General features: G+C 37.9%; 50 protein-coding genes, 2 tRNA genes and 4 rRNA genes (2 of these 56 cut by a window edge). 1 reads left to right on the forward strand and 55 read right to left on the reverse strand.

The genetic code is table 11. The annotated features are described in order from the left end of the window. The 44 genes from ACUN28_RS01185 to metG all read right to left on the reverse strand — a co-directional run. Nucleotides 1-2,183, reverse strand: a 23S ribosomal RNA gene (locus ACUN28_RS01185) (it extends 739 nt beyond the left edge of the window). A 146-nt stretch (nt 2,184-2,329) separates the two neighbouring features. Beyond that, nucleotides 2,330-3,881, reverse strand: a 16S ribosomal RNA gene (locus ACUN28_RS01190). The 16S and 23S rRNA genes sit together here, the layout of an rRNA operon. A gap of 372 nt (nt 3,882-4,253) precedes the next feature. Then, a complete protein-coding gene (gene lysS / locus ACUN28_RS01195) occupies nt 4,254-5,753 on the reverse strand; it encodes a lysine--tRNA ligase (RefSeq protein ID WP_016085289.1) in 1,500 nt (499 codons plus the stop codon). Between the two features lie 159 nt (nt 5,754-5,912). Continuing rightward, nucleotides 5,913-6,911, reverse strand: coding sequence for a tRNA dihydrouridine synthase DusB (gene dusB, locus ACUN28_RS01200; protein WP_016085290.1), 999 nt, complete (start codon nt 6,909-6,911; stop codon nt 5,913-5,915). A gap of 23 nt (nt 6,912-6,934) precedes the next feature. Then, the gene (locus tag ACUN28_RS01205) at nt 6,935-7,138 is read right to left on the reverse strand and encodes a helix-turn-helix domain-containing protein (RefSeq protein WP_000387027.1); all 204 of its coding nucleotides are present in this window, start codon (nt 7,136-7,138) and stop codon (nt 6,935-6,937) included. Then, the gene (gene folK / locus ACUN28_RS01210) at nt 7,090-7,605 is read right to left on the reverse strand and encodes a 2-amino-4-hydroxy-6-hydroxymethyldihydropteridine diphosphokinase (RefSeq protein ID WP_016085291.1); all 516 of its coding nucleotides are present in this window, start codon (nt 7,603-7,605) and stop codon (nt 7,090-7,092) included. The genes ACUN28_RS01205 and folK overlap by 49 nt, the downstream gene beginning before the upstream one ends. Beyond that, nucleotides 7,602-7,964, reverse strand: a complete 363-nt coding sequence (gene folB / locus ACUN28_RS01215) for a dihydroneopterin aldolase (protein WP_000358059.1) — start codon at nt 7,962-7,964, stop codon at nt 7,602-7,604. The genes folK and folB overlap by 4 nt, the downstream gene beginning before the upstream one ends. Continuing rightward, complete coding sequence (folP, locus tag ACUN28_RS01220) at nt 7,965-8,807, reverse strand: dihydropteroate synthase (RefSeq protein ID WP_080117784.1); 843 nt, start codon at nt 8,805-8,807, stop codon at nt 7,965-7,967. Continuing rightward, nucleotides 8,800-9,672 carry an aminodeoxychorismate lyase gene (pabC, locus tag ACUN28_RS01225; RefSeq protein ID WP_016085293.1) on the reverse strand — a complete coding sequence of 291 codons (873 nt, stop codon included), beginning with the start codon at nt 9,670-9,672 and terminating at the stop codon, nt 8,800-8,802. Before pabC ends, folP begins: the two co-directional genes overlap by 8 nt. After that, nucleotides 9,666-10,253 carry an aminodeoxychorismate/anthranilate synthase component II gene (gene pabA, locus ACUN28_RS01230; protein WP_000602298.1) on the reverse strand — a complete coding sequence of 196 codons (588 nt, stop codon included), beginning with the start codon at nt 10,251-10,253 and terminating at the stop codon, nt 9,666-9,668. Before pabA ends, pabC begins: the two co-directional genes overlap by 7 nt. 5 nt (nt 10,254-10,258) lie before the next feature. Next, a complete protein-coding gene (gene pabB, locus ACUN28_RS01235; protein ID WP_016085294.1) occupies nt 10,259-11,656 on the reverse strand; it encodes an aminodeoxychorismate synthase component I in 1,398 nt (465 codons plus the stop codon). A 220-nt stretch (nt 11,657-11,876) separates the two neighbouring features. After that, a complete protein-coding gene (gene cysK, locus ACUN28_RS01240; RefSeq protein WP_001261702.1) occupies nt 11,877-12,800 on the reverse strand; it encodes a cysteine synthase A in 924 nt (307 codons plus the stop codon). A 113-nt stretch (nt 12,801-12,913) separates the two neighbouring features. After that, complete coding sequence (gene hslO, locus ACUN28_RS01245) at nt 12,914-13,789, reverse strand: redox-regulated molecular chaperone HslO (RefSeq protein ID WP_016085295.1); 876 nt, start codon at nt 13,787-13,789, stop codon at nt 12,914-12,916. A gap of 6 nt (nt 13,790-13,795) precedes the next feature. Beyond that, complete coding sequence (locus ACUN28_RS01250) at nt 13,796-14,584, reverse strand: type III pantothenate kinase (RefSeq protein ID WP_000578367.1); 789 nt, start codon at nt 14,582-14,584, stop codon at nt 13,796-13,798. A gap of 225 nt (nt 14,585-14,809) precedes the next feature. After that, nucleotides 14,810-16,711: an ATP-dependent zinc metalloprotease FtsH gene (gene ftsH, locus ACUN28_RS01255; protein ID WP_016085296.1), complete on the reverse strand. Its 1,902-nt coding sequence runs from the start codon at nt 16,709-16,711 to the stop codon at nt 14,810-14,812. A gap of 85 nt (nt 16,712-16,796) precedes the next feature. After that, nucleotides 16,797-17,339 carry a hypoxanthine phosphoribosyltransferase gene (gene hpt / locus ACUN28_RS01260; RefSeq protein ID WP_000981838.1) on the reverse strand — a complete coding sequence of 181 codons (543 nt, stop codon included), beginning with the start codon at nt 17,337-17,339 and terminating at the stop codon, nt 16,797-16,799. Continuing rightward, on the reverse strand, nt 17,336-18,766 hold the full coding sequence (tilS, locus tag ACUN28_RS01265) for a tRNA lysidine(34) synthetase TilS (protein WP_016085297.1): 1,431 nt from the start codon (nt 18,764-18,766) through the stop codon (nt 17,336-17,338). Before tilS ends, hpt begins: the two co-directional genes overlap by 4 nt. Before the next feature lie 384 nt (nt 18,767-19,150). Beyond that, complete coding sequence (gene spoIIE / locus ACUN28_RS01270) at nt 19,151-21,622, reverse strand: stage II sporulation protein E (protein WP_016085298.1); 2,472 nt, start codon at nt 21,620-21,622, stop codon at nt 19,151-19,153. 259 nt (nt 21,623-21,881) lie between these two features. Next, nucleotides 21,882-21,953: transfer RNA gene (locus ACUN28_RS01275), tRNA-Glu, on the reverse strand. A 13-nt stretch (nt 21,954-21,966) separates the two neighbouring features. After that, nucleotides 21,967-22,040: transfer RNA gene (locus ACUN28_RS01280), tRNA-Met, on the reverse strand. Between the two features lie 160 nt (nt 22,041-22,200). Continuing rightward, nucleotides 22,201-22,683 (reverse strand): S1 domain-containing RNA-binding protein, encoded by a 483-nt coding sequence (locus ACUN28_RS01285; RefSeq protein WP_016085299.1) that lies wholly within the window; start codon nt 22,681-22,683, stop codon nt 22,201-22,203. Between the two features lie 87 nt (nt 22,684-22,770). Continuing rightward, nucleotides 22,771-23,130 carry a cell division protein DivIC gene (divIC, locus tag ACUN28_RS01290; RefSeq protein WP_016085300.1) on the reverse strand — a complete coding sequence of 120 codons (360 nt, stop codon included), beginning with the start codon at nt 23,128-23,130 and terminating at the stop codon, nt 22,771-22,773. Then, nucleotides 23,127-23,780 carry a spore cortex biosynthesis protein YabQ gene (gene yabQ / locus ACUN28_RS01295; protein ID WP_016085301.1) on the reverse strand — a complete coding sequence of 218 codons (654 nt, stop codon included), beginning with the start codon at nt 23,778-23,780 and terminating at the stop codon, nt 23,127-23,129. Before yabQ ends, divIC begins: the two co-directional genes overlap by 4 nt. After that, on the reverse strand, nt 23,777-24,085 hold the full coding sequence (gene yabP / locus ACUN28_RS01300) for a sporulation protein YabP (RefSeq protein ID WP_001059101.1): 309 nt from the start codon (nt 24,083-24,085) through the stop codon (nt 23,777-23,779). The genes yabQ and yabP overlap by 4 nt, the downstream gene beginning before the upstream one ends. 58 nt (nt 24,086-24,143) lie before the next feature. Next, complete coding sequence (locus ACUN28_RS01305) at nt 24,144-24,419, reverse strand: RNA-binding S4 domain-containing protein (RefSeq protein WP_001234876.1); 276 nt, start codon at nt 24,417-24,419, stop codon at nt 24,144-24,146. A 14-nt stretch (nt 24,420-24,433) separates the two neighbouring features. Then, nucleotides 24,434-25,894: a nucleoside triphosphate pyrophosphohydrolase gene (gene mazG, locus ACUN28_RS01310; protein WP_016085302.1), complete on the reverse strand. Its 1,461-nt coding sequence runs from the start codon at nt 25,892-25,894 to the stop codon at nt 24,434-24,436. Nucleotides 25,895-25,906: 12 nt separating this feature from the next. Continuing rightward, nucleotides 25,907-27,508: a putative polysaccharide biosynthesis protein gene (locus ACUN28_RS01315; protein ID WP_016085303.1), complete on the reverse strand. Its 1,602-nt coding sequence runs from the start codon at nt 27,506-27,508 to the stop codon at nt 25,907-25,909. Between the two features lie 232 nt (nt 27,509-27,740). Continuing rightward, nucleotides 27,741-28,277, reverse strand: a complete 537-nt coding sequence (gene spoVT, locus ACUN28_RS01320; protein ID WP_000648312.1) for a stage V sporulation protein T — start codon at nt 28,275-28,277, stop codon at nt 27,741-27,743. A 135-nt stretch (nt 28,278-28,412) separates the two neighbouring features. Further along, nucleotides 28,413-31,943 (reverse strand): transcription-repair coupling factor, encoded by a 3,531-nt coding sequence (gene mfd / locus ACUN28_RS01325; protein ID WP_016085304.1) that lies wholly within the window; start codon nt 31,941-31,943, stop codon nt 28,413-28,415. A gap of 105 nt (nt 31,944-32,048) precedes the next feature. Beyond that, nucleotides 32,049-32,273 (reverse strand): anti-sigma-F factor Fin, encoded by a 225-nt coding sequence (locus ACUN28_RS01330; RefSeq protein WP_016085305.1) that lies wholly within the window; start codon nt 32,271-32,273, stop codon nt 32,049-32,051. A 70-nt stretch (nt 32,274-32,343) separates the two neighbouring features. Continuing rightward, nucleotides 32,344-32,904 carry an aminoacyl-tRNA hydrolase gene (pth, locus tag ACUN28_RS01335; RefSeq protein WP_080118137.1) on the reverse strand — a complete coding sequence of 187 codons (561 nt, stop codon included), beginning with the start codon at nt 32,902-32,904 and terminating at the stop codon, nt 32,344-32,346. Between the two features lie 72 nt (nt 32,905-32,976). Beyond that, complete coding sequence (locus ACUN28_RS01340; RefSeq protein ID WP_000107420.1) at nt 32,977-33,930, reverse strand: ribose-phosphate diphosphokinase; 954 nt, start codon at nt 33,928-33,930, stop codon at nt 32,977-32,979. 18 nt (nt 33,931-33,948) lie between these two features. Further along, nucleotides 33,949-35,328 carry a bifunctional UDP-N-acetylglucosamine diphosphorylase/glucosamine-1-phosphate N-acetyltransferase GlmU gene (gene glmU, locus ACUN28_RS01345; RefSeq protein WP_016085307.1) on the reverse strand — a complete coding sequence of 460 codons (1,380 nt, stop codon included), beginning with the start codon at nt 35,326-35,328 and terminating at the stop codon, nt 33,949-33,951. Nucleotides 35,329-35,652: 324 nt separating this feature from the next. Continuing rightward, the gene (gene spoVG, locus ACUN28_RS01350) at nt 35,653-35,946 is read right to left on the reverse strand and encodes a septation regulator SpoVG (RefSeq protein WP_000454042.1); all 294 of its coding nucleotides are present in this window, start codon (nt 35,944-35,946) and stop codon (nt 35,653-35,655) included. Nucleotides 35,947-36,098: 152 nt separating this feature from the next. Next, nucleotides 36,099-36,473 (reverse strand): RidA family protein, encoded by a 375-nt coding sequence (locus tag ACUN28_RS01355; RefSeq protein WP_016085308.1) that lies wholly within the window; start codon nt 36,471-36,473, stop codon nt 36,099-36,101. 125 nt (nt 36,474-36,598) lie between these two features. Beyond that, the gene (gene purR, locus ACUN28_RS01360) at nt 36,599-37,447 is read right to left on the reverse strand and encodes a pur operon repressor (RefSeq protein WP_000702481.1); all 849 of its coding nucleotides are present in this window, start codon (nt 37,445-37,447) and stop codon (nt 36,599-36,601) included. Between the two features lie 54 nt (nt 37,448-37,501). Continuing rightward, nucleotides 37,502-38,371 carry a 4-(cytidine 5'-diphospho)-2-C-methyl-D-erythritol kinase gene (gene ispE / locus ACUN28_RS01365; RefSeq protein ID WP_033659608.1) on the reverse strand — a complete coding sequence of 290 codons (870 nt, stop codon included), beginning with the start codon at nt 38,369-38,371 and terminating at the stop codon, nt 37,502-37,504. Nucleotides 38,372-38,567: 196 nt separating this feature from the next. Beyond that, on the reverse strand, nt 38,568-38,747 hold the full coding sequence (sspF, locus tag ACUN28_RS01370) for an acid-soluble spore protein SspF (RefSeq protein ID WP_001985066.1): 180 nt from the start codon (nt 38,745-38,747) through the stop codon (nt 38,568-38,570). Between the two features lie 91 nt (nt 38,748-38,838). Beyond that, nucleotides 38,839-39,099: a biofilm formation stimulator Veg gene (gene veg, locus ACUN28_RS01375; RefSeq protein ID WP_016085310.1), complete on the reverse strand. Its 261-nt coding sequence runs from the start codon at nt 39,097-39,099 to the stop codon at nt 38,839-38,841. Nucleotides 39,100-39,338: 239 nt separating this feature from the next. Continuing rightward, the gene (gene yabG, locus ACUN28_RS01380; protein WP_016085311.1) at nt 39,339-40,202 is read right to left on the reverse strand and encodes a sporulation peptidase YabG; all 864 of its coding nucleotides are present in this window, start codon (nt 40,200-40,202) and stop codon (nt 39,339-39,341) included. Between the two features lie 110 nt (nt 40,203-40,312). Then, nucleotides 40,313-41,191, reverse strand: coding sequence for a 16S rRNA (adenine(1518)-N(6)/adenine(1519)-N(6))-dimethyltransferase RsmA (gene rsmA / locus ACUN28_RS01385; protein ID WP_000651555.1), 879 nt, complete (start codon nt 41,189-41,191; stop codon nt 40,313-40,315). Next, nucleotides 41,188-41,745 (reverse strand): ribonuclease M5, encoded by a 558-nt coding sequence (rnmV, locus tag ACUN28_RS01390; protein ID WP_016085312.1) that lies wholly within the window; start codon nt 41,743-41,745, stop codon nt 41,188-41,190. Before rnmV ends, rsmA begins: the two co-directional genes overlap by 4 nt. Nucleotides 41,746-41,939: 194 nt before the next feature. Then, entirely contained in the window at nt 41,940-42,707 is a 768-nt protein-coding gene (locus tag ACUN28_RS01395) for a TatD family hydrolase (RefSeq protein WP_016085313.1), read from the reverse strand. Between the two features lie 166 nt (nt 42,708-42,873). Beyond that, entirely contained in the window at nt 42,874-44,856 is a 1,983-nt protein-coding gene (gene metG, locus ACUN28_RS01400) for a methionine--tRNA ligase (protein WP_016085314.1), read from the reverse strand. A 515-nt stretch (nt 44,857-45,371) separates the two neighbouring features. On the opposite strand from metG, the gene ACUN28_RS01405 reads away from it, so the two are divergent. Next, nucleotides 45,372-45,656: an AbrB/MazE/SpoVT family DNA-binding domain-containing protein gene (locus tag ACUN28_RS01405; RefSeq protein ID WP_000843036.1), complete on the forward strand. Its 285-nt coding sequence runs from the start codon at nt 45,372-45,374 to the stop codon at nt 45,654-45,656. 20 nt (nt 45,657-45,676) lie between these two features. On the opposite strand, the gene rsmI is transcribed toward ACUN28_RS01405, so the two are convergent. From rsmI to ACUN28_RS01460, 11 genes are all read right to left on the reverse strand, one after another. Further along, on the reverse strand, nt 45,677-46,552 hold the full coding sequence (gene rsmI / locus ACUN28_RS01410; RefSeq protein ID WP_016085315.1) for a 16S rRNA (cytidine(1402)-2'-O)-methyltransferase: 876 nt from the start codon (nt 46,550-46,552) through the stop codon (nt 45,677-45,679). Beyond that, nucleotides 46,521-46,811: a GIY-YIG nuclease family protein gene (locus tag ACUN28_RS01415; RefSeq protein WP_016085316.1), complete on the reverse strand. Its 291-nt coding sequence runs from the start codon at nt 46,809-46,811 to the stop codon at nt 46,521-46,523. Before ACUN28_RS01415 ends, rsmI begins: the two co-directional genes overlap by 32 nt. Then, nucleotides 46,798-47,538, reverse strand: a complete 741-nt coding sequence (locus tag ACUN28_RS01420) for a tRNA1(Val) (adenine(37)-N6)-methyltransferase (RefSeq protein WP_016085317.1) — start codon at nt 47,536-47,538, stop codon at nt 46,798-46,800. Before ACUN28_RS01420 ends, ACUN28_RS01415 begins: the two co-directional genes overlap by 14 nt. A 121-nt stretch (nt 47,539-47,659) precedes the next feature. Beyond that, a complete protein-coding gene (gene yabA / locus ACUN28_RS01425; RefSeq protein ID WP_000412054.1) occupies nt 47,660-48,010 on the reverse strand; it encodes a DNA replication initiation control protein YabA in 351 nt (116 codons plus the stop codon). Between the two features lie 14 nt (nt 48,011-48,024). Continuing rightward, a complete protein-coding gene (locus tag ACUN28_RS01430) occupies nt 48,025-48,852 on the reverse strand; it encodes a PSP1 domain-containing protein (protein ID WP_000272429.1) in 828 nt (275 codons plus the stop codon). A 5-nt stretch (nt 48,853-48,857) separates the two neighbouring features. Continuing rightward, complete coding sequence (gene holB, locus ACUN28_RS01435; protein WP_016085318.1) at nt 48,858-49,841, reverse strand: DNA polymerase III subunit delta'; 984 nt, start codon at nt 49,839-49,841, stop codon at nt 48,858-48,860. 35 nt (nt 49,842-49,876) lie between these two features. Then, nucleotides 49,877-50,503 carry a dTMP kinase gene (gene tmk / locus ACUN28_RS01440; RefSeq protein WP_016085319.1) on the reverse strand — a complete coding sequence of 209 codons (627 nt, stop codon included), beginning with the start codon at nt 50,501-50,503 and terminating at the stop codon, nt 49,877-49,879. Nucleotide 50,504: 1 nt separating this feature from the next. After that, a complete protein-coding gene (locus tag ACUN28_RS01445) occupies nt 50,505-51,926 on the reverse strand; it encodes an aminotransferase class I/II-fold pyridoxal phosphate-dependent enzyme (RefSeq protein ID WP_016085320.1) in 1,422 nt (473 codons plus the stop codon). 72 nt (nt 51,927-51,998) lie between these two features. Then, nucleotides 51,999-52,178 carry a sigma factor G inhibitor Gin gene (locus ACUN28_RS01450; protein ID WP_000842027.1) on the reverse strand — a complete coding sequence of 60 codons (180 nt, stop codon included), beginning with the start codon at nt 52,176-52,178 and terminating at the stop codon, nt 51,999-52,001. A 190-nt stretch (nt 52,179-52,368) separates the two neighbouring features. After that, nucleotides 52,369-52,484: ribosomal RNA gene (rrf, locus tag ACUN28_RS01455) — 5S ribosomal RNA — on the reverse strand. Between the two features lie 49 nt (nt 52,485-52,533). Continuing rightward, a 23S ribosomal RNA gene (locus ACUN28_RS01460) occupies nt 52,534-55,000 on the reverse strand; it runs 455 nt beyond the window's last position.

Below are 55,000 nucleotides of genomic sequence, written 5' to 3' on the forward strand. Positions count from 1 at the left end.
CCTCCACCGAAGCTAGCGCTCCGGTTTCAATGGCTCCCGCCTATCCTGTACAAACTGTACCAAAATTCAATATCAGGCTACAGTAAAGCTCCACGGGGTCTTTCCGTCCTGTCGCGGGTAACCTGCATCTTCACAGGTACTATAATTTCACCGAGTCTCTGGTTGAGACAGTGCCCAAATCGTTACACCTTTCGTGCGGGTCGGAACTTACCCGACAAGGAATTTCGCTACCTTAGGACCGTTATAGTTACGGCCGCCGTTTACTGGGGCTTCAGTTCAGAGCTTCGCTTACGCTAACCCCTCTCCTTAACCTTCCAGCACCGGGCAGGTGTCAGCCCCTATACTTCGCCTTACGGCTTCGCAGAGACCTGTGTTTTTGCTAAACAGTCGCTTGGGCCTATTCACTGCGGCTTTCCGTTAAGAAAGCACCCCTTCTCCCGAAGTTACGGGGTCATTTTGCCGAGTTCCTTAACCAGAGTTCTCTCGCACACCTTAGGATTCTCTCCTCGCCTACCTGTGTCGGTTTGCGGTACAGGCACCTTTTATCTCGCTAGAAGCTTTTCTTGGCAGCGGGGAATCAAAGACTTCGCTCCATAAGGAGCTTCCCCATCACAGCTCAGCCTTCACGATAAGCGGATTTGCCTACTTATCAGCCTAACTGCTTGGACGTGCACAACCAATCGCACGCTTCTTCTATCCTTCTGCGTCCCTCCATTGCTCAAACGATAAAGAGGTGGTACAGGAATATCAACCTGTTGTCCATCGCCTACGCCTGTCGGCCTCGGCTTAGGTCCTGACTAACCCTGAGCGGACGAGCCTTCCTCAGGAAACCTTAGGCATTCGGTGGACGGGATTCTCACCCGTCTTTCGCTACTCATACCGGCATTCTCACTTCTAAGCGCTCCACCAGTCCTTCCGGTCTGACTTCACTGCACTTAGAACGCTCCCCTACCACTGATACCATTGGTATCAATTCGCAGCTTCGGTGGTGTATTTAGCCCCGGTACATTTTCGGCGCAGAGTCACTCGACTAGTGAGCTATTACGCACTCTTTAAATGGTGGCTGCTTCTAAGCCAACATCCTAGTTGTCTAAGCAACTCCACATCCTTTTCCACTTAATACACACTTTGGGACCTTAGCTGGCGATCTGGGCTGTTTCCCTCTTGACTACGGATCTTATCACTCGCAGTCTGACTCCTAAGGATAAGTCATTGGCATTCGGAGTTTGACTGAATTCGGTAATCCGATGAGGACCCCTAGTTCAATCAGTGCTCTACCTCCAAGACTCTTACACTTAAGGCTAGCCCTAAAGCTATTTCGGGGAGAACCAGCTATCTCCAGGTTCGATTGGAATTTCTCCGCTACCCACACCTCATCCCCGCACTTTTCAACGTGCGTGGGTTCGGGCCTCCATTCAGTGTTACCTGAACTTCACCCTGGACATGGGTAGATCACCTGGTTTCGGGTCTACGACCACGTACTAAACGCCCTATTCAGACTCGCTTTCGCTGCGGCTCCGCCTCTTCAGCTTAACCTCGCACGGGATCGTAACTCGCCGGTTCATTCTACAAAAGGCACGCCATCACCCATTAACGGGCTCTGACTATTTGTAGGCACACGGTTTCAGGATCTCTTTCACTCCCCTTCCGGGGTGCTTTTCACCTTTCCCTCACGGTACTGGTTCACTATCGATCACTAGGGAGTATTTAGCCTTGGGAGATGGTCCTCCCAGATTCCGACGGAATTTCACGTGTTCCGCCGTACTCAGGATACATTCAAGAGAGAACGAAGTTTCGACTACGGGGTTGTTACCCTCTACGACGGACCTTTCCAGGTCGCTTCGTCTACCTCGTTCCTTTGTAACTCCGTATAGAATGTCCTACAACCCCAAGAGGCAAGCCTCTTGGTTTGGGCTATGTTCCGTTTCGCTCGCCGCTACTCAGGAAATCGCATTTGCTTTCTCTTCCTCCAGGTACTTAGATGTTTCAGTTCCCTGGGTCTGTCTTCCTTACCCTATGTATTCAGGTAAGGATACCATACCATTACGTATGGTGGGTTTCCCCATTCGGAAATCTTCGGATCAAAGCTTACTTACAGCTCCCCGAAGCATATCGGCGTTAGTCCCGTCCTTCATCGACTCCTAGTGTCAAGGCATCCACCGTGCGCCCTTTCTAACTTAACCAAACTAAAAATTAAAAAATATGAGCTACACTGTTATCTAGTTTTCAAAGAACATACATTTATATATGAGAGATAGTTCTCTCAAAACTGAACAAAACGAAACACGGAAACTTATATTGATGAACAGCGTTCATCAATTCTCCATAGAAAGGAGGTGATCCAGCCGCACCTTCCGATACGGCTACCTTGTTACGACTTCACCCCAATCATCTGTCCCACCTTAGGCGGCTGGCTCCATAAAGGTTACCCCACCGACTTCGGGTGTTACAAACTCTCGTGGTGTGACGGGCGGTGTGTACAAGGCCCGGGAACGTATTCACCGCGGCATGCTGATCCGCGATTACTAGCGATTCCAGCTTCATGTAGGCGAGTTGCAGCCTACAATCCGAACTGAGAACGGTTTTATGAGATTAGCTCCACCTCGCGGTCTTGCAGCTCTTTGTACCGTCCATTGTAGCACGTGTGTAGCCCAGGTCATAAGGGGCATGATGATTTGACGTCATCCCCACCTTCCTCCGGTTTGTCACCGGCAGTCACCTTAGAGTGCCCAACTTAATGATGGCAACTAAGATCAAGGGTTGCGCTCGTTGCGGGACTTAACCCAACATCTCACGACACGAGCTGACGACAACCATGCACCACCTGTCACTCTGCTCCCGAAGGAGAAGCCCTATCTCTAGGGTTTTCAGAGGATGTCAAGACCTGGTAAGGTTCTTCGCGTTGCTTCGAATTAAACCACATGCTCCACCGCTTGTGCGGGCCCCCGTCAATTCCTTTGAGTTTCAGCCTTGCGGCCGTACTCCCCAGGCGGAGTGCTTAATGCGTTAACTTCAGCACTAAAGGGCGGAAACCCTCTAACACTTAGCACTCATCGTTTACGGCGTGGACTACCAGGGTATCTAATCCTGTTTGCTCCCCACGCTTTCGCGCCTCAGTGTCAGTTACAGACCAGAAAGTCGCCTTCGCCACTGGTGTTCCTCCATATCTCTACGCATTTCACCGCTACACATGGAATTCCACTTTCCTCTTCTGCACTCAAGTCTCCCAGTTTCCAATGACCCTCCACGGTTGAGCCGTGGGCTTTCACATCAGACTTAAGAAACCACCTGCGCGCGCTTTACGCCCAATAATTCCGGATAACGCTTGCCACCTACGTATTACCGCGGCTGCTGGCACGTAGTTAGCCGTGGCTTTCTGGTTAGGTACCGTCAAGGTGCCAGCTTATTCAACTAGCACTTGTTCTTCCCTAACAACAGAGTTTTACGACCCGAAAGCCTTCATCACTCACGCGGCGTTGCTCCGTCAGACTTTCGTCCATTGCGGAAGATTCCCTACTGCTGCCTCCCGTAGGAGTCTGGGCCGTGTCTCAGTCCCAGTGTGGCCGATCACCCTCTCAGGTCGGCTACGCATCGTTGCCTTGGTGAGCCGTTACCTCACCAACTAGCTAATGCGACGCGGGTCCATCCATAAGTGACAGCCGAAGCCGCCTTTCAATTTCGAACCATGCAGTTCAAAATATTATCCGGTATTAGCCCCGGTTTCCCGGAGTTATCCCAGCCTTATGGGCAGGTTACCCACGTGTTACTCACCCGTCCGCCGCTAACTTCATAAGAGCAAGCTCTTAATCCATTCGCTCGACTTGCATGTATTAGGCACGCCGCCAGCGTTCATCCTGAGCCAGGATCAAACTCTCCAATAAAGTTAGTTTGTCTAGCATCTAAAAATAAAAATTGACGTTTCACGTTGTTTGTTTCGTTCAGTTTTCAAAGAACTACTTCGTCGCTCAGAAGCGACTTTATTAATATAACATTTCGTTATATTTTCGTCAACAACTTTTTTCAATAAGTTGTTTTTCGTTTGTTTTGCTTGTTACCTTTCGTGGCAACGAATATAAATATACCAGTTTGATTATTAAAATGCAATAGTTTTTCTAATAAAATTTTTAACTTAGTAAAAAAGCATAAAAACAGCGCATTTCTTCTATATAAATATAATTTCTCGCACCATCACGATCTACTATCCTCACGCAGCTCATACTCAAATAAAAAAGCTTTGGAGAAATCTCCAAAGCTTAGTCTTGTTTATGACGCATAGCAGGGAATAATAATACATCACGAATAGATGGTGCATTCGTTAATAACATAACAAGACGATCAATACCAATTCCTAGTCCACCTGTAGGAGGCATACCGTACTCAAGAGCTTCAATATAATCATCATCCATCATGTGAGCTTCATCATTACCTTGTTCACGCTCTTTTAATTGCGCTTCAAAACGTTCTTTTTGATCGATTGGATCATTTAACTCAGTGAATGCATTTGCATGTTCACGTGCAACGATAAATAATTCGAAACGATCTGTGAATCGTGGATCTTCGTCATTCTTTTTCGCAAGTGGCGAAATTTCTACCGGATGACCGTAAATAAATGTTGGTTGGATTAATTTATCTTCTACTTTTTGTTCGAAGAATTCATTTATAATATGACCAACTTCCATTGTATCCTTAATAGCCACATTATGTTCTTTTGCAAGTTCACGCGCTTCTTCTACACTCATTGGATTCCAGAAATCTGCTCCAGAATGTTCCTTAATTGCATCTACCATATGAAGACGTGTCCATTCTGGTTCTAGATTAATTTCATAATCACCATATTGGATTGTTGTTGTACCTAGTACTTGCTTCGCAATATGAGCAACCATATTTTCTGTTAGTTTCATAATATCTTTATAATCAGCATACGCCTCATATAATTCAATCATCGTAAACTCAGGATTATGACGAGTTGATACACCCTCATTACGGAATACACGACCAATTTCATAAACTTTTTCTAATCCACCCACGATAAGGCGTTTTAAATGAAGTTCAATTGCGATACGCATATATAATTCCATATCTAACGCATTATGGTGCGTAATGAAAGGACGTGCCGAAGCTCCACCTGCGATTGCATGCATCATAGGTGTTTCCACTTCAAGATAACCGTTGTCATCTAAGTACCTTCTCATTTCACGAATGATTTTACTGCGAGTAACGAATGTTTCACGGCTTTCCATACTTGTAATTAAGTCTAAGTAACGTTGACGGTAGCGTTGTTCAACATCTTTTAATCCATGATATTTATCCGGTAATGGACGAAGAGATTTCGTTAATAGTGTAAAGCCCGTTGCTTTCACTGAAAGTTCTCCAACGTTCGTTTTGAATACCTTACCTTCAATACCTACTAAGTCACCTAAATCTGCTGTTTTAAATAACTCGTACTCTTCATCTCCAACAGCATCTTTACGAACATAAATTTGAACTTGTCCATGTAAATCTTGAATATGTGCAAATCCAGCTTTTCCTTTACCGCGTTTTGTCATAATACGGCCAGCGATAGAAACAGAGATTTCCTTTTCTTCTAATTCTTCTTTAGAGAACTCTCCATATAAGCTTAATAAGTCATTTGTTGCATTTGTACGTTCAAATCGTTTACCGAACGGATCGATTCCTTGCTCACGTAAGTTATGTAGCTTTTCACGACGAACAAGCAATTGGTCGTTTAATTCTTCGTGGTTCATGTTATCCATGGTATTGATATCACTCCAGCTCTATTAATTTTTACAATATATACAGTATAGCATTTTCTACTCAACTAGAAAAACTGCCAGCAACTAACTGGCAGTTCCTCTTTCTTTCACGTAATTATAGGAAGTGTATAGAAGAATGTCAATCTTCCCTATCTATTATTAACCAACGTGAATTGTTTGTTGTTTTGCTTCTACTTCTTCTACAAATGCACCTAATACATCCGCAAGGTCTTCACGCGTATTACAAGCATTGATACCATTACGTACAGTTGCATTACCACGAACACCCTTTAAATACCAAGCTGCATGCTTTCTCATCTCTCTTACAGCGACATTTTCGTTCTTTAAATCAATAAGACGATCAAGATGCAACATACATACGTCAATTTTCTCACGCACTGTCGGTTCCGGCATTAATTCACCTGTCTCTAAATACTTTACCGTGCGATAAATCATCCACGGGTCTCCAAGGGCAGCGCGACCAATCATAACACCATCTACACCAATTTCATCAAGCATACGCTTTGCGTCTTGTGGCGTTTCGACATCACCATTTCCGATAACCGGGATATTTACAGCTTGCTTTACTTGTTTAATAATATCCCAATCCGCTTTTCCTTCATACATTTGTACTCGTGTACGACCATGAACCGCTACCGCTTGTCCACCAGCACGCTCAACAGCTTTTGCATTCTCGATTGCGAAAATATGATCCGCATCCCAACCAATACGCATTTTAACTGTAACTGGTTTTTCTACAGCGTCTACAACTGCCGCTACCATTTCATATATTTTATTTGGGTCTAAAAGCCACTTTGCTCCCGCATCACACTTAATGATTTTGGGTACTGGGCAACCCATATTAATATCAATGATGTCTGCTGTCGTATATTTATCTACGTATTTCGCAGCATCTACAAGAGTTTCTTTCTCTCCGCCAAAAATTTGTAAACTTAACGGCTTTTCTCTCTCATCGATATATAACATATCTAATGTTCTTTTATTGTTCAGTAGTATTGCCTTATCACTTACCATTTCAGCACAAACTAGACCTGCACCGAATTCTTTTACTGTCAAACGGAATGCAGAGTTACACACTCCCGCCATCGGTGCTAATACAACCGGATTTTTCATCTCAATATTTGCGATTTTTAACACTCGATTTACTCCTTCCTTCATAGTCACTTCGGCATTAACTCATCTATCGAGACCTTTAACGCTTTAGCAACTTCCACTACAAAATCTTGGGAAGGCGATCGATTCCCTCTCTCAACTTCACCTAAAACAGATACAGATACCCCTAATTCTTTTGCAAAACCTTCTTGCGTATAACCTTTTAGCTTTCGAAAAGCACGAATGCGTCTTCCCCATTTTTCTGCTTCCATACCGTTACTCCCTCTCGCCTTTTCATTTCTTCTACTTGTGAACGTGAAATGTTTTGTTTTATATCTTGATTAATCTCTAACAACGGAACGATAACAAAAGCTCTTTCGAACATCCGCGGATGCGGAACAATAAGATTCTCTGCTTCAATATTTTCTTGATTATATAGTAAAATGTCAAGGTCGATAGTCCTCGGACCCCATCTAATTTCCCTTTTTCTTCCTAAATTATTCTCTACTCTTTGTGTAACTTTCAATAACTCTTGCGGTGATAAATTGGTAGAAATTTTTATAACTAAATTTAAAAAGCAGCTTTGGTCAGTATAGCCAACTGGTTCTGTTTCATATACAGATGAAATATCGTTAACTTGGATATACGGGTTTTTGTTCAAAAACTGAATCGCTTCAGTTAAATACGTATAACGTTCTCCAATATTGGAACCTAATGCAATGTAAGCTATATTATTCATGGACGTTCTCTCGTAATTTCCACTGCTACAGCACGATAGTGCCCCGGTATCGGTGGATCCGGTTTAATCACCTTAATTGTACATCGTGAAATACTCTCATATTGTTTCAATATATCTGTGGCAATATTTTCAGCGATACTCTCTACAAGCTTATACGTTCTATCCTCAACAACTTTTCTACATAGTTCGAAAAGCTCTCCATAATTGACCGAATGCTCTAAGTCATCACTTTCTCCTGCCTGTTTCAAATCCAATTCTACCGTTAAATCGACTTTAAATCTTTGACCTAATTTATTTTCCTCTGGGAATACACCATGATAACCGTAAAACTCCATATCATGGATATAAATTTTATCCAATTACTTTGCCCCCTTACCAATCATCGCATCCATCATTTTAGCCATACGCGCCATTTCCTTCACATCATGAACACGGACAAATTCACAGCCCTTTTCAATACCAAGACAAACGGTAGCTCCAGTTCCCTCAAGACGTTCCTCCACCGGTAAATCTAGCACATGTCCAATAAAGGACTTTCTTGAAGTACCTAAAAGAACTGGATAACCTAGTACATTTAACTGCTCTAAATTACGCATCGCTTCTAAATTTTGTTCAGGTGTTTTAGCAAAACCGATGCCTGGATCTAAAATGATATTCTCATCTCGCACGCCAGCCTCTTTAGCAATTTTAATACTGTCATATAAATCAGCAATCATATCAGCCATTAAATTACGATAATTCATGTTATCGCGATTATGCATTAAGATAATAGGTACATCGTAATGAGCTGCAACTTCAGCGATCTTTGGTTCCGCCTTCGCTCCCCAAACGTCATTAATAATATGAGCACCAGCTTCGATTGCTTGTTTTGCAACTTCAGCTTTATACGTGTCGATGGAAATAGGCAATTTTACTTCTTTTGAAACCGCCTGAATCATCGGAACAACTCGCTTTATTTCTTCTTCTACTGATACTTTAGCGAAACCCGGGCGAGTAGATTCACCGCCGATATCAATAATATGAGCACCTTCATCTCGCATTTCTTTCGCATGGCGCACCGCAGCCTCTACCTCGTTGTAACTCCCACCATCAGAAAACGAATCTGGTGTTACATTTAAAATCCCCATAATTAACGTTTTTTCATTTAAGTTCAATGTATATTCGCCGCAGCGCAAATCATAATCCCACTTCAAACTACACATCTCCTATTCGTAATTCATTTCTGCTCCACAATTTCTCTCTCTGCATTTCATAAAGACTCATAAATCTTTTTGTAACCATACCTACTTTACCCGGGAAATCTCGTCCCTCTATATGATAAAGCGGAACAATTTCTTGAATCGAGTTTGTTACGAAGACTTCATCAGCTGAAAGTAATTCATCTTTTGTAAAGAAACCTTCCTTTACTTCTATACCCAGCTCTTCAGCAACCTTTATAATAAACGCACGAGTGATACCATTTAAAATCCCTGTTTTCAGCGAAGCTGTATACAAAATATCATCTTTCACAAAAAAGAGATTCGAAACAATACCCTCTGCAACATAACCTGTTTCAGTAAGGAAAATACCTTCCTTATTCACAACATTTCCAATTTCACGCTTTCCTAAAATGTTATTTAAATAATGATGAGACTTCAAACGAGATGCACCCTCTGGTGTGTTTCGCACTTGCTTTAAAACAACCCCTTCTTTTTCCACTACATCTCCCGGGACTGCTAAAGGTTTTATAAAAACAATAACAGATGGCTCTTCATACATTTCCGTTTGTAATCCAATTTCATCTATACCCGCTGATACATTAAAACGTACATATGCATGCTCTAATTCATTCTTAACGAGTAGATCCTTCAAAATAAGCAGTACTTCATCTTTCGTCATTGTCCATTTAATTTGCAATGTATCCAGCGCATCTGTTAAACGGTCATAATGATCATCCAATAAGAAAGGATGACCATTATAAATACGAAACGTCTCAAAAACTCCAAGACCATATAAATAACCATGATCATAAGGAGAAATTCTCGCTTCACTTGCTTCTACATACTCACCATTTAAGTAAATTAACATGATGTCACACTTGGACTGTATTTACGAATGAAATTCTGCAACAACTCTTTTCCGTGGGAAGTCATAATTGATTCCGGATGGAACTGTACACCTTCAATCGGTAATGTTGTATGACGGAGCGCCATAATTTCCCCTTCTTCTGTCCAAGATGTTACCTCTAAGCAATCAGGTAACGTCTCTTTCTTAACGATAAGGGAATGATAACGTGTCGCAGTAAACGGATTAGGGATATCCGAAAAAATCGTCTTTCCGTCATGATGCATAAGCGACGTTTTCCCATGCATTAAGCGCTCCGCACGTATAACCTCTCCGCCAAACACTTGTGCAATGGATTGATGTCCAAGACAAACCCCAAAAATCGGAATCTTTCCAGCAAAGTATTGAATAACCTCCATACTAATACCCGCTTCATTAGGACTACACGGACCTGGCGAAATCATTAAGAAGTCTGGTTTCATATTCTCAATATCTGAAATAGTCACTTCATCGTTACGTTTAACAACAAGCTCTTGTCCAAGTTCTCCAAGAAACTGCACTAAATTAAATGTAAAAGAATCATAATTATCAATCATTAATATCATTTCTCTCACCTAACCGTTTCTTCGCTACGTTCTTTTGCACGCCATAAAGCAATCGCCTTTTTTAACGACTCATTATATTCATTTTCCGGATTTGAATCAATTACAATTCCCGCTCCTGCTTGTACATGTGCTTTTCCATCTTTAGCAAGCAGTGTTCTAATTACAATATTCAATTCTGTATCTCCAGAATAACCGATCCACCCGATTGAACCTGTATAAATCCCTCGGCGAACAGGTTCTAATTCTTCAATAATTTCCATCGTACGTATTTTCGGGGCACCAGTAATTGTTCCCCCAGGAAATACAGCCTTCACTAAATCAAAAGCATCTTTATCTTCTTCCACCTCACCACGCACATTAGAAACAATATGCATAACATGTGAGTATTTCTCAATTACCATAAATTCATCTACTTCTACAGTGCCATATTTACAAACACGCCCTAAATCATTTCGTTCTAAATCCACAAGCATAACGTGCTCTGCTCTTTCTTTTTCGTTCTCAATTAATTCTTTTGCTAATTCTTCATCCTCTTGCTCATTCGCCCCTCTAGATCTCGTTCCAGCAATCGGTCTTGTACTTACTTCGGTTCCCTCTTTCTTAATTAGCAACTCTGGCGATCCACTAACAATTTGAAAATCCCCGAGCTCCAAGTAACCCATATATGGAGATGGATTAATTTCACGAAGACTTGTATAAATTTCGAGTGGGTGTGTTTGTAACGTTCTTTCTTGCCTTGTCGACAAGTTTACTTGAAACACATCACCAGCTCCAATATATTCTTGAATACATTCAACCGCCTTCATAAAGCTTTCTTCTGTAAAAGCAACTGTTTCACTTTTCTCTTCAGGGCACGCAAAAGGTATATTCACTTCTGGCGCTTCTGTCGCCCAAAGAATCTTCCATTCATTTAATCGCTCTTTTGCCTCTTCATGCTTATCTACATAATGTGTAATAATCCATAATACTTTTTCTTTTTGATCATAAACAAACACATCATCAAATAATAAAAAGAATATATCAGGTATATTAATGTCATCTTCCGCAAGGGAAGGGAGTTTTTCAATATAACGGATGCAATCATAACTAAAGTAACCAATTGCACCACCTTGAAATGGAGGGTATTCCGGATTATAGTCCGTTTTCCATCGCTCCATATATTCCTGCATTAAATCTAATGGGTTTCCTTGTTTTATTGTTTCCTTACCACTTTCGCTTATATGTAACGTTTCACCCTTCCCTCGGATTACCGCTACTGGGTTCAACCCCACAATGTTATAACGACCGCCACGTCCACTCTCTAACAAAATATGTTGCGGTTTATCCTTAGAAAGAAATTTATATTGCTTAAAGAAATCTAACTGATATGGAATAGAAAGCGCTAAAGATTTTCTTCGTTGCATATCAACACCCCGTCTTCTTTTATCCCACCCTCTTAGATTAACCACCTCAAACTACATTCGTTATGTATATAAAGTGGTTATACTCGAAGGCTAGTGAAAATAAATTAATTATACTACCTCTTATTTTACATGAAGTTTTCTAGTCATTCACTCTTTTCCTATTTCCAATCCAAAAAGAAAAAGCATCCTTTTTCAAGGATGCTTTTTCAATCACATATAATTAAGATTCAAATTGATAAAGTGGTGTACTTAAATAACGTTCACCGTTACTTGGGATAATAACAAGTACCTTTTTCCCTTTACCTAATTTTTTCGCAATTTCTGTTGCTGCATAAATAACTGCTCCAGAAGAGATACCCACTAAAATACCTTCCTCTTTAGCCACTCTTCTTGCATATTCAAATGCTTGTTCTGTTTTTACTTGAACAATTTCATCATATACTTCTACATCCAATGTCTCTGGGATGAATCCCGCCCCAATTCCTTGGATTTTATGTGGACCCGGTTTCCCACCAGATAACACTGGTGAATCCGCAGGTTCTACTGCATAAATTTTAATATCTTTATACGCTTCCTTCAGTACTTCACCAGCACCAGTAATCGTTCCACCTGTACCAATACCTGCAATAAACGCATCTAATTGGTCACCCATTTGTTCAACAATTTCTGGCCCTGTTGTTAAACGATGAATTTCTGGATTCGATTGATTTTTGAACTGTTGCGGTATAAAGTAGCCGTGTTCTTTTGCTAATTCAGTCGCTTGACGAATTGCTCCACCCATTCCTTCAGGCCCTGGAGTCAATACTAATTCAGCACCGTAAGCACGTAATAAATTACGACGCTCAATACTCATTGTTTCTGGCATTACTAAAATTGCCTTATATCCTTTAGCAGCCGCTACCATCGCTAAACCAATTCCCGTGTTACCACTTGTTGGCTCAATAATTGTATCGCCTTCTTTTAATAATCCTTTTTTTTCAGCATCTTCAATCATAGCTAATGCAATACGATCTTTAACGCTGCTCCCTGGATTCATAAATTCTAATTTTAAATATATATCTGCGCTGTCTGATTCTACGATGCGGTTCAACTTAACGATCGGCGTTTTCCCGATTAATTCTGAAACTGATTGTGCCACTCGCATTCCTGTCACTCCTAACACCGAGTATTTTTATTGGTTTTATCTATATTTAGATTTTGTCAGAAAATTCCCTGTTTGTCAATCTATTTAGAGGATGGATTCCCTCTCTCCCCTTATTACAAACTCTCAATTAAATTTGTAATATCTTCTTTAGAGAACTTGTATCGCTCATTACAGAAATGACAATGAACTTCTGTCTCTTCTTCTTCTTCACGAACTTGCTCTAACTCTGTTTTACCTAAACTAATTAACACACTCTCAATACGTTCACGTGAGCATGTGCAATTAAATTGAACATCCATCACTTCTAATACTTTTACCTTATCTTCTCCAAGAACTGTATACAGTAACTCCTCTGGAGAAAGCCCTTGTTCGATCAATGTTGATACAGGAGGAATCTTCTGTAAACGATCTTCAATGAACGAAATTGTTTCTTCCTGTGCACCTGGCATAATTTGAAGGATAAATCCACCTGCCGCTAATACGCTGTCATCTCCATTTACAAGTACGCCGACTCCTACAGAAGAAGGTGTTTGCTCAGAAACTGCAAAATAATACGTGAAGTCTTCCCCTAATTCTCCTGAAACAATTGGAGATTGACCAATAAACGGCTCACGCATACCAATATCTTTAATTACTGTTACAAATCCTTCAGTACCTACCGCTTGATATACACGTAATTTCCCTTGTTCCGTTCCTTCAAAGTCAACATGTGGATTCGTTACATAACCACGTACATCCCCATTTGCATGAGCATCTACTAAGATGGGACCAATCGGGCCATTACCTTCTACCTTAATCGTTAACTTTTGGTCACCTTTTAACATTGCGCCCATCATTGTACCTGCAGTTAAAGAACGACCAAGTGCCGCTGAAGCTGTTCTCCATGTATCATGACGTCTTTGCGCCTCACTTACTGTATTTGTAGTACGCACACTATATGCACGCACTTCTCCATCAAACGCTAACGCTTTTACTAAATAATCTTTCATACTTATTTATTCACCTTTCTCATGCTGTAAATTTGCATTACGCTCATATAACATATACAAACCTTTTAATGTTAAGAATGGATCTACAACATCAATTACATTCGATTCTTCTGAAATTAATTTCGCCAATCCACCTGTTGCAATAACTTTCGGTTCTTGTTTAGCTTCCTCTTTCATACGCTTAACAATACCTTCCACTTGTCCAACATAACCATAAAGAATACCAGATTGCATCGCACTTACCGTATTCTTTCCAACAACACTGCTTGGTTTTGTAATTTCAATACGAGGAAGTTTTGCCGCTCTACTATATAAAGCCTCTGCTGAAATCATAATTCCTGGCGTAATAACTCCACCCATATAATGCTTTTCTTCGTTAATATAACAATATGTAGTAGCCGTACCGAAATCGACAATAATAAGCGGACTTCCATATAAGTGGATTCCTGCTACTGCATTTACAATTCGGTCCGCGCCTACTTCACGTGGATTTTCATATTTAATATTTAGCCCTGTTTTTATTCCAGGACCTACTACAAGCGGTTTAATTTTAAAATACTTTTCACACATGCGCTCTAAAGCAAACATAATTGGTGGTACGACTGAAGACACGATAATACCTTTCACATCTTCAAACGAAAGACCTTCATGCTCAAGCAACTGCTTTACAAGCATTCCATATTCATCTTCTGTCTTATGGCGATCTGTTTCCATGCGCCAATGTTGACGAAGTTCCCCCTCTTCAAACACGCCTAGTACAGCATTTGTGTTCCCTACATCCAATACAAAAATCATATTCTCACCACTTATCTTATTTAATCTATATTTGTGCAGTATGTATAAAACTTATAAAAACATCATATCACACATACTTATATAATCAGCTTTTCTATCCTCATCATTTTACAAAAAGATTACGCTCTATTTCAATTTTTAATACCCAATTTATTTAAATTCTTTTTCTACTTCATTTCGTTCCACAAATAAAAAAAGGAGTGACCATCGTCACTCCTTCATCTCTTACTTATCTTCTGATTCTTCATCGTCCTTCTTCATATTGATGTTTACTTTCACATCATCTGAAGATGTTGGACGCTCTGGCAATCTGCCGTAATCATATAAATGATTGATTTGCTCTGCATCTAACGTTTCTACTTCAAGTAACGTTTTCGCAATAATATCTAGCTTATCACGTTTTTCAGTAAGAATTTGGTGCGCGCGAGCATAACATTCTTTTATAATAGTTTGCATTTCCACATCGATTTCATGTGCAATTGCATCACTGTAGTTTTGTTCTGAATGGAAGTCTCTTCCTAAGAACACTTGACCACCTTGTGAGCTACCGAATTGCATCGGTCCAAGCTTATCACTCATACCGAATTCCGTAACCATACGTCTTGCAATACCAGTCGCACGTTGGAAGTCGTTGTGAGCACCTGTGCTTGCTTCACCAAACACAATCTCTTCAGCTACTCGACCACCAAGTAAACCAGTGATTTTATCAAGTAACTCTGGTTTTGTCATGAAGTAACGATCTTCTTTCGGAAGCATTACTGCATATCCACCAGCTTGACCACGAGGGACAATTGTTACTTTATGAACGATATCTGCTTCATCAAGGACAACACCAATTACAGTATGGCCCGCTTCATGGAATGCAACGATATTACGTTCTTTTTCAGAGATAACACGACTTTTCTTAGCAGGACCTGCAATAACACGATCCGTTGCTTCATCAATGTCACTCATATCAATTTTCTTCTTATCTTGACGCGCAGCTACTAAAGCAGCTTCGTTTAATAAGTTTTCAAGATCAGCACCAGAGAACCCTGGTGTACGAGTTGCAATTGCTCTTAAGTTGATATGATCATCAAGCGGTTTATTACGAGCATGTACTTTCAGTACAGCTTCACGGCCATTTACATCTGGACGATCTACTGTAATTTGACGGTCAAAACGACCTGGACGTAATAACGCTGGATCAAGAATATCAGGACGGTTTGTTGCAGCAATGATAATAATACCTTCGTTTGCACCGAATCCATCCATTTCAACAAGTAATTGGTTCAACGTTTGCTCACGCTCATCATGGCCACCACCAAGACCTGCGCCACGTTGACGTCCTACTGCATCAATTTCATCAATGAAAATGATACAAGGAGCATTTTTCTTTGCATTTTCGAATAAATCACGTACACGTGATGCACCGACACCAACGAACATCTCTACGAAATCAGAACCACTGATAGAGAAGAATGGAACGCCAGCCTCACCTGCAACGGCACGCGCTAGTAAAGTTTTACCTGTACCTGGAGGTCCTACTAATAGAACACCCTTCGGAATACGGGCACCAACTTCAGCGAACTTACGAGGATCTTTCAAGAATTCAACTACCTCAACAAGCTCTTGTTTCTCTTCATCCGCTCCAGCAACATCTCTGAAACGAACTTTTTTCTTTTCGTCATTATATAACTTCGCCTTACTTTTCCCGAAGTTCATAACACGGCTACCGCCGCCCTGAGCCTGGTTTAATAAGAAGAAGAATAAAATGAAGATAATGACAAACGGAATGATAGAAGTAAAGAACGTTACCCAAGCACTTGTTTCTTCTGCTGGTTGATACTTAACTTCAGCACCTTGCGCTTTGTCATTAATTTTCTTTTGTAATTCCTCAGTATTTGGTGCATAAGTAACAAATTGTTCTCCTTGGCTAGAGTTGTTAAATTGTCCTTTTACCTCAAATACACCATTTTTCGGTTGAAGTTGCACATTACGCACTTCACCTTTTTCTAGTTTAGTAATGAATTTATCGTAGCTAACTGATGTCGTTTTTTGCGTCGAACCATTAAAATAGCTCACGATTCCAATTACTACTAGGAATATCAGTAAATAAAAGATGGTATTACGGAAGATACGATTCATTCCTAACCTCCTCTCACGGCATAAACACTATTGTAAATCGTAACATAGAAAAACTTTCCTATACAATTGTAACGCCTGTATTTAATTAATTTGAGTAAACGCTTGGTTTTAATACTCCTACATAAGGAAGATTACGGTACTGCTCTTTATAATCTAATCCATATCCTACAACAAATTCATGCGGAACAGTAAATCCAACATAATCCGCTTTCAAATCTACCTTGCGGCCTGTCGGCTTATCTAATAACGTAACAATTTTTACAGACTTCGCTTTACGATATTTAAATAGGTCTACTAAGTAACTTAGCGTAAGACCGCTATCAATAATATCTTCAACGATTAAAATATCGCGACCTTCTACAGAAGTATCAAGGTCTTTTAAAATTTTCACTTCGCCTGTTGAAACGGTAGAGTGACCATAACTAGATACAGCCATAAAGTCCATTTCAAGATATGTATCTGTTCTCTTTAATAAATCTGCCATGAATGGCATCGCGCCCTTTAATACACCAATCGCAAGAGGTACTGTGTTTTTATAATCCTCTGCAATAATTGCGCCTAATTCGAGCACCTTTTCTTGTATTTGTTCTTCAGAAATTAATACTTTTTCGATATCTTGATTCATCATTTCATTATCCTCCCGGAAGACTCCTTGCTTTTGTAGTGAATAATCATATATTTATCCTTCTTTGCCGTCTCTTTCGAGATAGCAAATGCAGATCGCTTCAACAAGGGTACCCAAATAATATTCCCACTTGCATCACAAACGACCGGCCATTCTTCTCTTTTTTCTCTTGGTACTTTCGCTTCGATAAAGATAGCTTTTATCTTTTTTGTGCCATTCATACCTTGTATTGACATGCGATCTCCATTTTCTCTAGAACGAATACGAAGTGGATATGATATATCATTATACTTAGCAACAAATACTGTTTCATTCATGTTACTTGGTATGTCTTCGCTCACCTCTGTTACAAGCTTATCCCCGTTCGATAGCGTAATTGTCCCGGGCACTGATAAATCTTGTAAAAAAGGAGAAACAATTCCTTGTTTAAATCCAAAGCTGCACTCTTCGTATGCGCGAACAATTTTTAAATCACCTGGAAAATCAAGTGAACCCGAAGGTTGTGTCCGCTTAAAAAACTCAATCACTTTGTCAATATGTACAGAGGAAAGAGAAGATGGAATCTTATATTCATAAAGATAGTTTAATATTAGTTGAATCCCTCTTCTTTGTAAAGACATAGACATGGATTCAAAGGCAGGAATTGATAAGCTAATTTGTTTATCACTTTTTTTTGTAATTACTTTATTCATTTTCTCAAAAGCTAATTCCTGCAAATACGCCTCATCCTCTTGCATTTGCATGCTAAATTTTTGGAATTTCTCATGTACTTGTGAATTTTCTTCTTTCAAATGAGGAAGAACATATTTACGTAATCGATTCCTTGTATATACTTCCTTTTTATTACTTGGATCTATACGGGGAATTATTTTTAGCTTATTACAGTAATCAACAATCTCTTCCTTCGTTACTCCAAGTAACGGCCTAATTAAATATCCATTATGAAAAGGACGCTTCACTGCAATTCCTGCATATCCTTTCGGAGTACTCCCTCGTACAAGGCGCATTAAAATCGTCTCTACTTGATCATCACCATGATGTCCAAGAGCTACATATCTCGCATCATATTTCTTCATTATTCTTTCCAAAAATGCATATCTGCATTCTCTAGCAGCAACCTGTGCATTCATTCCGTGTTGCTGTTGATATTGCGACACATTAATCCTTATCGTTTCGCAAATAACTCCCAGCCCTTTACAAAGGTCCTGCACAAACTGTAGGTCCCCATGAGATTCATCACCTCTAAACATATGATCCACATGTGCCACTACAATTTTAAACTGTTTTGCTGCTCTTTTTTCTAACAAATAATATAGAAGAGCCAAAGAGTCAGGACCACCAGAAACCCCTACAACAATTGTTGAACGTTCCTTTAATACATCATGCTGCTTTACAAAGTCATCTACCTTTTCAACAAATGTATCTTTCAACTTCGTAATCACCTTTCATTAAACAAGAACAGCAACGTTAGTTACCTTGTTTATAATGGTACAACTTTTACAAACATTGTGCAAAAAAAAGATATACAAAAATTACATTTTTATCTTACATCATCCGTACATATTCACAAAAATAATAACATTATCTTTTAAAGCAAAAAAACCTAGGCATTTACCTAGGTTTTTAGAATAAAACAGCGATAGGGAAACATCACTCTTAATCTTTATCCCGCATTAACGTGTAGTAAGACCCCCACCTCAAAATTCAGCGAAAGCAAAGAAGTTAGTTAGGGGGAATCAACTGCCCGTAAAAGCCCGATTGGTGCGGGCTGATAATCAGCGGGGGATGAAGCCCCCACTTATTAAAGTTTCACTTTATTGCGCCTGCATTCCTACAATTGGAATTGTAGCCCACTTCGGCATATTTTTCTTCACTTTCGCCACAACAATAGTCATATCGTCATTTATATAACCATCACCAGAGCGAATCACTTCTTCCATAATGATATCAGCAATTTCTTGCGGATCTTCGGTTTGTAACTCTTTAATTTTCCGCTTCATCCATAGTTCATGATTCTCCACATGTTGTGCTCCCTCAAAAATTCCATCGCTCATCATAATAAGAATATCGCCCGTTTTTAATTGTTCACCCACTACATCAACTTCAACATCCTCAATAATTCCCATTGGCAAATTACTTGCCTCAATTTTCAAAATATTATTTGCACGTTTAACAAAACTCGGCGTCGAGCCAATCTTTAAAAATTTCGCACTTGCATCTCGCAAATCTACCATAGCTAAATCTAACGTCGTAAACATCTCTTCTGTTGTTCTTAAAGAAAGAATAGAATTGATAGACTTAATCGCGATTTCCTCATCAATGCCTGATTGAAGTATTTTTTGTAATAATTTTACCGTTTCTTTACTCTCCATATGAGCTCTTTGCCCATTACCCATACCATCACTAATTGCAAGCGCATATTTACCAACACTTAAATCCATCATCGCATAAGAATCACCTGAAACAAACCCACCGCCTTTTGCAGCTGTGGCCAACCCTGTATCAAGAGAATACGTTTTTGCTGAGCCAAATGATATTAAGCTGTGGCCGTTCGGATAAGAAGATTTCTCTTCATGTTTAACAACAATATTTTCCTTTAGAATATCAGAAAGCATCGGCGCAACTAGCTTTTCACACTCTCCATGTTCATTAGATGCAACTGGAATCAACATTTCAATATCAATACTTCCTCTATCTAAACAATAAATATCAACATGCTCTACTTCTACACCAAAATCACGAAACGCTTGCAGAATCTGTTCTTCCTGCACTTGATGATTTTCTCGCTCTCTTTGTATCTCCTTAGCAAAATCCTCCATAACTTTTGATACACCTAATAGTTGCTCCGCTACTATTCTACGATTTTCTTTCATTTGTTTTCGTAATTTTTGCCCCTCATAGAAGTGATCTAATTCACCCGCTACTAAATCCGTCACTTTCTTCCCTCTCACACAATGCTTGTCCCACTCACGAACTAACTTGCGATTATGTTGCAACGTCCCCTCTTCCGTTTCACTCATTATTTGTTTCATATAATCGTACGTTTTGTCGAAATTAACTACCCAGCATTGGTCCTTTTTAAAGCATGTTTGACATGTTTTTGCAGTAATTGTGCTTAAGAATAAATCTGCTTCTGTCTCTTTATCTTCTTCCTCCACATATCCATATACAGAAAAGCTATTAGATAAAGCAGCAAATACATTGGCAAATTGATTGATTTTATTTGCTGTAACATCACGCATCCTTCTTAAATACTGTTGTTGATCTTGTGAATGTTCCTGTGTGCCTGGCATAAATTTAGCAATACGATCCATAACAAGTTTCGGTGTTAATAAGAAGAAAGCAATTGCTACACCAGATTCAATTAAAGTTGTCACAATGTTTGTTTGCTTGTCTACATATAGCGTAATCAAGCTTGTCCCAATTAATAAACCTAAACTAACACCTAAACGCTTCCCTTCTTTTAACAAACCACCAAGCAACCCAGAAAAAGCAAGCAGACTAAGTTGAGACAAACTGGAGACATTTGCTAAACTTAATATTAATCCAGTGACGACCCCCACTGTAGATCCTGTAGCAGCCCCCGCGATAAATGCAAACACGAGCACTAAGTACCTAGTAAAAATATGTTGAATAGACGCGTCATATACAAACCAATCTGTTGTACCTGTTAAAACAGATGCTAGTAATATAATTAAACAAACAATTTCTTCTGTCTCTAGCGCTTGTTGTTTACCCTTTCTTTCTACTAAAAGCGGAACACTTTGTAAAAATATCATAGTTAATACGAAGCTAAGCCCTGCCTCAATCGTACTAACGAGTAAATCGTACATGGTGACAGTTTGTTGCGCAAAATATACAACAACTAAATGTGCGGTTAATGCGGAGATAAATACTTGGAACGGAACAAGTCCAACAGTTTTACGTGTAAACCGACTAAAGAAGATATTATAAATGAAGAAAGTAAAAATAGATGCAAAGGTAAAGAATAAATTATCTATCGAAACTGAAAGTGCGCCCCCCATCAGAGCCAAGAACGCGAGCGGCATTTTATCCCGCTTCATAACATAAACAGCAGCAAAAAACGGCAGTGCAAACGGTAAAATGTTTGTTAATATATATGCTCGTCCCAAAAGAAAACCAATAACAACAATAATAAATCCCCATCTAAAGAAAACTTGCTCAAACTTCATTCGCAACTTACTCGTCCACTTTACTGCTCCAAGCTGACTCTCATTCATTGCCAATGCACTTGTATTCATAGTATTCCTTCCTGCTTTAGGCATATTTTTAACACCACCTGCATAGTTTAATTACTGTCATTATAAAAGATGATTATTGGGATTTTTGTCAAAACAACAGTTTTCACTTTTATAATCGTTCGACTTTTTATTCGAAATAACTCTACATATATACACGGTATGTAATTTATTCTTAGCAATTTAATAGAACATTCAGAAAATATAGGGTGATTTTGTAGAAGTGTTGTATGTCTTAATTTATTTAACAAAAAAAGATCATGCAAATTTGCATGATCTTTTTAGATGACCCGTACGGGATTCGAACCCGTGTTACCGCCGTGAAAGGGCGGTGTCTTAACCACTTGACCAACGGGCCGTTAAATTAAATATAGCGGCGGAGGGGATCGAACCCCCGACCTCACGGGTATGAACCGTACGCTCTAGCCAGCTGAGCTACACCGCCATGTCGTCTTATTTAACGGACAATTAGTATCTTACCTCAGATATAATTTAAAGTCAACACATCTCGAAAACTTTTTTAAAAATATATTTTCACATATAAAAAAGTACCCCGAGCAATCGCCCTGGGCACCTCTCTATATACTAAGAATTAAACGTTCTGATTATCCGCGACGTGCGCCACGGCCACCACGTTTAGATTCTGTGTTACGCTTTAAAGAAGTTAAACGATCTTCGCTATCCTTTAAGAAACGTGCCATCTTTTGCTCGAATGTTTCTTTTGGTGCTCGTTCGTTACCGCCGCCACGGTTATCTCTGTTGAAAGAACGATTACGTTGTGGACGTCCAGAACGTTGTTGATCGCCACCGCGTTGGTATTCACCACGTGGACGATCTCCTTCTGTTTTTTCACGCTCTTTCGCTTTTTTAATAGATAGACCGATCTTACCATCTTTTTCAACGTTAATAACTTTTACTTCTACTTGGTCGCCTACTTTTAAGTGATCGTTAATATCTTTCACATAATTATCAGCAACTTCACTAATATGAACCAGACCCGTTAAGCCTTCTGGCAGCTCCACAAAAGCCCCAAAATTTGTAATACCTGTTACTTTACCCTGTAACTTGCTGCCTACCTCGATTGACATAAAAAAAATGCTCCTCCTTAGTGGTTAAAAAGTCAAATTTTACTTTATTATATATAATCCTAAAATATAGTGTCAATAAGACATACTCTACTTAGAAACAGGAAAAATTATCTCCCCTTTTCCAGAGAAGAAATAATCCCTTCTAGCAATCTTTAATACGTACTCTTCATCATTTAACTTTTGAACTTCGTCTTTTAGACTTTTTTCTTTATTCGTTAATGAATCCAGTTCTTTTTTCATGTCCTTAACTTTTGCTTCTTTTGCTCTAATGGAACTGTTTTGTTGATAAAACGTTACACTAATACTCGCAATAATTGTAAAAGCAAAGACAAGAAAAACCGCTAAACGGCGATAAAGTCGCTTCCTGTTCTCATCCGTTTGTATTATATGCTTTTTAACAGGATTTGGACTCTGTTTTTCGATTGTTCTTTGTCTCAGTTCCCTCATTTTCGAGGTCCCCCTAACTTCTTTTTTATACGCTCCCATAATTGGAAGATGTGTCCCTTCAATTTTGCTATATATTGCAGGAACCCTACATGTTTCATTATAAAAAGTTTAACACGATTAGGGAGAAGTTTCCATATGAGCGAAGCAATAAATCGAACAGGCCAGAAAAAAACTTTCCATATGAAAAGTAATATCCAAATCACCATTTTCCATAACACATGTCCAATTGAAAGCAGTATACGAAATAAGAATAATATAAATGCAATAAATAGCTGCGCTATAATAATAACAGGTTTTATCATGAGTAGCTTTATAATTTGAACAAAAAAATGTGTTGTTTGCATAAAAATATAGATGAGAAAATTTAACAGTTTCATGTATAGTGCTTTCAATAAGCTTTGATACGCCGCAAAACCACATAATAATGCCAAAAATACATATATACGTAATTCAGCTTCATTTACGAGCAGCAATACATAAAAAACGAATAATGCTTGGACAATCCAAAATAGTATATCATGTATAAATACAAGCCAACGTTTGCGTTCCTGACGCTTTAAAAATCGTTGGTATGTATCTAAAGATGCCCCAATCCAAGCACCCATTCCAATCATTGAGAGCATCGTATACAACTGAATTGTTAGACTCATTTAAACAACTTACTAAAGAAACCTTTAGTTTTCTCCCCTTGATTCTCATCAATATACAGCATCTCATGAACTTTCCCTTTAATCGATACAACACCTTTTTCTACATCTAAATTCTTCATTTGCAAATTTTGACCACGAATTGTTAAAAAGCCCATTACGGTCTCAAGTAAAAACTCTTCGCTATCAAAACTCTCTACCTGCTTTACACCGGTAATATCAATTACACGCCTGCCACGCATAATAATATCATGCTCTACAGAAACATTTTGTTGATTAGAAGACATAGGTGAGTAACCATTATTCACGTAAATCCCCCCATACATTTATACTAGCTAATAGTAATGTATGAAGGAATAATTGATTTTAGAACAAGCCTTCTTCAGCCTTTACTTTTTCTTCACGAACTAAGCTATACATATTTGCTGCATCTTCTTTTTTTGTCGTTTCTTTCAATTCGTTTATTTTTACAGTTACTATTTTTTGCCCAAAACGAATTGTTAATTCATCAGCTACTTTCACATCTGAACTCGCTTTTGCCACTTGACCATTAATTGATATTCTTCCTTGATCAGCTACTTCTTTCGCTAATGTTCTTCTTTTAATTAAACGTGATACTTTTAAAAACTTATCTAGACGCATATGAAATCCCCCTATTAACGCTCTGTTTGTTTTGCCTCTTCCCATAAAACATCTAACTGCTCTAATGATAAATCTTGCATTTCTTTATTCATTTCAGCTACCTTTGCTTCCATGTATAAGAAACGACCAACGAATTTCTCATTAGTTGAACGTAACGCCTCTTCTGGATCTATTTTATAATGACGAGCTATATTAACAAACGCAAATAGTAAATCGCCAAATTCACCTAACATCTTCGCCTCATCCATGTTTATAACTTCTTGTTGGAACTCTTGCCATTCTTCTAAGGCTTTCTCTATCATCGGTTGTACATCAACCCAATCGAAACCAACCTTACCAGCTTTTTTCTGAATTTCATAAGCACGTAGTAACTGTGGTAAGCTCTTTGGAACTCCATTTAAAACAGATTCTTTCACGAATCCTTTTTCTTGTTTTTTAATTTCTTCCCAATTAGCAATTACTTCATCGGCATTATTTACATCCGTATTCCCAAATACATGCGGATGGCGACGAACCATTTTCTCAGATAAAGTTCGAATAATATCATCTATAGAGAACCAACCTTCGTCCTCTCCGATTTGGGCATGTAACATAACCTGTAATAATATATCACCCAGTTCTTCTACTAAGTGATCATCATCCTCTTCATCAATTGCTTCCAACACTTCATAAGCTTCCTCAATTAAATACTTCTTTAAAGATTGATGTGTTTGCTTTTTATCCCACGGACAACCATTCGGTCCACGAAGGTCTGCAATAATTTCTCTAAGCACATCAAACTGTTGATACAAGGACGCACGTTCCTGAACTGGTGGTACGTACACACTCGTTAAATTATTCAACTCGGTTTCATGATCTAACATGTACAATGGTACCTTTTTAACTTGTTCAAATGAAGTCCCTGCAGCTGTTACGATATACACTTCGTAATCATCTGGTAGCATCTCCATTAATGTTAATTTCACATCTGATGCAACGAATGCGTCATAAACTTGGCAAAAGATTAAATGTTGACGTAATTCTAATTGTCCTCTTTCAAATGATGTGGCGTCAATTAATTGGAATCCTTCAATCGGATCAATCTTTAGACTTGCAAACATCGGATCAAGGAAACTTTGTCCACCTTCAATTCGCACCTCAACATTCGCTGCTTCACCTTTTTCCAACAGTAGCTGAACCGTTCTTTCCGCTACAAGCGGGTGTCCTGGAACGGCATAGATGATTTCTGTGCCTTCAGCTTGTTCTAGCAATGTATTCGCAATTGTTTCATATACAATTTCAAATGTATCATGTGCTTCATATATATTGTCAAAGGCTGTATATTGTATACCTTCTTTCTCCAACTCTTCTATAACGGGATGTTCCTTCGTTCTAACAAACATATGATCTGCTTCTTTTATTTTCCGATATACACCCATCGTTAACTGATCTAACTCACCAGCACCTAATCCTAAAATAGTAATGATTCCACTCACAACCTGCCACCTCTATCCACTCTTCTTCAATGAACCTTCTTTTTTCTCTTTTTTCATAACGGTTCCTATTTCCGCTTTTGTAAATACACGTAATTTTAAAATTAAAAACACATATGTTAATCCACCGATAGCTACACCTAACAACGCCTCAAGTGTCGCAATTCCTCTATGTTCCGTATCAATTACTAATCCAGACATTTTCAATACACGCATAAACATTATTAATACAAATCCCATACCGATACCACTAATAACTACACCTAACATATTCCGTTTATCGATAAGCGACTCTGATACAGCTCGCATAAGTAATGCACTATTTAGCAAAGAAATTACAATTAACGCAACTAGTGTTGCAATTGCAGCTCCCTTCACACCAAAATACGGCATTAACATATAGTTTAAAGCTAACTTTAAACAACCTCCAAATATAACGAATATCGCTGGTTTTAATATTTGTCCTAACCCTTGCAAAATAGAAGCAGTTGTAATCGACAATGAACTAAATAAAATAGATAAAGATAAAATGGATAAAACATCTGACCCATTATTATTTTCAAACAACATAATATTCGTAGGCTGAATAATACAAGTTAATCCAATGGCCGCTGCAAATCCGATAACAAATGTTATTTTCATTGCTAACTTTACCTTTTCTCGAATAAAGGTAAGATCTCCTCTTTCCTTCGCCGCTGTAATAATTGGAATAAGTGACAACGAGAAAGAAGTTGTCACAACAGTACCTAATTGCATAAGTGGGATACTTCTGTCATACACACCTTTTAATACCTTTGCACTTTCAGCTTGCTCTCCTGCCCCAATAAGTAAAGAATAGAAGGAAACAGAATCGGCCATTTGTATAAAAATAAGCACTAAGTTACTAACACAAATCGCCAGTCCTTGCCAAAACAGGATCTTAATAATCCTCTTTTTCCCTCTAATTCTCTTTACACTTTTAAAGAATATGGAACGAAAGTCATGACGCATATAAAGTACAAGTACGATAATCCCAATCAATCCGCCTGCGATTGAGCCTAACATAGCACCTGCACCGACTGTATATAAATCAAATCCGTGAGCAATGAGGAATAGAGATAAAAATACAATAATAGAAACGCGAATTGTTTGTTCTATCACTTGCGAAACAGCTGTTGGCACCATATTATTAAACCCCTGAAAATACCCTCTTGCTACAGATAAAAACGGCATCAATATGAATGAAAAGGAAATAACACGTAATAGCTTATCTAAGTGTATATCGCCCATGGCTGTTGCAATTGCTTCGGCACCAAAGAACAATGTAAAAAAGCCTATGAAACCAATCCCTAATAAAAACCAAAAAGATACACAAATAATTTCTTCTGCTTCTTGTTTTTTCCCTCGCTCTAATCGTTCCGCAACCATTTTTGAAATTATAATGGGGAACCCATAAGTAGCTAAAATTAAACAAAATCCATAAAACGGATAAATTTGTTGGTAAATATAAAAACCAATATCACCCGCTATATTTTGATATGGAATACGGTAAAAAGCGCTTAATACCTTTGTAACAAAACTTGCGATTGTTAATATAATAGCCCCACGCCAAAAGGCTTGATACTTCCTCGATTCCATACAAGAAAACTCCTTTTTCTATTCTCACCCCTCGTATTATATCATAAAGAAAAGGACAAGCTTCCTTGCTTACACGAGTAATAATACGTTCACGCAACGATAGAAATGTTCAACGAAAAAAGGTAGCAAAGCGCTACCTTCATTCAATATACATATATCTCCAAATATTTGATTTCTCAAGAAGAAATATCATAATTAGGAAAGATTGCTACTTCTAAAATTCGATATAGCCTTACTGCTCCATTTGTTTCGCTAAAAAGCTTGCAGCTGTATTTACTGACTTATGCTCTACTTCACTTATAATAGCCTCTTTAGAGAAGATAACAACAGCTCCAATTGGATCCCCATTCGCAACAATCGGGCCAATTGTATAGGAACTCACTTTTTCTGTTACTCCATCAATAATTGAAATTTCGCTTTCATCTGTCATAATTACAGACTTACGCTCTTCCATTGTCTTCTCAATTAAATCGCCAACGCTTTTATTTAAGTATTCTTTTTTAGATACGCCTGCTACTGCGATAATAGAATCACGATCGCATACAAGCACATTATGTCCTAAGCTATCGTATAAAGCTTCCGTATATTCCTTTGCGAAATTACCTAGTTCACTAATTGGAGAATATTTTTTCAAAATCACTTCTCCATCGCGATCAACAAATATTTCTAGTGGGTCTCCTTCTCGAATACGTAAAGTTCTACGAATTTCCTTCGGGATTACTACCCTACCTAAATCATCAATTCGACGTACGATTCCAGTTGCTTTCATTCTAATGCTGCCTCACTTTCTACTGATGATCAAAGTGGTGAATTTACCTGTTCATGTAAAAATCACCAACTGTTAGACATAGTATTTTACACATTAGTTCTTCTATGCACGTCGAATTGTATTTTTTATCTTATATTAGGCATTTATTACTTCTTTTTTTACATCTGGTAAGCCTTTTAATAAATTTTCAGCAATTGTTAACCATTTTGATGTCTCTAAACCATTCGTTTTCATAACAATCTTCAATTGTGATCCTTCCATTCCAAGACCGATCATACGACCGAAGCTATTTCCAAGCATGAATAATTTTCCACCATCAATATTTTGGCTTGCTTGTTCTGAGAACAAGATTGTTACTTCAAATTTATTTTGCTTAATTAATTCAATTTGTTCTTTCATTGCTAATACTTTAATATTTGCAATTTGTAATAAATAACCAACTTCTTGCGGGTAATCACCAAATCTATCTATCATCTCTTCCTGCAACTCTTCAATATCCTCAATTGCAGAAACACCTCTAAATTGTTTATACATCATAATTTTTTGTTTACTATCTGAAATATAAGCATCTGGTAAATATGCATCTACTTCTAAATCAATTTCAACATTAACTGTATTTTCAACTCCATCTGTTCCTCTACGCTGTTCAATTGCATCTTTTAACATTTGAGAATACAGATCAAATCCGACAGAATCAATAAATCCATGTTGTTCGGCTCCTAACAAGTTACCTGCACCACGAATTGATAAATCTCTCATTGCGATTTTGAAACCAGACCCAAGCTCTGTGAATTCTTTAATCGCTTGCAGACGCTTCTCTGCAACTTCCGATAACACTTTATCACGTTTGTATGCAAAGTAGGCATATGCAACACGATTAGAACGCCCAACACGCCCACGAAGCTGATACAACTGTGATAATCCCATACGATCTGCATCAAATACAATTAACGTATTTACATTCGGAATATCTACACCCGTCTCAATAATTGTTGTACTTACAAGAACATCATGCTGCCCTTCTAAAAACGATAGCATAACAGACTCTAATTCACTTTCGTTCATTTTCCCATGTGCATATGTTACACGCGCATCTGGAACTAACATCGAAATTTCATCTGCTTTTCGTTCGATATCCTCCACACGATTATATAAGAAGTAAATTTGCCCACCTCTTGCAAGCTCTCGTTCTATCGCTTCTCGCATTAACGCTGGATTATACTCTACTACATACGTTTGGACTGGGAAACGATTTTCTGGTGGTGTCTCAATAACAGATAAGTCACGCACACCCAACATAGACATATGAAGTGTACGCGGAATCGGGGTTGCCGTTAATGTTAATACGTCAACATTTGCTTTTAATTGTTTAATTTTTTCTTTATGCGTTACACCGAATCTTTGTTCTTCATCAATAATAAGAAGCCCTAAATCTTTATAAGTAACATCTTTAGATAAAATACGATGTGTTCCGATTACAATATCTACCGTACCATCTTTCAAGCCCTTAATTGTTTCATTTTGCTGTTTTCTCGTACGGAATCTACTTAATAATCCTATCTTGATTGGATAATCTTGAAAACGCTCTCGAATTGTTTCATAGTGTTGTTGTGCAAGGATTGTTGTCGGCACTAAAATTGCAACTTGTTTTTCATCCATAATTGCCTTAAATGCCGCACGAATAGCTACTTCCGTCTTTCCATATCCTACATCACCACAAAGAAGCCTATCCATCGGACGTCCGCGTTCCATATCTTTTTTAATCTCTTCAATAGAACGTAATTGATCCTCCGTCTCTTGATATGGGAAAGAAGATTCAAATTCTTGTTGTTCTGCCGTATCTGGTGTATATGCATAACCCTTTGAAGCTTCACGCTCAGCATATAGTTTAATTAGGTCATCCGCAATGTCTTGTACAGATTTTTCAACTTTCGTTTTGACCTTCTTCCAATCATTTCCGCCTAATTTATAAACTTTTGGATCCTTACCTTCAGATCCTACATATTTTTGCACTTGGTCAATTTGTTCAATTGGAACGTATAACTTATCATTGCCTTGATATTTAATATTCAAATAATCTTTATGAACGCCATTAATCTCTAATGTCTCGATACCTAAGAATTTACCTATACCATGATTTACATGAACTACATAATCTCCAACTTTTAATTCCGAATAACTTTTAATACGTTCAGCATTAGATAACTTTTGCTTACGTTGTGATTTTTTAACTTTCTTATGGAAAAGCTCTTTTTCAGTAATGACAACAAGCTTTTGCATCGGCATTTCAAATCCTGCATGTAAATCACCTACAGCAATTTGTAACCTTCCAGGCAATAATATATCTGTGCCCTCTACAATATCTGCCTCAATATCATAATCACTTAAAATATGTTGTAGTTTTTTTACACGTTCATCATCTGTGCCGAGCACAACAGTCGTAAAATGCCCTTCGTTCCATCTATCAATTTCAGTTTTCAACAACTGCATCTGTCCATGGAAATCTTGCATTGTTTTACATGTCACATTCACAATGTTTTGCGGATGTGTATGTGCTATATGACGCAAGAATAAAGTTAAATATACAAAACTTCTTTTTTTATTATGAAGAAATTCTTCAAACGAGTGAGAGAAAGATAAATCTTGAATAATTGTTCCTTCACCAAGAAGTGATATATACCATTCCGCCTCTTCTGTTTCAAGATGTGATGCTGTTTCTTGAATACGAGAAATCTCATCCAAAATCACAATACCATCTTCTGGTAAATAATCTATCAGACTAGCAGGTTCATTATAGAAAATAGATAAATATTTAAACATCTGTTCTATACTTTGCCCGTTTTTTAACATCTCAATTTCATGACTTACCGTCTCAAGCACTGTAGTCTTCAATTTATCGTCGGAAAGTTTTTGCATCGTCTTAGTCAAGCCTTCCTCAAGATGCTTAATTCCCGATTTCAATTCTTCCTGTGAAAATAAAAACTCTGTTGCTGGACCAAATCTAACACGTTCTTTTTTATCTTGAGAGCGCTGTTCATCCACATCAAATAATCGAATAGAATCGACTTCTGTGTCGAAAAATTCAATACGAAATGGTAATTCTTCAGTTAATGGATAAATATCTAATATTCCCCCGCGCAAACTGAATTCCCCTGGAGCTTCTACCATCGACTTACGCTCATAACCAATATGATGTAAAGTGTGCAAGAATGTATCTAAATCAATCTCTTGCCCTAGATTGATTTCGATTTGCCTTTGCTTCCACAATTCTTTCATTGGTAAAAATCTGCGTAGTCCTGCAACTGGTGCTACAATAACCCCACTCTCTCCTGCAGCTAAACGATTTAATACTTCAATACGTTGTGCCTTTAATTCTGGGCTTGCAACACCAAGTTCTGATGCTATCAATTCATTCACTGGGTATAGCCATACATCTTTTTCACCAAGTAACGCCACTAAATCTTCATGCACTTTTTGTGCTTGATATAAATTATGCGTCACAATAAGTTGTGATTTTTTTGTTTTTTTATATAAAGCCGCCATTAATAACGAACGAGAAGAGGTTGCCATACCTGATACAAGTTGCTCTTTTAAACCATCTTCTAATCCATTAATAACAGATTGGATCTCTTCATTTTTATAAAATTGCTCTAATAAACCTATCATTTTCAAAACTCCTCTCAACATAAAGAGCAAGCCATTATATTTTATGCAAATATTTCGGAAAAAGAAAACAGAAAAATGCTTTGGACATGCCAAAGCGACAACATTTTATTGCAGAAATTTTTCATATTCATAATACTCAGGATAAGATGCGAGCGTTTCTTGACACGATTCACAAATCGTTTTTATATATATATTTCCATTCTCATGAAAATGAATCATCTCTACTACTTCTTGCTCTGTTAGTTGAAATAAAACGTCGCTATATACTTTTTCTGCAGTAACGGAGCCTACATCACTCCCGCAATGTCTGCAATAATAATACCCTTCCATACTAGCCTCCTAAATATCCAATTACTACTAGTATGGGTAAAAATAAAACAAAATATTCCTAATCATATCCTTAACTATTGAAAGTATTCATGATTTGAAGAAAAGGTTTATTTAACCATTCTTCACATGCATCCGCTGCTTTTTCAATAGAATGATCGACATCCGGAATTTCTTCTGATGTAAAACGTCCCAATACGTAATCTACTACCTTCATTCCATTTTTCGGACGATCAATTCCCATGCGGATACGTTGAAACTCTTGTGTTCCTAAATGTGAAATTGTTGACTTCACACCATTATGTCCACCCGCGCTACCTTTCATACGAAGGCGTAATTTACCTACAGGGATGTCTAAATCATCGTACAGAACAACGAAGTCCTCTACATCAATTTTATAGTAATCCATGAGCGGACGAATACTTTCCCCAGATAAATTCATATATGTAAGTGGCTTTAATAAGATTACTTTTTCTCCATTAACAAATCCTGCACCAAATACTCCTTTAAATTTTTGTTCGTTTAAAGAAATGTTCCAACGCTTTGCAAGTTCATCAATCGCCATAAATCCAATATTATGCCTTGTTAATTCATATTCTCTACCCGGGTTCCCAAGTCCTACTATCAATTTCATTCTTGTACCACTACTTTCTCTTTTCGATACGAAAAGACGTAACCAATCTTGGTTACGTCTCATTCTATCCAATTAATTGAATAATACACTTACAGATTCTTCTTCGTATACACGAATGATTGCTTCTCCGATTAGTGGAGCAACTGAAAGTTCATGTACTTTGTCGATTTTCTTCTCTTCTGGTAATACGATAGAGTTCGTTACAACTAACTCTTTAATATTTGAGTTTTGGATACGCTCAATTGCTGGACCAGATAATACTGGGTGTGTACAGCAAGCATATACTTCAGAAGCACCGTTCTCAACAAGAGCGTTTGCTGCTAATGTAATTGTACCAGCTGTATCAATGATGTCATCAATTAAAATTGCTGTTTTACCTTCGATATTACCGATAATGTTCATTACCTCTGATACGTTCGGACGAGGACGACGCTTATCAATAATAGCGATTGGTGCTTTTAGGCGATCTGCCATTTTTCGAGCACGAGTTACCCCACCGTGGTCAGGTGACACGATTACGATATCTTTAAGACCTTTTGTTTCAAAGTAATCTGAAAGAATCGGTACACCCATTAAGTGGTCGATTGGGATATCAAAGAACCCTTGAATTTGTGGAGCATGTAAATCTAGAGTGATTACACGAGTTGCACCTGCTGTTTCAAGCAAGTTTGCTACAAGTTTCGATGTAATTGGTTCACGAGAACGCGCTTTACGGTCTTGGCGCGCATAACCATAGTAAGGAATAACAATATTAATTGTTTTTGCAGATGCACGCTTTAATGCATCGATCATAATAAGTAATTCCATGATATGTTCGTTTACTGGGAAGCTTGTAGATTGAATAATGAATACATCGCAACCACGGATACTTTCTTCAATGTTAATTTGAACTTCTCCATCACTAAAACGATCAACAGAACATTTTCCTAGTCCTACTCCAATGTGCTTTGCAATTTGCTCAGCAAGTTCCTTATTAGAGTTTAAAGAGAATACTTTCAAATTAGAATTTAGATATTGAGTCGACATCTAGATTAACCCTCCACATTATGATTTTTTCTTATTCAGCAATTGATCAACATAGTCTTCTTTGTTAACTTGACGTGCACGTGCTACTGATAATGCTTTTGATGGAACATTCTCTGTAATTGTAGAGCCCGCTGCCACATAAGCACCATCTTCAACTGTTACTGGCGCAACAAGATTTGAATTGCATCCAATAAATACCCCGTTACCAATCACAGTTTTGAATTTATTCTTGCCATCATAGTTCACCGTAATTGAACCACAACCAAGATTCACGTCTTCTCCAACTTGCGCATCCCCGATATAACTTAAGTGTGAAGCTTTACTTCTATTACCAAAAACAGTTTTTTTGATTTCCACGAAGTTTCCAACGCGCACTTCATCTCCAATAACTGAATCTGGGCGAATGTGTGCAAATGGACCAACCGATACTTCTGTACCAAGTTTACTATCATGTACAGTAGATTGACGAATTGTCGTACGATCTCCAATTTCACTATCGCGAATTACTGTGTGCGGTCCAATTTCACAATCAGAACCAATTACAGTATTACCCTCAATAATTGTTCCTGGATGAAGAACTGTATCACTACCGATAATTGCATCAGCAGAAATATAAGTGTTACTTGGATCAATAATTGTAACACCATTTACCATGTTCTTTCGGTTGATACGGTTTTTCATAATAATTTCCGCTTGCGATAGAGCGACTCTGTCGTTAACACCTAACGTTTCATCGAAGTGCTCTGTTTGATAAGCTGATACGATATGACCTTCATTTTTTAAAATCTCGATAACATCTGGCAGGTAATATTCACCTTGTACGTTATCATTTGAAACTTTAGAAAGTGAAGCGAATAAAGCTTTATTATCAAAACAATACGTACCTGTATTGATTTCTTTAATAGCTAATTCTTTCTCATTTGCATCCTTATGCTCAACAATCTTTTCAACATGACCGTTCTCATTACGAATGATACGACCATATCCAGCAGGTTCTTCTATGTAAGCTGTTAGCACCGTTGCCATTGCCCCTGCCTCTTTATGTTGCTGAAGCAATGCTTCCATCGTTTCAGCAGTTATTAGCGGCGTATCACCACAAATAACTAAAGTTGTTCCTTCTTCATTTGCAAGTACACTTGCAGCTTGATCTACAGCATGTGCTGTACCAAGTTGTTCTGCTTGTAATGCAAACTCACTTACGTTTCCTAGCTGTTCTTGTACCATTTCAGCACCATGTCCTACGACTGTTACAAGTTTCTGCAAGCCTAATTGAGATACTTGATCGACAACATGTTGTACCATAGGTTTTCCACATACAGGATGAAGCACTTTGTATAGCTTAGACTTCATACGTGTGCCTTTACCTGCAGCTAGAATCACTGCAAATCTGTTTGACATATAGACCCTCCATCGCAACCTATTTATCCATTAACGATATTATCCTAAATCAGCATATATTTCAAGAAACACATTTTAACTATTAAATTTTACCATAATTCTTATAAGATGTTTTACTCTTTAGTATCTTTTTTAAGAAATAAGCTATACTATTTAAAATGATTTTGAAAAAATTAGAAGTTTTTTCTCTTCACCTTAATAAATTTCGAATTTTCTGGATGTAATGCAATATAAAACCATAAAAAAACAAACCCCTGTAAATGCTTACAGGGGTTTGCTACAAAATTATAGGGATTTCTTTAAAAAGCCCTTTTCATTCGAATTTTACGAAGCGCCTGCTTCTTCAAACTCAACCTCTTCTAACTCGCCTAAACGGTGATACTCTGTTAAAACCGCATCTTGAATTTTAGAGCGTGTATTAGAATTAATTGGATGTGCAATGTCACGGAACTCTCCATCTGGAGTACGTTTACTTGGCATTGCTACAAATAATCCATTATTACCATCAATTACACGAATATCATGAACAACAAATTCATGGTCTAGAGTAATAGAGGCGATTGCTCTCATGCGGCCTTCTGTGTTTACGCGGCGTAATCTTACGTCAGTCACTTCCATCTTGTGTTCACCACCCTTTTCTAAATAAGCGATATATTTGTATAAATTCCACAAAATTTCTATTTTCCCTTTAATTTTTTAAAAATTTTTAAGATAAAAATTTTTAATGTAATTGAATATAGAGATTAGTAGAGGTTATCGCTTACAAAGAATTACTTAACTAGGGCAATTACTTCGATTTCAACTGAAACATCTTTCGGTAATTTTGCTACTTGTACACAAGAACGAGCTGGCTTATGAGTAGAGAAATAAGAGCCGTATACTTCATTAACAGCATTAAAATCATCCATATCTTTTAAGAATACTGTTGTTTTTACTACTGTATCAAATGAAGCCCCAGCTTCTTCTAATACTGCTTGTAAATTTTGAAATACTTGCTCTGTTTGTACTGTTACGTCTCCTGCTACAAGATCTCCACTTGCAGTTAACGGAATTTGTCCTGAACTGTAAAACATATTATTTACAATAATCCCTTGTGAATATGGTCCAATTGCTTGTGGTGCATTGTTTGTTTGAACAACTTTCATGTTTTTCCACCCTTTTATTATTTATTTTTACTCTTTAAAAATAGTGCACGAAAAGCAGTTTGTCCATCTATTTTATAATTTATAAATAGAATAAAAAAAAAGATAAAGCTATCTGCTTTACCTTTTTACTCAGCCTCTACAAGCCCTTCATCAAATGGTGCCAGTGAATAGTTTCCCTTTTCCACTTGAATCGCTTTTTCCTTCACATCAACTTCTGAAAGACGAATTAATGATACAAAATTATTAATTAATCTTTCTTCAATGTCCGTGGATTCTACTAATACACCAATACCAACAACATTAGCCTTAAACTCTTCTAACATACTCATCATACCTTGAATTGTCCCGCCAGCTTTCATGAAGTCATCAATAATTAAAACATTTGATCCTTCTGGAAGGCTACGCTTTGCTAACGTCATTGTTTGAATTCGCTTAGAAGAACCTGATACATAGTTAATACTAACAGTTGGTCCTTCTGTTACCTTATTATCTTTCCTTGCAATTACTACCGGTACATCTAAGTAATTTGCCACTGCATAAGCTAGTGGAATCCCCTTCGTTGCCACCGTCATAACCGCATCAATTGGTTGTCTAGCAAAAACAGAAGCAAACAAACGACCTGCGCCATTAATATGGCGAGGATTACTTAAAAGATCTGTCATATATAAGTAACCACCAGGCAAAATACGATCTGGATTTTCAAATAAGCTACAAAGCTCACCAATAATTAAATCTGCCTCTTCCTCACTTATATATGGTATATATTTCACTCCTCCTGCTGCTCCTGGTACCGTTTGCAATGTGCCGACCCCTTGTTGTTCAAACGTTTGCTTAATAATAACTAAATCTTCACTAATGGAAGACTTAGCTGATTGATACCTTTCAGCAAAAAAAGTGAGAGAAACTAGCTGACGAGGGTTTTGTAACAAGTAATACGTCATATCGACTAATCTTGTACTTCGTCTAATTTTCATACTCTCACCTCAAATCACGAATATTCTAAACAAATCATAACGTATTATACGTCTTTATTCAAGCGTTTCTCGCTCTCCTAATAAACGTACTGCGTATACTTGTTCACAAAATCCTTTTAATCCGTTATATATACGATGCATTCGCGAATCATGGTGCACAAGACCAAATACGGTTGGACCACTTCCACTCATTAATACGGCATCTGCTCCAAATCGCTTCATCTGTGACTTAATACGTGCAACTTCAGGATGCATCGCAAACGTTACCTCTTCTAAAACATTACCAACAGTATCACAAATCCCTTTGTAGTCCCCAGCATTTATGACATTAACCATTTTATCTACATTTGGATGTGTAACTCGATTTAACTTTAAATTTCCATACACATCAGCAGTAGATACACCAATATGTGGTTTTGCTAAAATAACCCAACAAGAAGGTGGAGTTTTTATATGCTCTATTTGCTCTCCTCTTCCAGTGGCAATTGCTGTCCCACCATATACACAAAACGATACATCTGATCCGATTTCTGCGCCAAGCTCTGCTAACTGATCAATTGTAAGCCCTAAATTCCATAATTTATTAAGGCCACGTAATGTCGCTGCTGCATCACTACTTCCACCTGCTAATCCAGCTGCTACTGGAATCGTTTTTTCAATAGTAATAGATACGCCTTTTTTCACATTAAACTTCTCTTTTAATAATTTCGCTGCTTGATAAGCTAAATTTCTTTGGTCGTCTGGGACATACCGATTATGGGATAAAATTTCAATACGGTCTTCTGCTAATTCCATTAGTTCTAAACGATCCGCTAAATCAATTGTTGTCATAATCATTTTCACTTCATGATATCCGTCTTGTCTTTTTCCCAGTACATCTAACGACAGATTAATCTTTGCTGGTGCTTTCACTAGTAGCTTCAATCTATTCACCCACTCTATGTACTCAATCTTTTATCGTTTATTTTACCATAAATTTATAGTAAGACGATGACACTTCCCTAATTATAACGAAAAGCATTCAGAATGAAACTACTTATGTAAAATGATGGCACCTTTTCGAGTACAAAAAGCCGAGGAATCACTCCTCGGCTACCGTAGCATAGAAAGTATCTTACAACTACTGGTTTTGTTTCATTAATTGCTGTTCTGCAATTTCTATAGCACGTTTCACCATGTTACCAGCATCTTTCGCACGAATTCCGCCCCATCCTTCTTTCTGAACAACATCATAAAAGCCTAGCTCTTTTGCAAGCTCTTCTTTAAATTGATTTGACATGACACCTCTTCGTCTACTCAATGCAGAGTCCCTCCTTATTTTGCTACGGTATAATTAGTATGCAAAATAATATAGCTTTTCATTTGTGGGAATTTATGTAACGATACATGAATTATAAAATCACTTCATTATGAGGTTCACCATAAAATGTTAATTCTACTGTCTCTGTTAAAACATCCGCATAGCTATATGATACACGTTGCAACGCATCTTCTTGCTGATCCAATTGTACAACAAAAACAGAACGGTACGTTTCTGCAAGTACACCTGATTGTTCTACTGTTTTTCTTCTCCCACTATTCGCCTTTAACATCAGTCTCTGTCCAAGATGGTGATCCAATTCGTTTTTAATATCATCTAAACGTTTTGACATATCCCTTGCTACACCTCGCTGTAATTTAGATTGAACACTTAAAATACGATATATCTATCCCAATTATTAACCGCAACTCACAGACAATATCATTATAAAAGCATCATGCGTTCGAATAGATAGAAGAAATACTATATTGTAAAAGTATCATTATGTAGTCTGTGCGTTCTTGTCTCTTTTTATCCAAGCTGATTTAAATCCTTTCCATACAAAAAAAGCAAGATACGTATGTACCTTGCTTATTCTTCATAATGTTGAAAGGGTAATCCAGTTCGTAAAATCCCTCTCGTCTCAATCCCGCCAAGTCCCTTTTCGCCGGTAATCGTATTACGTACAACATCCCATACATTTACTCTCTCCATAAATGACGTAAAACTAATTTTACCAACTACATATACAGGATCTAGTGCGTGAATATTAATTCTAGATGGTGAACTAGCAAAATTAGCTCCTGCTCGAATTAATGCTTCAAAGTGAGATTGGCATGCTCCAGCAAAAATAACGAGTTGATCCAATGATGGATATTTTTTTCTCACTTCTCGAACAGCCTGTACAAAATGCCTTGAATGCCTATATGCTGCTAAATCTCCCTTTACCCCTTTTGATTTTGTATATGCATCGTGCCCAGTAATAACTAAAATGTCCGGACGAAAATGATCTATTAAATCTACTACCTTTTCATGCATCTCTGTTTCCTTACAATGAATACCTTGTACAGGAACACCAATTTTATTATATAAGTCTAGACACTTGCGCAAATATAACGGGTCTCCATCTATATGCAATACACGTCCTGGCATTTGAAAATAATTCACCTCACTTGTATATCCACCAGTTGAAGTGTGTTCATGCCTTTGTTTCATTAATACATAATCTTGTTGAAACAAACGATACGTACGCTCCATTGTTTCTTTCTCACGCTTCGCTCTTTTTTTATGTTCTCGTTGATCTATACTAATTAAATCTTCAAGTGGCGCATCCGCCACCAGTCTAATTTCCTCTCCAAACAATATAGCTATCTCGCCTTTTATTTCTATAACACGAAAAAGAATATCCCTATTATGAGAATATCGTTCCACTAATTCTCCAACATGTAAAGCCATTCTCCTACCTCCAAACTCGTTAGGCCATCTTACCTGTTTTTAAAGTATGAATTTGGGAGGAGAAAGGTGACAAAAGGGACAGTTCAAGTTGAACTGTCCCTTTTATATTCTTATGACAATTTATGAAGAACTAATGCATTACTTAATGTTGCAAACTCCTCAATAGATAGCGTTTCGCCTCTTCGTTTTGGATCAATCCCTACTTCTGTTAAAATTCGATCCAACAGCTCTTTATCTTTCGGGAAACCATTTAAATTATTTGATAAATTATTCATTAACGTTTTACGACGCTGTGCAAAACTTGCTCGTACTACCTCAAAGAAGAATGTCTCATCTGTTACTTCTACAACTGGTTTCGGGCGCTTTAGGAGACGAATAATCGCAGAATCAACATTTGGTTGTGGCACAAACACTGTACGCGGTACAGTCATAACTGTTTCTACCTCTGTATAATACTGAATAGCAATTGATAAAGAACCATACTCTTTCGTTCCAGGTTTAGCAGCTAAACGATCTCCAACTTCTTTTTGCATCATAACAACAAATCCACGAACCGGTAATTTCTCTTCCAGCAATTTAAATAAAATTGGCGTTGTAATATAGTATGGTAAGTTAGCTACTACCATTACATCTTGCCCTTCCTCAAATTGCTCACTAAACACCTCATGTACATCTGCTTTTAATACATCTTTATTTATAACTGTAACGTTGCTATATGGAGCTAACGTCTCATCTAAAATCGGTAATAATCTCTGATCAATTTCAAAAGCCACTACTTTTTTAGCACGCTTCGCTAATTGTTCTGTTAACGCACCGATACCTGGTCCAATTTCAATTGCACCACTTTCTGAACCGATTTCAGCGTGATCGACAATACGATTTAATACATTCGTATCAATTAAAAAATTTTGTCCTAAACTTTTTTTGAATGAAAATCCGTACTTTTCAACAATGTCTTTCGTACGATTTGGCGTTGCGATATCCTTCATTTTCTTTCCTCCTGTATGACTTGCTTATAAGCTTCTGCAAATGTTTCTTTTGAAACTTGAAACATTTGTAAACGTTTATGTAACTGTTTTGCGTTTGTATAACCAATCTTTAATAGCTTACCCATTCTTTCTCTGCGACTCTTTGCCATTTCTCCGCCCACTAAACCTGCATCGACTAGATCGCTCCAACTAATTTCACTTGTGTAAGCTTCCATTTCTTCATGTATATTTTCTAAAGCACGGCGAATTGATTCATTAGAAGCATGTTCAATTCCAACGCCTTTTTTCCTTTTAGCAAGTGCTTCTTCCTTCGGTAAAAAAGCATGTTTACATCCAGGCACCTTATCAGAAATAATTTTTCGAATACGCTCTCCAGGATAATCCGGATCTGTGAAAATAATAACGCCTCGTTTTTGCAGCGCTAATTTAACTTGCTCAATAACGTGATCACCGATTGCTGAACCGTTCGTTTCAATTGTATCCGCATCAACAGCACGCTTAATCGCAACTGTATCATCTTTACCTTCTACAACGATAATCTCTTTAATTTTCATGCTTGCCTCCACACTCGTTTCGTCTCTACTTAGTAAAACAAAAAAATGACGACTTTTCCATTATTATTTTCCCCATTCTTACATTTTAAAAAATAGAATGTCCAAAACTTTGTTCTCTCTCCTTATTGTAACACTTCCTCATTCGCCCTTATTTTTTCACAAAAATAAAAAAGAATGGGTTCTCCCACTCCTTTTTATTCAACACCAAATAAAGCTTTTGCATTTTTTGTTGTTATTTCTGCTACTTCCTCATAAGAAATTCCTTTTAAGTTCGCAATCTCTTCTGCTACGAGTTTTACATAACTCGGTTCATTTCGTTTCCCTCGAAATGGATGTGGTGTTAAATATGGACAATCCGTCTCTATTAACAATTTCTCTAATGGAATCTCCGTGGCAACTTCTTTCGGTTTCTTAGCATTTTTAAATGTAACTGGTCCGCCTAACGAAATTAAAAAGTTCATATCAACACATCGCTCTGCTACTTCTACGCTGCCGCTAAAGCAATGCATAATGCCTCCCACTTCAGCTGCATTCTCTTCCTCTAAAATATCAACAATATCTTGAGTTGCATCGCGGTTATGTATAATAATCGGCAATTTTACCCTTTTGGCTAATGCAATTTGTTTACGGAATACTTCCTTCTGTATTTCTTTTGGAGACTTATCCCAGTGATAATCTAAGCCCATTTCTCCAAGTGCAACGACTTTAGGATGAGAAGCAAGTTCTTCTAACCAAGCTAAATGTTCTTCTGTCATGTCGATTGCATCAACTGGATGCCATCCAACCGCAGCGTAAATAAAATCATAGGCTTCAGCTAATTCAATCGCCTTGTTTATCGTTACTTCATCAAAACCAACAACAACTGTATAAGTAACTCCCGCTTCTTTCATTCGTGCAATAACTTCTTGCAAATCTTCTTCAAATTGCTCTGCATTCAAATGTGAATGTGTATCAAACAACATAATACATAACTCCTTTTATATTGAAATCAAGTTTATTCTACAAAAATAAGTTCTTTAATAACTTAACGATAACAATACTACAATCTTAATGCAAAAATAGAGAGTGTAAAAAGAAAAAAGACGCTTCACACATGTTACACGTGAAACATCTCTTTTCTTGTCTTAATTACTTGATTTTTGTACCATTTGGTAGATTTTGGTCAATCGATGCTAATGACAATACGCCATTCTCTTCACCTGCTAAAATCATACCTTGCGATAATTCACCGCGTAATTTTACAGGTTTTAAGTTTGTTACACAAATAACCTTTTTACCTTTTAGGTCTTCTGGCGAATAGAATTTTGCAATTCCAGAAACAACTTGACGCTTTTCTGTGCCTAAGTCTAGTTGGATTTTTAACAACTTGTCTGCTTTTTTCACAGGTTCAGCAGATAGTACTTCAGCTACGCGTAATTCTACTTTAAAGAAATCATCAATTGTAATTTCTTCTGCCTTCGGTTCTTCTTCTTTTTTCTCTTCTACTTTAGGAGCAGAGCTTTTCATTTGTTCTTTAATGTACTCTACTTCCACTTCCATTTCTAAACGAGGGAAAATCGGGTTTCCTTTTTCTACTTTTGTTCCAGCTGGAATGCAACCAATTGTAGATAGGCTTTCCCAAGATTTATGTGCTTCATTAGTAAGGCCAAGCTGAGCAAACATCTTGCTTGGTGCTACTGTTAAGAATGGCATAAGCATAATACCTGTTTGACGAAGTACTTCTGCTAAATGAGCCATTACAGAAGCTAACTTTTCACGATCATTCTCATCTTTCGCTAATACCCACGGTTGTGTTTCATCAATATATTTATTCGTACGACTAACCAATTGCCAAATTGAGCTTAGCGCTACAGAGAATTCCATATTCTCCATTGCCTCTTCTACTTTTTTCAATGTATCCTGTGCAAACGTTACTAACGTTTCATCGAATTCCGTTACATTTGCTTTAAATGCAGGGATTTCCCCGTTAAAGTACTTATCAATCATAGCTACTGTACGATTTAATAAGTTACCTAAGTCATTTGCTAAGTCGAAATTAATACGCTCCACAAATCCTTCTGGTGTGAATACGCCATCAGATCCGAATGGAACTTCACGAAGTAAGTAATAACGTAATGCATCTAATCCATAACGGTCGATTAATGTAACTGGATCTACTACGTTTCCTTTTGACTTACTCATCTTTCCATCCTTCATTAAAATCCAACCATGAGCAAAGACCTTTTTCGGAAGAGGTAAGTCTAATGCCATTAAAATGATTGGCCAATAAATTGTATGGAAACGAACGATTTCTTTTCCAACTAAATGCACGTCTGCCGGCCAGAATTTCTTATACATCTCTTCATTTTCTGTTCCATAACCTAATGCTGTAATGTAGTTAGATAATGCGTCAACCCATACGTAAATAACGTGTTTCGGGTTACCTGGAACACGAACTCCCCAGTCAAATGAAGTACGAGAAACTGCTAAATCTTCTAAGCCTGGTTTAATGAAGTTATTAATCATTTCATTCTTACGAGACTCTGGCTGAATGAAATGTGGATTCTCTTCATAGAATTTTAATAGTCTGTCGACATATTTACCCATTCTAAAGAAATACGATTCTTCACGAACAAGTTCTACATCATGACCACTATCTGGGCTTTTTCCTCCAACTACTTTGTCACCTTCCATAATTGGATCTACTAATTGATGCTCTGTATAGAATGTCTCATCTTGTACAGAATACCAACCTTCATATTCATCAAGATAAATATCGCCTTGATCTACTAATTGCTTGAAGATTTTTTCAACAACATCTTTATGACGATCTTCAGTTGTACGAATAAAATCATCATAAGAAATATCCATCTTCTCCCAAAGTTCTTTAATTCCTGCAACGATGTTATCCACATATGCTTGTGGTGTAACGTTTAATTCTTCTGCTTTCTTTTGGATCTTTTGTCCATGCTCATCAGTTCCTGTTAAATAATGAACATTATATCCTTGCATACGCTTATATCGTGCCATCGCATCTCCTGCTACTGTTGTATAAGCATGTCCAATGTGTAATTTTCCACTTGGATAATAAATTGGGGTAGTAATATAAAAGGATTTTTTTTCCTCTGTCATTGTTTTGGACCTCCCGAATAACCTCATATGTATTTATAAATAGTATATCAAAAACTTATATATAAAGTGAAACTTTAATCTGTGGGGTTGTTCATCCCTGCTAATTATTAGCCTGCACCAATCGGGCTTTTACGAACAGCCCGACTCCCACTTAACTTCTTTGCTCCAGCCAAATTTTGAATTTGGAATCTTACCACTTGTTAATGAGAGATAAAAACGAGTTAATGCCTAGTATCTTTATCATCTATTACTCATATTTCAAGAAAATATACAACCCTAACTTACAATTCGTAAATTTTTCTGAAAATAAAGTGAAATAATAGTAGAAATTACTCCCATTCTATTATATATAAGAAGTAAGAAATCTATAAATCTTTTTAAAAAATATAGAATTAAAGAATTGACGGAAATGTAAATGATTGGTATCATATGTCCATAGGGTATTTTGTCGAAAAATGACGAATCTAAAAATAGACTCGAAACTTATAAACTATTTCTTTAGGAGGAAAAGAATTATGAAATCTACTGGTATCGTTCGTAAAGTTGATGAATTAGGTCGTGTAGTAATTCCAATCGAATTACGCCGTACTTTAGGTATTGCAGAAAAGGATGCTCTTGAAATCTACGTTGATGACGAGAAAATCATCTTAAAAAAATATAAACCAAACATGACTTGCCAAGTAACTGGTGAAGTATCTGATGGTAACCTATCTTTAGCTGAAGGTAAAATTATCTTAAGCAAAGAAGGCGCTGAGCAAATCTTAAACGAACTTCAAGATTATATCGAAACAGCAAAATAAGCTTCTCAATTATGAGAAGCTTATTTTTTATCGACATGATAGATTTGATATACATCGCGTTTCGACAAATCTCGATCTTTAGCGACTGTTTTTATCGCCTCTTTTGAATTCATACCTTTTTCGTTTATATAATGTTCAATATGATCATATATTGAAATAGCTTCCCACCATTGTTCTTCTGGGGCAGGTTCTTCCGTTGAACCAGCTACTAAAATACAAAACTCACCACGAACTTCATTTTGTTTCGTCCACTCAATTGCTTCTTCAACTGTTCCTCGAATAAATTCCTCGAATTTTTTCGTTAACTCTCGACATAATACAATTTCTCTATTTCCCAACACTTCTTGCATTGAGATTAAAGTATCATCTAAACGGTGAGGCGCTTCATAAAACATCATTGTAGTTTGTACATAACGAAGCTTCTCTAACTCCATTTTTCTTTCTTTTTTATTTCTTTGTAAAAATCCATAGAAATAAAACTGTTTTGTTTCAAGACCTGATGCAATTAATGCTGTAAGGGCCGCATTTGCCCCAGGAAGCGGGATAACATGATACTGTTCCGCTACAGCCTCTACAACAATATCGTAACCTGGATCGGAAATACACGGCATACCAGCATCACTAACAAGTGCTACAGTCTTTCCTTCGTCTAACTTCTCTAATATTTTTTTCCCACTTACTTCCTTATTATGCTCATGGTAACTCATAACATGGGTTTCAATTTCAAAATAATTACAAAGTTTTTTCGTTTGTCTCGTATCTTCAGCAGCAATTAAATCAGCTTCTTTTAAAATTCGGATTGCACGAAATGTCATATCTTCTAAATTTCCAATAGGAGTTGGTACTAAATATAAAACTCCCTTTTCATTTTGTTGAAAGCTTTTTTGTTGCCACATAGCGTTCTCCTTTTTGCATATATTCTTCTTTTTGTTTTCTATTTAATTGCTTAAAATAATACTCTGCTTGCATAGCTGTACGCTTATCTTCATGAAATTCTACGTATTTTAAAACAACAGGAAGTCTAGCACGCGTATACCTAGCCCCTTTTCCATTATTATGGGTCTGAATCCGCTTCTCTATATGATTTGTATATCCAGCATAATAACTTCCATCAGAGCACTCTACTACATAAAAACAATGCTTATTCTTCTCCATATAAAATTGAACGAATCTCCTTTGTGTATTCATTATTTTCTTCATATACAAAAAGAGGTGGCAATATTTTTAAATCTGCGTTTCCGTCCTTAATTCCTTCAATTAACAATGTATTCGCTTCTTTACCTGCCTTAGGATAAACAAATCGTACCCGTTTTGGTTCAATTTTGTATTTACGCATTAATGTAACAATATCTAGTAAACGACCTGGACGATGTACAAATGCTACTTTCCCGCCTTGCTTTACTAGCTGACTACTTGCAGATACAACATCCTCTAATGTACACATAATTTCATGACGAGCTATCGCTAAATGTTCATTTATATTTTTCTCAGAAGTTGCAGGTGTTTCAAAATAAGGCGGATTACATGTGACAACATCATATTGATGACGTCCAAGTTTCTCCGGCATATCTTTCAAATCTCCATGTATTAAGTGAATTCTTTCTTCTAACTTATTGTATTGAACGCTTCTGATTCCCATATCATATAAACGTTCTTGAATTTCCACACCTGTAATGCTCCCTTTTGTTCTTGTACTTAATAGAAGGGGCACAACTGCGTTACCTGTGCACAAATCAAGTAAATTACCTTTTTGAATTGGTACCCAGGCAAAGTCTGCAAGTAAAACAGCATCTAAAGAAAAATTAAATACTGATGGACTTTGCACGATTTTCATATCTTGCGCTAATAAGTAATCTAAACGTTCATCTTCATATAAATTCATATGTTACTCCTTTTCTTACACTTAACCTACCCTATTTCATCTTCTACTAATAAAAAAACATATTTCATTCTACTCTCATGTATAAAAAATTACCTTTCCAATTATTATTGGAAAGGTAATTTCACTTTTTATTTAAAAATGACAGGCAGAATAAACAATCTCCCTCTTTACGTACACTTCCATAATGCAGATTACAAATATGAAAACCTTCTTGATATAGTCTTGCTAAATTATCGTAGCCTTCACCAATATCTGTCTTCGGCTTCACTTCTTTACGTTTTTGAGCTTTTTGTTTTTCTTTAATCTGCACTTCTTCAAAGCGGTGTCGCAAATTTTCATTTTCCATTTTTATATGTTGGTTTTCTTCCAACAGCTCTGCAAGATGTTGTTTTAATTCTCCCAACTGTTTGTATAAATGTCCAATTTGCTCTTCCATACTAGAAACCGATGCAAAAATATCTTTTTTCTCCACAAGCACCCACCTCATTAATCTGTGGTTTGACTCGAAACGACCCCTTTATTCACTAACTCATCTAACGTATATTCTACTATCCGTTCCTTGTCTACTAGTTCCACTTGAATTAATCTTTCTAAAATATTTAATCCGATAACACGGCCAGTACCATGCGGGGTTTGTATACGTTGATCTAAATCAGGAAGTTGTTCCTTTGCTGCCTCATATTCATCATTCTCATATTTTAAGCAACACATTAAGCGACCACATAAACCAGAGATTTTTGCAGGATTTAATGATAAATTTTGATCCTTTGCCATCTTAATGGATACAGGTTCAAAATCTCCTAAAAAAGTAGAACAACAAAGCATACGACCACATGGACCAATACCACCAAGCATCTTTGCTTCATCACGAACACCAATTTGTCTTAGTTCAATTCTTGTCCTAAAAATTGCTGCTAAGTCCTTCACTAGTTCGCGGAAATCAATTCGACCATCCGCAGTAAAATAGAAAATAATCTTATTGCGATCGAACGTATACTCTACATCTACAAGTTTCATATCAAGATTATGTTCTACTACCTTTTGCTGACAAACTTGATATGCTTCTTTCGCAGCATGTTTGTTCTCTTCAACAATGGTACGATCGTTTTCATTAGCAATACGAATAACCTTTTTTAGCGGTAATACAACGTCGTTTTCATCAACTTGCTTTTTGGTAATAACTACTTTTCCGTATTCAATACCTCTTACTGTTTCTACAATTACAAACTCATTTTCAGAGATATCGAACTGATTCGGGTCAAAGTAATACACCTTTCCGGCCTTCTTAAAGCGAACACCTACTACATCATACAAAACGGTCATCCCTCCTGCAACCGCAACACTAACTGTTCGAACACAAGCTGCGCATTTACATTAGCGTTGATTCTATTTTTTGCCTCTAATATATTAAAGAGAGCTGATACAATGCGCTTCTGAGCATAGGAGAAAGATTCAAACATCTCTTTCTGCTCATGAAAAACAAGACGATCTTCTTCTCCAAGTTGAACATATAATAAATCCTTATAAATAAGGAGTAACATATCTAAACCTTGCTGTAATTGTTCTTTCTCTCTAAAGTGCTTTCCCCATTTTTCTTGAACAAAAAAAATAGAGGCTTTGTCTTTTTCGAGCGCTTCACATAATTTTATCACTAAAGCTCGTGCTTGTGCAAACCATTCATCACTACATAAAGCTAAAGCTTCATCAAAACTATTCGTGAGCTGCGCAGCAAGTGTCGATAAAGCTGCCGTAATACCTTCATCCTGTAATCTTTTAATTAAAGATTCCGTAGGTAACGGTCTAAATGTAACAACTTGACAGCGAGATAAGATCGTATTTAAAATTTGATGACTTTGTTCAGTAAGTAAAATAGCTGTTGTATCACTACTTGGTTCTTCTAAAAATTTCAAGAGTGTATTCGCTGCGTTTGCTGTCATACGGTCTGCGTGCTCAATAATATATACTTTTTTATTTGCTTCTAATCCTGTTTTTGAAAACTCTTCTTGTAAATCATGAATTTGCTGCTTCTTAATAGATAATCCGTCTGGTTTTACAATATGTAAGTTAGGGTGGTTACCTGAATCAATTCGCTTACAATTTGTACATACATGACAAGGTTCTACCCCATTCCGCTGAGAACAGAGGAAACTCTTTGCCATTTGAATTGCTGTCGCAAATTTTCCTGTCCCTTTCCCTCCCTCTAACAAGTAAGCGTGGGATATACGCTCTTTTGCAATGCTATTCATCAACATTTTTACACCGATGGGTTGTATAGCAGAAAGCTGCTCCCACGTCTTCGTCATAATGCATACCTCACTTATTTCATTCTTTCCTTCTATTATAACAATTTATCTTCTATAATCTGAACAACTTCTTTTATAAGTTTTTCCATTGGTTGATCAGCATTTACCGATACAATACGATCTGAGAAACGTTCTACAACTTGTAAATATCCCTCACGCACACGTTTATGGAAAGAGATATCTTCCATATCTAATCGATTCACTTCACGTCCTGCATCTTTTTCAATTCGAGCTAAACCAATCTCTGGTTCAATGTCTAAGTAAATCGTTAAACTAGGCATACAGTCCTCTGTTGCGAAACGATTTATTTCAAATACTTTATCCATACCTAATCCTCTTGCATATCCTTGATACGCTAAAGAGCTATCTATAAAACGATCACATAGTACAAGGTAGTCCTCGTTAAGCGCCGGCATAACCTTTTCCACCAAATGTTGCCTACGTGCAGCAGCATACAGAAGCGCCTCTGTACGTGCTTCCATCATCGTATATTCTTGTTTATGTAAAATCGTTCTAATATCCTCAGAAATTGCAATACCACCTGGTTCCCTCGTCGCCATCACCTTTTGTTCTTTTTGTTCAAAGTATGGCAATAAACTTTGAATTAATGTTGTTTTACCCGAACCTTCTGGACCTTCAATTGTTACAAATAATCCCTTCATTCTAAAACCTACTTTCCATATCATACACTTTCATATATTTCGTGCTACCTTGAAAACGAGCACCTGATTTCTCTAAATACATAATTTGCTCTTTATGTTCTGAAGTAATTCTTTCCCCATACATAATCAATGGAATTCCAGGTGGGTACGGAATTACCATTTCCGCCGCTATCATCCCAACTGCTTCTTCTACAGATACTACTTTTGTTTCATATCCTTCCAGTTGTTTATATGTATACGGTAAAGGAGAAAACTCTCCTTTATAAGTATAACGAATAGATTTCTTCTTGTCTTTCACCTCATAATATTGCAATGCCCCTCGGATCATCTCTATAGCCTTCATATACTCCTTATTTACTTGCAAGGGCAAAATAAATAGGACATTATATGGATCCGCCATTTCTGTATATATCCCGACCTTTTCAAATACAGACTGTAATTCGTATCCTGACAGCTGACAACGGGTCTGTATGGTAAACTTTAACTCGTCTTGTAATGGATATTGTAAAATAGCTATTTGTGGAATAGAAGATAATTCTTCTTTAAATTCCCGTAAAAACTCGACAATTTCATCATGTCCCTCTTCTTTTATACGCGCTATTGTAAAGCGTGCAATATCAAGAGAAGTCATAATTGGATACGATGGACTACTAGATTGTAGCATACTTAAATAAGTAGAAACCTTTTCTGCTTTCACTAAGTTACTATTTATATGTAAATAGGATCCCATCGTCATCGCTGGTAATGTTTTATGTGCAGAGTGAACTACAATATCTGCCCCATATGCTAACGCTGACTTTGGAAATGCCCCTCCTAAACAAAAATGGGCTCCATGTGCTTCATCTACTAAAACAGGGATTTTATGTGCATGTGCATAAGCGACGCTTGCCTCTAGATCCATCCCCATACCATAATAATTAGGATGCGTTAAAATGAGTGCTTTAGCATTTGGATATTTTTCAATTGCTTCCTTAATAATTTCACCATGAATTCCCACTGGTACGTTATAAGCTTCATCAATCCATGGATCTAAAAAAATTGGATTTGCTCCTGCTAATTTTAAACCATTAATAATTGATTTATGACAATTTCTTTGTACAAGAACAATATCATGTTCCCCGCAACAAGACAAAATCATTGCTAGGTTCCCTACTGTTGAACCATTAATTAAAAAATAACTTTTTTTCACTCCATATACATCAGCTAATAATTGTTGTGCCTCATCTATACATTCAAACGGACTATGTAAATCATCTAACCCTGACAACTCAGTTACATCGATAGATAGTATATCTTTAAACTCCCCTACTGCCTCCTGAGGGAAGTTTAAACCGTTTTTATGCCCTGGAACATGAAAGGATAACGGTGCCCTTTCTTTAAACTCTATTAATGCCTCATATAAAGGTATGCGATTTTGATTCATCTATATCTCTTCCTTATTATTTCATTCTTTATCTATTATACAGAACAAAAAAAATAATAGGCATATGCCTATTTAAAAATATGATACTTCTAATTTCCGAAGCTGTTTTAAATAATATATATACTTCGGATCATCTGTCTCCGTATTCACCATATCCTTTTCACATTCATAGCATATTAAATTATTATAAACATATATCCCTTCTTTTCTTTCTGTCTCACAAACAATACAAACTTCATTTTGTGATTTCATAACCTTCCCTCCCTATTTAAATGGACATCTTTTATACTTCTATTCCTTAACAATTTACAGAAAAATATACATCAATCTCTTATATAATATGATTAACCCTTGGGCAACGTGTTTGTATTACCATTACTTCTTTTTACGTACTTTTTGAAAACACAAAAAAACACGAATCAAATGATTCGTGTTTTAGCTTGCTTGGCGACGTCCTACTCTCACAGGGACAAGGTCCCAACTACCATCGGCGCTAGAGAGCTTAACTTCCGTGTTCGGTATGGGAACGGGTGTGACCTCTCTGCCATCATCACCAAACTATGAAGGCATATTCCTTCAAAACTAGATAACATTTGCTTCATATTATATGGTTAAGTCCTCGATCTATTAGTATTCGTCAGCTCCACATGTCACCATGCTTCCACCTCGAACCTATCAACCTGATCATCTTTCAGGGATCTTACTAGCTTACGCTATGGGAAATCTCATCTTGAGGGGGGCTTCATGCTTAGATGCTTTCAGCACTTATCCCTTCCGCACATAGCTACCCAGCTATGCCCTTGGCAGAACAACTGGTACACCAGCGGTGCGTCCATCCCGGTCCTCTCGTACTAAGGACAGCTCCTCTCAAATTTCCTACGCCCACGACGGATAGGGACCGAACTGTCTCACGACGTTCTGAACCCAGCTCGCGTACCGCTTTAATGGGCGAACAGCCCAACCCTTGGGACCGACTACAGCCCCAGGATGCGATGAGCCGACATCGAGGTGCCAAACCTCCCCGTCGATGTGGACTCTTGGGGGAGATAAGCCTGTTATCCCCGGGGTAGCTTTTATCCGTTGAGCGATGGCCCTTCCATGCGGAACCACCGGATCACTAAGCCCGACTTTCGTCCCTGCTCGACTTGTAGGTCTCGCAGTCAAGCTCCCTTATGCCTTTGCACTCTACGAATGATTTCCAACCATTCTGAGGGAACCTTTGGGCGCCTCCGTTACACTTTAGGAGGCGACCGCCCCAGTCAAACTGCCCACCTGACACTGTCTCCCGGGTCGATAAGACCCGTAGGTTAGAATTTCAATACAGTCAGGGCGGTATCCCACCAGCGCCTCCACCGAAGCTAGCGCTCCGGTTTCAATGGCTCCCGCCTATCCTGTACAAACTGTACCAAAATTCAATATCAGGCTACAGTAAAGCTCCACGGGGTCTTTCCGTCCTGTCGCGGGTAACCTGCATCTTCACAGGTACTATAATTTCACCGAGTCTCTGGTTGAGACAGTGCCCAAATCGTTACACCTTTCGTGCGGGTCGGAACTTACCCGACAAGGAATTTCGCTACCTTAGGACCGTTATAGTTACGGCCGCCGTTTACTGGGGCTTCAGTTCAGAGCTTCGCTTACGCTAACCCCTCTCCTTAACCTTCCAGCACCGGGCAGGTGTCAGCCCCTATACTTCGCCTTACGGCTTCGCAGAGACCTGTGTTTTTGCTAAACAGTCGCTTGGGCCTATTCACTGCGGCTTTCCGTTAAGAAAGCACCCCTTCTCCCGAAGTTACGGGGTCATTTTGCCGAGTTCCTTAACCAGAGTTCTCTCGCACACCTTAGGATTCTCTCCTCGCCTACCTGTGTCGGTTTGCGGTACAGGCACCTTTTATCTCGCTAGAAGCTTTTCTTGGCAGCGGGGAATCAAAGACTTCGCTCCATAAGGAGCTTCCCCATCACAGCTCAGCCTTCACGATAAGCGGATTTGCCTACTTATCAGCCTAACTGCTTGGACGTGCACAACCAATCGCACGCTTCTTCTATCCTTCTGCGTCCCTCCATTGCTCAAACGATAAAGAGGTGGTACAGGAATATCAACCTGTTGTCCATCGCCTACGCCTGTCGGCCTCGGCTTAGGTCCTGACTAACCCTGAGCGGACGAGCCTTCCTCAGGAAACCTTAGGCATTCGGTGGACGGGATTCTCACCCGTCTTTCGCTACTCATACCGGCATTCTCACTTCTAAGCGCTCCACCAGTCCTTCCGGTCTGACTTCACTGCACTTAGAACGCTCCCCTACCACTGATACCATTGGTATCAATTCGCAGCTTCGGTGGTGTATTTAGCCCCGGTACATTTTCGGCGCAGAGTCACTCGACTAGTGAGCTATTACGCACTCTTTAAATGGTGGCTGCTTCTAAGCCAACATCCTAGTTGTCTAAGCAACTCCACATCCTTTTCCACTTAATACACACTTTGGGACCTTAGCTGGCGATCTGGGCTGTTTCCCTCTTGACTACGGATCTTATCACTCGCAGTCTGACTCCTAAGGATAAGTCATTGGCATTCGGAGTTTGACTGAATTCGGTAATCCGATGAGGACCCCTAGTTCAATCAGTGCTCTACCTCCAAGACTCTTACACTTAAGGCTAGCCCTAAAGCTATTTCGGGGAGAACCAGCTATCTCCAGGTTCGATTGGAATTTCTCCGCTACCCACACCTCATCCCCGCACTTTTCAACGTGCGTGGGTTCGGGCCTCCATTCAGTGTTACCTGAACTTCACCCTGGACATGGGTAGATCACCTGGTTTCGGGTCTACGACCACGTACTAAACGCCCTATTCAGACTCGCTTTCGCTGCGGCTCCGTCTCTTCAACTTAACCTCGCACGGGATCGTAACTCGCCGGTTCATTCTACAAAAGGCACGCCATCACCCATTAACGGGCTCTGACTATTTGTAGGCACACGGTTTCAGGATCTCTTTCACTCCCCTTCCGGGGTGCTTTTCACCTTTCCCTCACGGTACTGGTTCACTATCGATCACTAGGGAGTATTTAGCCTTGGGAGATGGTCCT

The sequence above is a fragment of the Bacillus sp. WC2507 genome (assembly GCF_052656125.1).

Bases quoted from the DNA above. Each gene is read 5' to 3' on its own strand.
- folK (WP_016085291.1), bottom strand. From the start codon at position 7,605: ATGAATAATATAGCTTACATTGCATTAGGTTCCAATATTGGAGAACGT.
- tmk (WP_016085319.1), bottom strand. From the start codon at position 50,503: ATGAAGGGATTATTTGTAACAATTGAAGGTCCAGAAGGTTCGGGTAAA.
- yabQ (WP_016085301.1), bottom strand. From the start codon at position 23,780: ATGAGTCTAACAATTCAGTTGTATACGATGCTCTCAATGATTGGAATG.
- mfd (WP_016085304.1), bottom strand. From the start codon at position 31,943: ATGATAGGTTTATTAGAGCAATTTTATAAAAATGAAGAGATCCAATCT.
- ACUN28_RS01330 (WP_016085305.1), bottom strand. From the start codon at position 32,273: ATGGAAGGGTATTATTATTGCAGACATTGCGGGAGTGATGTAGGCTCC.
- ACUN28_RS01420 (WP_016085317.1), bottom strand. From the start codon at position 47,538: ATGAATTTATATGAAGATGAACGTTTAGATTACTTATTAGCGCAAGAT.
- spoVT (WP_000648312.1), bottom strand. From the start codon at position 28,277: ATGAAAGCAACTGGAATCGTACGTCGAATTGATGATTTAGGTAGGGTA.
- ACUN28_RS01355 (WP_016085308.1), bottom strand. From the start codon at position 36,473: ATGAAAGTTGTTCAAACAAACAATGCACCACAAGCAATTGGACCATAT.
- spoIIE (WP_016085298.1), bottom strand. From the start codon at position 21,622: ATGCCTAAAGCAGGAAGGAATACTATGAATACAAGTGCATTGGCAATG.
- ACUN28_RS01445 (WP_016085320.1), bottom strand. From the start codon at position 51,926: ATGAATCAAAATCGCATACCTTTATATGAGGCATTAATAGAGTTTAAA.
- metG (WP_016085314.1), bottom strand. From the start codon at position 44,856: ATGACAGAGGAAAAAAAATCCTTTTATATTACTACCCCAATTTATTAT.
- ACUN28_RS01305 (WP_001234876.1), bottom strand. From the start codon at position 24,419: ATGCGTCTAGATAAGTTTTTAAAAGTATCACGTTTAATTAAAAGAAGA.
- pabB (WP_016085294.1), bottom strand. From the start codon at position 11,656: ATGCAACGAAGAAAATCTTTAGCGCTTTCTATTCCATATCAGTTAGAT.
- divIC (WP_016085300.1), bottom strand. From the start codon at position 23,130: ATGAGGGAACTGAGACAAAGAACAATCGAAAAACAGAGTCCAAATCCT.
- spoVG (WP_000454042.1), bottom strand. From the start codon at position 35,946: ATGGAAGTGACTGACGTAAGATTACGCCGCGTAAACACAGAAGGCCGC.
- rnmV (WP_016085312.1), bottom strand. From the start codon at position 41,745: ATGAAAATTAAAGAGATTATCGTTGTAGAAGGTAAAGATGATACAGTT.
- pabC (WP_016085293.1), bottom strand. From the start codon at position 9,672: ATGTTAATTTACTTAAATGGTGAGTATGTAGAAGCAAGTGAAGCGAGA.
- folP (WP_080117784.1), bottom strand. From the start codon at position 8,807: ATGTGTAGTTTGAAGTGGGATTATGATTTGCGCTGCGGCGAATATACA.
- hslO (WP_016085295.1), bottom strand. From the start codon at position 13,789: ATGAAAGATTATTTAGTAAAAGCGTTAGCGTTTGATGGAGAAGTGCGT.
- ACUN28_RS01250 (WP_000578367.1), bottom strand. From the start codon at position 14,584: ATGATTTTTGTATTGGATGTAGGGAACACAAATGCTGTACTAGGCGTG.
- ACUN28_RS01340 (WP_000107420.1), bottom strand. From the start codon at position 33,930: ATGTCGACTCAATATCTAAATTCTAATTTGAAAGTATTCTCTTTAAAC.
- ACUN28_RS01315 (WP_016085303.1), bottom strand. From the start codon at position 27,508: ATGGAATCGAGGAAGTATCAAGCCTTTTGGCGTGGGGCTATTATATTA.
- ACUN28_RS01450 (WP_000842027.1), bottom strand. From the start codon at position 52,178: ATGAAATCACAAAATGAAGTTTGTATTGTTTGTGAGACAGAAAGAAAA.
- pabA (WP_000602298.1), bottom strand. From the start codon at position 10,253: ATGATATTAATGATTGATAATTATGATTCTTTTACATTTAATTTAGTG.
- ACUN28_RS01415 (WP_016085316.1), bottom strand. From the start codon at position 46,811: ATGGAGAAGAATAAGCATTGTTTTTATGTAGTAGAGTGCTCTGATGGA.
- ACUN28_RS01405 (WP_000843036.1), top strand. From the start codon at position 45,372: ATGAAATCTACTGGTATCGTTCGTAAAGTTGATGAATTAGGTCGTGTA.
- ACUN28_RS01285 (WP_016085299.1), bottom strand. From the start codon at position 22,683: ATGTCAATCGAGGTAGGCAGCAAGTTACAGGGTAAAGTAACAGGTATT.
- pth (WP_080118137.1), bottom strand. From the start codon at position 32,904: ATGAAATTGATAGTAGGACTTGGGAACCCGGGTAGAGAATATGAATTA.
- holB (WP_016085318.1), bottom strand. From the start codon at position 49,841: ATGACGAAGACGTGGGAGCAGCTTTCTGCTATACAACCCATCGGTGTA.
- ACUN28_RS01205 (WP_000387027.1), bottom strand. From the start codon at position 7,138: ATGGAAGCAGAAAAATGGGGAAGACGCATTCGTGCTTTTCGAAAGCTA.
- lysS (WP_016085289.1), bottom strand. From the start codon at position 5,753: ATGGATAACATGAACCACGAAGAATTAAACGACCAATTGCTTGTTCGT.
- cysK (WP_001261702.1), bottom strand. From the start codon at position 12,800: ATGCGAGTGGCACAATCAGTTTCAGAATTAATCGGGAAAACGCCGATC.
- rsmA (WP_000651555.1), bottom strand. From the start codon at position 41,191: ATGAAGGATATCGCAACGCCAAATCGTACGAAAGACATTGTTGAAAAG.
- veg (WP_016085310.1), bottom strand. From the start codon at position 39,099: ATGTCAAAACGTTTAGATGATATTAAAAACGAATTGGATCACCATCTT.
- rsmI (WP_016085315.1), bottom strand. From the start codon at position 46,552: ATGTGGCAACAAAAAAGCTTTCAACAAAATGAAAAGGGAGTTTTATAT.
- yabG (WP_016085311.1), bottom strand. From the start codon at position 40,202: ATGGCTTTACATGTTGGAGAATTAGTGGAACGATATTCTCATAATAGG.
- ACUN28_RS01395 (WP_016085313.1), bottom strand. From the start codon at position 42,707: ATGTTGTTTGATACACATTCACATTTGAATGCAGAGCAATTTGAAGAA.
- purR (WP_000702481.1), bottom strand. From the start codon at position 37,447: ATGAAAATTAGACGAAGTACAAGATTAGTCGATATGACGTATTACTTG.
- ftsH (WP_016085296.1), bottom strand. From the start codon at position 16,711: ATGAATCGTATCTTCCGTAATACCATCTTTTATTTACTGATATTCCTA.
- hpt (WP_000981838.1), bottom strand. From the start codon at position 17,339: ATGATGAATCAAGATATCGAAAAAGTATTAATTTCTGAAGAACAAATA.
- glmU (WP_016085307.1), bottom strand. From the start codon at position 35,328: ATGTCAAACAGATTTGCAGTGATTCTAGCTGCAGGTAAAGGCACACGT.